We start from the raw sequence: 57671 nt of genomic DNA on the forward strand, positions 1-57671 counted from the left end.
GTATCCTCCCCCTCCGTCAGGCCTTCGGCCTGCCACTTTCTTGCGGGGGAGGACTTAGGCCGGATCGGCATTCATCGTCATAGCGTAAGTCCTCCCCCGCCAGGGGGAGGTGGCATGCCGCAGGCATGACGGAGGGGGAGGTAAGCGACACCTCGGTTCCGTGTCCTCCCCCACCGTCACGGCTTCGCCGCGCCACCTCCCCCTGGCGGGGGAGGAATTTAGCCAAAACTCCGAATGTCGATCCGGCCAAGGTCAGTTCCGCAACGGTTTCCCCGTCGTCAGCATCTGCTGGACGCGCGCCTGCGTCCGCGGGTCCTTTACCGCGGCCATGAAGCCTTCGCGTTCCAGCGTCAGGAGGTCGTCCTCCTGCACGATGTCAACCAGATCGGCGTCGCCGCCGGTCAGCACCATCGCCAGCCGGCCGGAGACGATCTCGTCATATTCGGTCGCCAGGCCCTTCTTGCGGAAGCCGTCGACCACGCCGGCGATGCCGACGCGGCCGCTCTCGCCCGGCAGGCGGAAGGTCGGCTTCTCCGGCGCCGCATAGCCCTCGACCAAAGACAACGCCTTCGCCTTGGCGTCGGCGAGCAGCCGGTCGCGGTTCATCGTGATGCCGTCGCCCGGCCGCAGGAACATCATCTCCTTGGCGAGCGCCGCGGATTTGGAGACCTGCGCGGTCGAGATCGTCTCGAACGCCTTGGCGACCGCGGGCATCGGCCCGCGCGGCATCATCGGCGCCTTCGCGAACCGGTCGAGGAGCTCGCCGTTGCCGCCCCAGCCGGGGAGCAGGCCGACGCCGCATTCGACGAGGCCGACATAGCTTTCCGCATGCGCCTGCACCGCGTCCGAATGGAGCAGCACTTCGCAGCCGCCGCCCAGCGCCATGCCGGCCGGCGCCGACACGACGGGGAAGGGGGCGTATTTCAGCGCCTTCAACGCCTGCTGACCGCCGGCGATCAGCTTCTCGATCTCGCCCCACATCCCCGCGGCGACGGCGAACATCGCCATGCCGAGATTGGCGCCGGCCGAGAAGTTCGAGCCCTCGTTGTAGATCACCAGCGCCTTGAACCGCTGCTCGACAATCGGGATCGCCTGCTGGATCAGCGCCATGATCTCGCCGTCGAGCGCGTTTATCTTGGTGGTGAATTCGAGCGCCGCGACGCCGTCGCCGATATCCCACAGCGCCGCGGAGGCATTCCTGACGATCGGCTCGGCGCCGAGCTTGATATCCTCGAGCAGCACGACGCCCTCGCCGCGGACCACGTCCTGATACTCGCCCTCAAGGGTGAGGAACTGGCGCTTGCCGTCGACGACGCGGTAGAAGGGGCGATCGCCGGCGGTATCGAGGATCGCGGGGACGCTGCGGCCCTCGTCGCGCAGCCGCGTGGCGAAGGTGGCGGCGCCGATCTTGTCGATCAGCTCGAACGGCCCGAACTTCCAATTGTAGCCGAGCTTCATCGCATCATCGATACCGACGATATCGTCGGCGGCCTCGCCGACCAGCATCGCGGCATAAGCGAGCGTCTTGCCGAGGATCTCCCACGCGTAATCGCCGACCTTGCCGGGGACCCCGATCAGCGCGGCGAGGTCCTTCTCCGCCCTGGGCGGCAATGCGGCGGGCTTGATCCCCTCGCGATAGTCGCCGGTGGCGAGATCGAGCGCGAGCTTGGTCCTGGTCGCCTTGTCGAAGCGGTAGAAGCCGCCCTTGCCCTTGCGGCCGGTGAACCCGTCCGCGATCATCCGGTCGACCAGCGGCATCGGGCGGACGGTGTCGAAATAGGGGTCGCCCTGCGGCAGCGTCGAGGACAGGCTCTTCGACAAGAGCGGCATCAGGTCGACGCCGACGAGATCGACGAGGCCGAATATGCCGGTCTTGGGCACGCCCATCGGTCGGCCGCCGATCTGGTCGGCCTCCTCGATCGTGAGGCCCTGGTCCATCGCCGCGTTGATCGCGACCGCGAGCCAAAAGGTGCCGATACGGTTGGCGATGAAGCCCGGCGTATCCTTGGCGCGGACGATGCGCTTGCCCATGAAGCGGTCGACGAACGCCTCGACCTTCTCCGCCACCGCGACATCGGTATGTTCGCCGCGGACGATCTCGATCAGCCGCATGTAGCGCGGCGGATTGAAGAAATGCGTGATGAGGAAGTCGGCCTTGAACTGGTCCGAACGCCCCTCGACGAGATTGGCCAGGGGGATCGTCGAGGTGTTCGACGACACCGCGGTGCCGGGCCGCTTCAGCGCCTCCAATTTGGCGTAGAGCGACTGCTTGATGTCGAGCCGCTCGACGATCGCCTCGATGATCCAGTCGCATGTCGCGACGCGGTCCAGATGATCGTCGATATTGCCCGTCTCGACCAGCTTCGCCGCGCCGGTCGACATGAACGGCGCGGGATCGGTCTTGAGCATCCTGGCGACGGCGCTTTTGGCGACCGCGTCGCGATCGTCACCCTCGCGGGCGGGGATGTCGAGCAGCAGCACCGGGATGCCGGCATTGGCGACCTGTGCGGCGATCCCCGCGCCCATCACGCCGGCGCCGATCACGCAGACCTTGCGAATAGCGTCGGCCATCATGCGCGCTCCAGCACCGTGGCGATGCCCTGACCGCCGCCGATACACTGGGTCGCCAGCGCATAGCGGCCGCCCTCGCGCTCGAGCAGCGCCGCCGCCTTGCCGACGATCCGCGCGCCGGTCGCGCCGAGCGGATGGCCGATCGCGATCGCGCCGCCGTCCTTGTTGATCGTATCGTCCTTGAGGCCGAGGTCGCGGATGCAGGCGATCGCCTGGCTGGCGAACGCCTCGTTGATCTCGACCACATCGAGGTCGGCGACCGACACGCCGGCGCGGGCGAGCGCCTTTTGCGAGGCGCTGATCGGGCCGAGGCCCATCGTCTCGGGCTCGATCCCCGACACGCCCACTGCCTTGATCCGGGCGAGGATCTTGAGGCCGTGCTTCTTGGCGAACTCCTCGGAGGTGACGAGCACCGCCGACGCGCCGTCGGTCAGCGGCGACGATGTGCCGGCGGTCACCGACCCGTCCTGGCTGAACGCGGGCTTGAGCGCGCCGAGCGCCTCGACGGTGGTGTCGGGGCGGATCGTGCCGTCCTCGCTGACCGTGCCGGCCTTAGTGGTGATCGGCACGATCTCGTCGGCGAGGCGGCCGTCGGCGCGCGCCGCGGCGGCCTTCTGCTGGCTCTTCACCGCGAACGCATCCTGCTCGCCGCGGGTGATCTGATACTTGGTCGCGACGTTCTCGGCGGTGTCGCCCATTCCCATGTAGGCGCCGGGGTTCGCCTTCGCGAGCACCGGATTGGGAAGGGGATTGTAGCCGCCCATCGGGATGCGGCTCATCGATTCGAGGCCGGCGCAGATGAAAGCCTCGCCGGCGCCGATCTGGATCTGGCCCATCGCGATATGGATCGCGCTCATCGACGACCCGCAGAAGCGGTTGACCGTCATGCCGCCGACCGACAGCGGCAGATCGGCGAGCAGGCCGATCAGCCGCGCGACGTTGAGCCCCTGTTCGCCCTCCGGAAACGCGCAGCCGAGGATGATGTCCTCGATCTCGGACGCGTCGACGCCGGTCTTGTCGATCAGTCCGCGGATCGTCTGCGCGGCAAGGTCGTCCGGGCGGACGCGGGCGAGTGCGCCCTTGCCGGCGAGGTGGAAGGGCGAGCGCGCATAACCGGCGATGACGACGTTGGTCATGGAATCCTCTCTTTTGCAGGCAACCGAGACTTGCGGGATGCCGTATAGGTGCGATACCTTCCCATTACGTCAAGTGGCACGAGCGGACAATATGCTCGATGGATATGATGAGAGGATGGACGGATGAGCGACGACGCGAGCCGAGACACGAGCACCATTGTTGCCGCGCCGCTGGCGGTCCGGCACGGCGTTCCGCTGGTCGCGCAGCCGCGGCTGCTGGGTGACCTGCTCGCCCGGTCGGCGACGCGCTTTCCCGATCGACCGGCGGTCGACTTCATGGGGCGGATCACGACTTGGGGTGCGCTCGCCGCCGATGTCGATCGCGCCGCCGCGGCGCTGCAGGCGCTCGGCGTCGTCAAGGGGACGCGCGTCGCCTTGTGCCTGCCCAATACGCCGTATTACCCGGTGCTGTTCTATGCGACGCTGAAGGCGGGCGGCATCGTCGTCAACGTCAACCCGCTCTACGTCGAGCGCGAGCTGACGCATCTGATCGAGGATTCGGCCGCCGAGATCATCGCCACCTGCGACATCGCCGACATCCAGGCGCGCGTGCTCAAGGTCGCGGGCGAGACGGGCATCCGCCACGTCATCAGCTGCCCGATCGCCGACGTGCTGCCGGGGCTCAAGAAGCTCGGCTACAAACTGGTCAAGCGCAAGGAGATCGGTCGCGCCCCGGCGAGCGCCCGCCACCTCTATTACGCGGACTTCATGGCGAAGGGCGGCACGCCCGAACCGGTCGCGTTCGACCCGCACGAGGTCGCGGTACTGCAATATACCGGCGGCACCACCGGCGTGCCCAAGGCGGCGATGCTGAGCCATGCCAATATCGTCGCCAATACCGACGCGATGCTGGTTCATTGTGGCGGCGAGGTGCCCGATCAGGATCGTGTGCTCGGCGTCCTGCCGCTGTTCCACGTCTTCGCGCTGACCAACGTGCTGACCTTCTCGACGCTCGTCGCTGCCGAGATGATCCTGCTGCCGCGCTTCGAACTGAAGCAATTGCTGGCGACGCTCAAGCGCACCCGCCCGACCTATTTCCCCGCGGTGCCGACGATCTATAACGCGCTCGCCAATCTGTCGGCCGAGCAGCGTCCTGATCTGTCGGCGATCAAGGTCTGCATTTCCGGCGGCGCGCCGTTGCCGGTCGAGGTGCGGCATGCGTTCGAGACCAACACCGGCGCCAAGCTGGTCGAGGGCTATGGCCTGTCCGAAGCCTCGCCGATCATCACCTGCAACCCGTTCGAGGGGGTCAACAAGGAAGGCTCGGCCGGCCTGCCGTTCCCCGGCACGACGATCGAGATTCGCGACCGCGAAAACCCGGCGCAGATCGTGCCGGCGGGCGAGAAGGGCGAGATCTGCGCGCGCGGGCCGCAGATCATGTCGGGCTATTGGCACAAGCCGGCGGAGACCGAGGCGGCGTTCGCCGACGGCGCGCTGCGCACCGGCGACGTCGGCTATCTCGACGCCGACGGCTATCTGTTCATCGTCGACCGGATCAAGGACATGATCCTGTGCGGCGGCTACAACGTCTATCCGCGCGTCATCGAGGAGGCGCTGTACGAACACCCCGCGGTGGTCGAGGCGGTGGTGATCGGCGTCGCCGACGCGCATCGCGGCCAGGCGCCCAAGGCGTTCGTCGTGCTCAACCCGCCCGGCGCCGCGACGCCGGCGGAATTGCGCGATTTCCTGCGCGACAAGATCAGCAAGATCGAGCTTCCCCGCGAGGTGGAAATCCGCGACACTCTTCCCAAGACCTTGATCGGCAAGCTTTCCAAGAAGGAGCTTGTCGAGGAGGAACTCGCCAAGGCGGCGCGATAAGCGGTCGGGCAGGGGTAGGCGTCGGGGAGCGGATGATGGACGAGGGCGGAGACCTGCAGGGAATCCAGGAGGTGGCCGACATGCTCGGCATCACGCCGCGGACGCTGCGCTTCTACGAGGACAAGGGACTGATCGAACCGTCCCGGATCGGGACGACGCGGGTCTATCGCCGGCGTGAGATCGCGCGGATGCAGCTCATCCTGCGCGGCAAGCGGCTCGGCTTCTCGCTGACCGACATCGCCGAATTCCTCGACCTCTACGACGCCGATCCGCAGCATCTCGAACAGATGCGCGCGCTCGCCGAGCGCGTGCGCCAGCGCATCACCGAGCTGGAGCAGCAGCGCGACACGCTCGACCAGACGCTCGCCGATCTCGCCAAGCTGGAGGGCGAAGCGCTCGCCCGCGTCCACGCCCACGAACCCGACGGACGCCGCGCCGCGGGCTAGATTGGCGGAGACGGACGGGCCGGGGTACATCCGGTGTTTTGCAGAGGTCGCGAACTTGTACGGGGTCCACGGGGCTGCAGGGAACGGTTTCGCCTCAGATTCTTCTTCTCGCCGCGGCATGGACCTCGGAGCACGTCCGGATCGACGGGTGCCGCGCGGGATTCGATCGGATCGGTCCCATCCCGGTCCCGCACGACCTTCTTGCCTCAGGGAATTGATGTTCGGGCAGAAGGGGGACTATAGGCAGCGCCACATCCCCCAGGACCGTTGAGGTAATACGTGGCCAAATCGCCTGCTCCTCCCGCCGTACCGCTCACCAATCGCGAGCGTCCCGCCGATCCCAAGCCGTTCGAGGCGACCAAGGAGCAATTGCTCGACTTCTACAAGCACATGCTGCTGATCCGCCGGTTCGAGGAAAAGGCCGGCCAGCTGTACGGCCTGGGCTTCATCGGCGGCTTCTGCCACCTCTACATCGGTCAGGAAGCGGTCGCGGTCGGCCTGCAGTCCGCGCTCGACGGCGACAAGGACTCGGTGATCACCGGCTATCGCGATCACGGCCACATGCTTGCCTACGGCATCGATCCCAAGCTCATCATGGCGGAATTGACCGGCCGGGCCGCCGGCATCAGCCGCGGCAAGGGCGGTTCGATGCACATGTTCTCGACCGAGCATAAATTCTACGGCGGCCACGGCATCGTCGGCGCGCAGGTGTCGCTCGGCACCGGCCTCGCCTTCGGTCACAAGTACAGCAACGACGGTGGCGTCTGCCTCGCCTATTTCGGCGACGGTGCGGCCAACCAGGGCCAGGTGTACGAGAGCTTCAACATGGCCGAGCTGTGGAAGCTGCCGATCATCTTCGTGATCGAGAACAACCAATATGCGATGGGTACGAGCGTCAACCGCGCCTCGGCCGAGGACCAGCTGTATCGCCGCGGCGAGAGCTTCCGCATCCCCGGCATCCAGGTCGACGGCATGGACGTACTCGCCTGCCGCGGTGCCGCCGAGGAGGCGCTCGCCTGGGTGCGCGCCGGCAAGGGGCCGGTCATCCTCGAGATGAAGACCTATCGCTATCGCGGCCATTCGATGTCCGACCCCGCCAAATATCGCAGCCGCGAGGAAGTGCAGGGGGTGCGCGACAAGTCCGATCCGATCGAGCACGTCAAGAAGCTGCTCGATGCGCAGGGCGTGACCGAGGCCGACCTCAAGACCATCGAACAAGAGATCCGCAAGACCGTGAACGAAGCCGCCGATTTCGCCGAAAGCACGCCCGAGCCCGCCGAGGCCGAGCTGTATACCGACGTGCTGGTGGAGACGTACTAAGATGGCAATCGAGATCAAGATGCCCGCCCTCTCCCCCACGATGGAGGAGGGCACGCTCGCCAAATGGCTCGTCAAGGAAGGCGACACCGTCAAGTCCGGCGACATCATGGCCGAGATCGAAACCGACAAGGCGACGATGGAGTTCGAGGCCGTCGATGAAGGCACGATCGGCAAGATCGTCGTCGCCGAGGGCACCGACAATGTGAAGGTCGGCGACGTCATCGCCGTGCTGCTCGAAGACGGCGAAAGCGCCGATGCGGCGACCACCGCCGGCTCGACCGCGGGCGAGGGCGCCAATCCCGCGCCCAAGAACGAGGCGACCGACCAAGCCGCACCGCCGATCCCGGAGGGCGCCGCGGCGGCTGAGCAGGAGAGCGGCACGCAGAAGCTCGTCGCTTCCGCCGAGAAGAAGGGTGTGGCTGACCCAGCGATCCCCGAAGGCACCGAGATGGTGAAGACCACCGTCCGCGAAGCGTTGCGCGACGCGATGGCGGAGGAGATGCGCAAGGACGACCGCGTCTTCGTGATGGGCGAGGAAGTCGCGCAATATCAGGGCGCCTATAAGGTCACCCAGGGCCTGCTCGACGAGTTCGGCGACCGCCGCGTCATCGACACGCCGATCACCGAATATGGCTTCGCCGGCGTCGGCACCGGCGCGGCGATGGGCGGCCTGAAGCCGATCATCGAATTCATGACGTTCAACTTCGCCATGCAGGCGATCGACCACATCATCAATTCGGCGGCCAAGACCAACTACATGTCCGGCGGCCAGATGCGCTGCCCGATCGTCTTCCGCGGCCCCAACGGCGCGGCGAGCCGCGTCGGCGCGCAGCACAGCCAGAATTACGCGCCCTGGTATGCCAGCGTCCCCGGCCTGATCGTCATCGCGCCCTATGACGCGGCCGACGCCAAGGGCCTGCTCAAGGCGGCGATCCGGTCGGAAGACCCGGTCGTCTTCCTCGAGAACGAGCTGATGTACGGCCGTTCGTTCGACGTTCCCAAGCTCGACGATTACGTCCTGCCGATCGGCAAGGCGCGGATCATGCGCGAGGGCAAGCACGTCACCCTGGTGAGCTATTCGATCGGCGTCGGCCTCGCGCTCGAAGCCGCCGAGACGCTGGCGGGCGAGGGCATCGAGGCGGAGGTGATCGACCTGCGCACGCTGCGCCCGCTCGACAAGGACACCGTGCTCAAGAGCCTCGCCAAGACCAACCGCCTCGTCGTGGTGGAAGAGGGCTGGCCGACCTGCTCGATCGCGTCGGAGATCACCGCGATCGTGATGGAAGAGGGGTTCGACGACCTCGACGCGCCGGTGCTGCGCGTCACCAACGAGGACGTGCCGCTGCCCTACGCCGCCAACCTCGAGAAGAAGGCGCTGATCGACGCCAAGCGCGTCGTCGCCACGGTGAAGAAGATCGTCTGATCGCGGTGGCGTGAACGGTTTTCGTTCGCTGCATCGGGAAAGGCCGGGCCATCGTGCCCGGCCTTTTGCGTTGCGGTCCGGCGACGCCCCGCCTGGCGGAGCGCCACATTACGGTCAATTCGCCGTATAGAGGTCGCAGAAATATTGCGTCGCGGCGGGGTTGGGATTGTAGATCTGGGTGAAATCGCGCCGGTCGCGGACGACGTAGGAGGCCGTGTAGCGGATGCGAGTCACCGCCGCGCCACCGGGCACCCAGGCCGCGCTGAAGATCGGCCGGTAATCGTAGCTGACCTCGATATACATCACGGCCGATCCGACCGGGGCGTTCACCTTGGTGCCGCTCGTGTCGCCCATGCCGTCGGGCTGCGCTACGCCGGCACTGCTCGCATCGGTGCCGATGCCATCGCCGCGATCCATCGTGCCCTTGCTGCGATCGTACGTCGAATCGTAGCCCGTGCCGCTGCGTTTGCCGAGGCAGCGCTGCCAATGAAGATATTGGCTGCCGGCGGTCAGCTGTTCGAGGCTCGAAATGGTGATGCGGCCGCGATTGGTGAGATCGAGCGCTGCGCCCTGCAGCCGTGCCGACGTCAGCACGTCGTTGATGTCGGCCTCGCGCAACTGGGTGATGCCGCTGTTGCCCATCACGCCGACGCGCGATGCGGTGTCGGCCAGATTGAGCGCGACCTGGCTGACGCGCAGGTTGGTGATCGCCAGCCAGGCCATCTCCGTGCCCCAGGCGCCGATGCCGAGCACCAGCGGCAGCGTCAGGGCGAATTCGAGCAGCGCGAGGCCGCCCGTCTCCCGGGCAAGGTCGCGTGCCCGCCGCCGGATCGGAATCGTCGTCATTTCGGGCACACCAGCTGCGCGGTCGGGCCGGCCTGCGTCGCATAGGGCTGGTTCTTGAGGATCGTCGTCGCGCTGATCGTCGCGCGTTGCGGCCAGCCGATCATCTTCGCCAAAGGGAACAGGCGGGAGAATTGGACGGTCATCGTGTAGACGACGACGTCATTCGCGCCGCCCTGGCCAGCGATGCCCGGATCCAGATCGCGGGTGCCGTTGCCGTTCACGTCGGTGAAGCATTCGGTCGCCGCGTCGTACACGCCATTGTTGTTGTTGTCCTGAAACGGCTCCGCGGCGATATAGCCGAACTGGCCGAAGCTCTTGCGCGACGAGGTGCCCGTCGCCGTCCTGGCGACGCCGACGACCTGGCTCATCACCCGCTGGTCCAGCGTCGTGCCCGCATTCGCCGAGGCATTGTTCTGGATCGTGCCGTCGCGCCCCGCCTTTTGCACCGCGCCGGTCAGCACCGCCTGCAGATAGGCCTGATAGGCGATGTCGCCCAGACCCATGATCAGCAGCAGCATAACCGGCACGACCATCGCAAATTCGATGATCGTGGCGCCGCGGGCGTCGGCTGCGAGCGTGCGCAGCCGCCGTCTCACTGGCTGATCCTCAGCATCGCCAGCCGCTGTGCGATCGTGCGGAACGCACCTTTGACCGCATCGGTGCTGCTCGCCTGGAACGCTTGGCCGGGGGACGCGCAATAGGTCAGGTCCGGGGTGATGCTCGTGCCGAGCGCGACGACGAAGATGCTGATGCCGCGCTTCTTGGCCGCATCGCATTCGATGCGGAAGCGCGCGGTGTGATTGGCATAATCCTGATTGTCGTTATTTGCGCCGCCGGTACGATTGTCCCAGTCCTCGACACCATATTGGCCATAGATCTCCCCGTTGGGCGACATGGTCCCATCGGTCATGAAGACGATGTTGCGCGACGGCGCGGGCCGTCCTGGTCGCGCGCTGGTATCTGCGGCGAACACGCCGTTGGGCGACAGCATCCGCAAGCCCCAGATCATCCCGACGTCGTGATAGGTGCCGCCCACCGCCTTGAAGTCGCTATTGTAGACGTAATCATTGACGTCCTGCGCGCTCATGACGGTCAGCCGCTGCGCCTGCATGCCGCAGGCCGTATAGGCACTGTTCGCGAGCGAATAGCCGGCGCGATAGCTGTTGCTGTTGTCGTTGGTGTTCTCGTCGGTGATATCCTGGAAACCGGTGTTGTTGCGCTGGTAGACGACATCCGGCCACAGCGGCCGCCACTTGTTCGTCGACGCCGCGGGGATGACGTCCGGGTTGAGGTCGTCGGGCAGCGCGTTCACGTCGAAGGTTGCACCCTTGGAGGTGTTGAGTTCCTCGATACAGCCCTTCCAGCCCGACGTGGACCCGTCGAACCGCGTCGGGTCGGCGACCGTGCCGCCGTTGATCGTGCCGAGCAGTTGCGAAACATCCCATTGCACCGGCTCGTAGCGCCAATAGGGGCGGAGCGGCTGTTGCCAGCCCGAACATGTCCCGCCCGACGAGGCACTCCAGCTCACGTTGTAATATTTCATCGCCTGTGGATAATTGGTGTTCCAATTGGGTCCGCTCGTCGTGAAGCCGGTCGCCGGGTAGCGCTGCGCAACGCACATCGCCTTGGGGATGTTGGAAAGCGAAAAGGGGACGGCAAGCAGCTGATAGGGGGCATAATCGCCGGGCAGCATCTTGTCGCTGCCGCCCCAGCCGACCGCGCCGATCAGCGGTGAGAGGTGGCGGCTCTGGTAGGTCCAGCTCTGCTGGAGATATTGCGCGGGGATAAGCCGGCCGACGTTGACCGCGGAGGCGTAGGGCACGAACCCGTAGCGGATGCGCGTCGACGGATCGGTGCTCGACCGCATCGTATTGTCGAAGAGCAGAACGGATTGGCGCAGCGATTCGATCTTCGAATAAGTGATCGCATTGCCCCAGCCATAGGCCGGCTTTTCCGTCGCATTGCCGCAGGTTGCCGGATCGCTGGGGTAGCAGTTCATCGAGCCGGTGATGTCGAGCACAAACATGACGTCGGCATCGCCGACATCGAATACCGCCTGGCAGGTGACCGTCAGCGTCCGCGCGCTCACCCCGAAAAATTGCATCAGCGCCATCGGCAACGTTGTCGAGGCGGTGCCGCTGACCGCATTGGCGACGCCGGCGGTGGTGTTCACCGACGCCTTGCTGGTCGAGAAACTGACGTTGCGGTTCTGATACCAGCCGGGACGGAAATTGTTGTTGAAGAAGGCGGTCGCCTGCGTCGCCGCGGCAGTTTCGAGCGGCGTCGACATCTGCGTGTCGATCATCGCCTTGCGCCCGGCGAGCACGCCGGCGTCGCAGGCCTGCTGAAGCCGCACTTTGACGACGTACAGTCGCGCCATGTCGACCGCCGATCCGGCGAACCCGATCAAGGGGATCAACGCGGCCGCCATGATCGCCAGCGTGTTGCCGCGGATGTCGCGGCGCAGCCGGGTCAGGAGACCGGGGGAAGAGGACGACCGCGACGTGGACATGGCCTGAAATCGGCTCTCGTTTGTTCTGTTGGACATTCCCAGTTAACCGGGTGGTATGAAATCGCAGTCAAACGGCATGGTTAACGAAGATCCACGCGCCAATGGGCCGCAGGCGGCCACCGACGGCCGCGCGCTTGCGTTGCTCGTTGCCGCCGCGCCCGCGCGCCCGCCGATCGAGGCGCTCTTCGCGCTCGACAGCCGTCTTGCCGGGATCGTCCGCGCGACGCGGGAGCCGATGGTCGGGCAGATGCGGCTGACGTGGTGGCACGAGGCGCTGACCAAGCTCGATCGCGAGCCGGCGCCTGCCGAGCCGTTGCTGCGCGACGTCCAGCGGCATCTGCTGCCGGCGGGGGTGAGCGGAGCGCGGGTGGCGGGAATGATCGACGGGTGGGAGGAGTTGATCGTGTCCGATCCGCTTGCCGCGGAGACGCTGGACCGTCACGCCGAGGCGCGGGGGGGCGGTCTGTTCGCGGCGGCGGCGGTGGTGCTCGGGGGCGACACGCCGCTACTCGCACCGGCGGGGCGGGGCTGGGCGCTCGCCGATCTCGCCGGGCATTTGTCCGCGCCGGCGGCGGCCGGACTCGCAGCAGACGCCGCGCAGCGCGAGTTGTCGCAAGCTTTTTCAGCGCCTTGGCCAGCAAAGCTGCGCCCGATCGGTGTGTTGAGCCTGATCGCGCGGCTGGATGCCGCCCCCGGATCGGCACTTGCCAAGGCTATGAAGGTAGGGCGGTTTAGAATAACCGGTCGATGAACATTTGCGGTGACCGCTCGCCATGCTAGCCTCGACTTGCGGCGGGGGACTCGGCGATGCGGCGACGGCTGATGGAAGAGGTGGCGTTACTCGTCGGCTGTAGCGTCGGCCTGGTCGCGGTGCTGCACGCCGATGGACCGTCGACCGTGCCGCCCGCGGAAACCCTGCACAGGCCGGCGTGGCCGGCGACCTCGCCGGATGCCGCGGCGGCCGCGCATGCCCGGCTGGCCGCGCACGATCGTAACCGCGACGGCGTGCTGTCGCGCGACGAATATCGCGCCGCCGCGCGGGCGGCGTTCGCCCGGCTGGATGCCGATGGCGACCGCCGGCTCGATCTGGGGGAATGGGCCGATCCGCAGTTCGACGCGGCGGATCGCGATCGCTCGAGCACGATCGACGCAGGCGAATTGGGCAAATGGCTCGATCCCCGGCGCGATGTGGCGCGTGGGGCGGGGGGCCGCTGGCCGGACCCGCCGCGCGGCCTGTCGCTGGGATGAGCGAGGGCTGAGACAGAGGGGGACGTACGATGTGGCGATATTGGGCGATCGGTGCGGCGGTGCTCGCGGCGGTGGCGGGGGGCGTGATGCTGTTCGGCGGATCGGTACGACCGGCGCTGCTGCCCGCGCAGCCCGCGGTGCAGGCGGCGGCGGCGGCGCCCGTCGGGGGCACGGCCGACGCCGACCCGGTGCCCGAAGCCTCCGAGGCGACGCGCGAGCAGAAACGCTTCGCGCGCTACGACCGGGATCAGGACGGCAAGGTGACGCGCGACGAATATCTCGCCAACCGGCGCAAGGGCTTCGCCAAGCTCGACGCCAATGGCGACGGCCGGCTCGACTTCGACGAATGGGCGGCCAAGGCGACCGCCAAGTTCGTCGCCGCGGACCATGACAAATCCGGCGCGATGGACGCCGCCGAATTCGCCACCACCGCGGTCAAGCGGAAGCCATCGTCCCGGCCGAAATGTCCGCCGGCTGCGGCGCCGGCGGAGGAGAGTTGAGCCAGCCGGCGAAGGCGGCGCGCGCGCGATCGGTATACATGCGCTTGCGGTCGGCCTTCTTGGTGCGGCCGGGGATCGGCGGCATCAGCCCGAAATTGACGTTCATCGGCTGATAGGTCTCGGCCTCCGCACCGCCGGTGATGTGACCGAGCAAGGCGCCGAGCGCCGTCTCCACCGGCGGCGGTGCGAGCGTCTTGCCCGCCAGTTCCGCCGCGGCGAAGCGGCCGGCGAGCAGGCCGATCGCGGCGCTTTCGATATAGCCTTCGCAGCCGGTGATCTGGCCGGCGAAGCGCAGGTTCGGGCGGCTCTTCAGCCGCAGCGTCGGGTCGAGCAGCTCGGGCGAGCGGATGAAGGTGTTACGGTGCAGACCGCCGAGCCGTGCGAAGTCCGCATTCTGCAGGCCGGGGATGGTGCGGAACAGCCGGACCTGTTCGGCGTGCTTGAGCTTGGTCTGGAACCCGACGATGTTCCACAACGTGCCCTGCGCATTGTCCTGGCGGAGCTGGACCACCGCATAGGGCCAGCGGCCGGTGCGGGGATTGTCGAGCCCGACCGGCTTCATCGGGCCGTAGCGCAAAGTGTCGAGCCCGCGCTCGGCCATCACCTCGATCGGCATGCAGCCCTCGAAATAGGGCGTGTCCTTTTCCCAATCCTTGAACTCGGTCTTCTCGCCGGCGATCAGCGCGGCGTGGAAGGCGAGATATTGCTCCTTGTCCATCGGGCAGTTGATGTAATCGGCCTCGCCCTTGTCCCAGCGCGACGCCTTCCAAGCGACGTCCATGTCGATCGTGTCGGCGTGGACGATGGGGGCGAGCGCATCGAAGAAGGCGAGCGCCTCCGCCCCCGTCGCGCCGCCGATCGCCTGCGCCAAGCCCGCTGCGGTCAGCGGCCCGGTGGCGAGGATCGCCGGCCCTTCCGGCAGCGTGTCGACCCGCTCGCGCACGAGCGTGACGTTGGGATGATCGGCGAGCGCCGCGGTGACGCCGGCGGAATAGCCGTCGCGGTCGACCGCCAGCGCCGACCCGGCGGGAACGCGATGCGCGTCCGCCTGGCGCATGATCAGCGACCCCATTGCGCGCATCTCCTGGTGGAGCAGGCCGACCGCATTGGCCTCCGCATCGTCCGAGCGGAAGCTGTTCGAGCAGACGAGTTCGGCGAGATGGTCGGTCTGATGCGCGGGGGTGCGCTCGCCCGAGCCGCGCATCTCCGACAGGCGGACGCGATAACCCGCCTCGGCGAGTTGCCAGGCGGCTTCCGAACCGGCGAGGCCGCCGCCGACGATATGGATATCATGGGTCATATGGGTGCCTTAGGCCGCACCGCGGCGGCGGGCAACGCGGCGGTCGGCTCGTGCGTTCGGCCGGCATGACCACGATCTACACCATCGGCTATGAAGCCACGACGATGGCCGACTTCCTCGCCGCTTTGCACCGTGCGGGGGTGAAAAGGGTGATCGACGTGCGCGCGCTGCCGTTGTCGCGGCGGCCCGGCTTCTCGAAATCCTCGCTCGCCGCCAGCCTCGCCGAGGCGGGGATCGCCTATGTCCACCTCAAGGCGCTCGGCACCCCCAAGCGCGGGCGCGACGCCGCCAAGAAGGGCGACGTGGCGACGCTGGAGGCGGTCTATGAGGAGCAACTCGAACTGCCCGAGGCGCAGGCGGCCGCCGCCATCATGCTGGGATTGGCTGCGGAGACGCCGAGCGCGCTGCTCTGCTTCGAGCGCGACCCGAAACATTGCCATCGTACGCTGCTGCTCGATGCGGTCGGCGAGGGGGCGGAGGTTGTCGACCTGTATACATGAGCGGCGGTTTTTGCCGCCGTTGGCACTGAGCTTGTCGAAGTGTCTTGAGACTCACTTGCCCTTCGACAGGCTCAGGGCGAACGGCGTGATGGTAGGACCGTTCACACCTTGCCGGGCATCGGCTCCCCCAGCCGCCGGACGCGCCGGATGCGTGGTTCGCGGTCGATCTCCGCCTCGGCGCGGATCGACTGGCGCAGTTCGTCGCGCTTCTCGTGGATCGAGGCGATCACCGGTCCCATCGCGACGCCGAGGTCGACCAGCACCGCCTCGGACAATTGCAGCGAGCTTTCCAGCGTTTCGGGCACCGCGTCGGTGACGCCGGCGCGATAGAGTTCAGCTGCGTGGCGCGGATCGCGGGCGCGGGCGATGATCGGCAGATCGGGGGCGAGCGCGCGCATCCGCCGGGTGAGCTGCACGGTCAGCACCGGATCGTCCATCGTCAGGATCAGCGCGCGGGCGCGGGCGAGGTCGAGCCGTTCGACCCAATCGCCGCGCGCGATATCGCCGAACAGCACCGGATGGCCGCTGCGCCGCGCCTCGGCGACGGTGTCGATATCCGCCTCGACCGCGATATAGCGCTGGCCGTGGACCGCGAGCATGTCGGACACCATCCGCCCGACGCGGCCGAAGCCGATCACCACCGCACCCGGCCCCTCGCCGAGCGCGTCCTCGGGCAGGCCGTCGCCGGGGGTGAAGCGGTCGATCCCGCGCGACAATCGCTGGCCCGCCTTGGCGAGCAGCGGCGTGATCGTCAGGCCGATCGCGGTCACCGTCTGCCAGAAGGCGGCGGTCGACGGCAGGATGAGCTGCGCCTGCGCCGCGGTGGCGAGCACGATCAGCGTCGTCTCCGACGGGCTGCCCATCAGCAGCCCGGTCTCGGCGGCGATACCGCGCCCGGTCTGCGCGACGCGGAGCAGCAGATAGGTGACGACCGCCTTGACCCCGACAACCGCCACCACCGCGCCGAGCAGCGACGGCCAATTGGCCAGCACCTCGCGCAGGTTGACGCTCATCCCGACGGTGATCAGGAACACGCCGAGCGCGAGGCCCTTGAAGGGCGCGGTCATCACCTCGACCTCGGTGTGGTATTCGGTCTCGGCGATCAGCAGCCCGGCGAGCAGCGCGCCGACGATCGGCGACAGGCCGGCGGCGGTGGTCGCGACGCTGGCGGTGATGACGACGAGCAGCGAGGCGGCGAGGAAGAGTTCCGGGCTCTTGGTGCGCGCCGCCTGTGCGAACAGGCGCGGCAGCACCAGCCGGCCGCCGAGGTACATCACCACCACCGTCGCCAGCCCGCGCAACGCGACGCCGGCGATGCCGACCCAGCCGTCGGGGCTGGCGGTCGGCGCCATCGCGCCGAGCGCGAAGATGATCGGCACCAGCGCCAGATCCTCGAACAGCAGCATCGCGAAGGCGGCGCGGCCGACCGGGCTGGTCGTGCCGACGAGCGGCAGCACCAATGCGGTCGAGGACAGCGCCAGCGCGAGGCCGAGGCCGGCGGCGCCGCCCCAATCCTGGCCGAGCAGATGCACCGCCACCGCGATCAGCGCCGCCGAGCCGATCAGCTCGGCCGGGCCGGTGCCGAACACCTGCGCGCGCATCGACCACAAGCGCCTGAACGAGAGTTCGAGCCCGATCGAGAACAGCAGCAGCACGATGCCGAATTCGGCGAACGGCTCGATCGAATGCGGGTTGGAGATGGTGAGGTAATAGAGCCACGGCGCGCGGCCGGTCAGCGCGCCGAGCCCGTCGGGGCCGACGAGCATGCCGACGAGGATGAAGCCGATGATCGGGCTGACCCGGAAGCGCGCGAAGGCGGGGATCACCAGCCCCGCCGCCCCCAGGATCACCAGCGCGTCGCTGAAGCCCGCATTATCCAGTCCGATCGCCATAAGGGGATTGTAGGCACCAGCCGGGAAATGTCAGCCGATGATTGCGATTTCGGCGATCGCGCAGCCGGGGAGGGGATCGGTCACTTCGTTTCCGCGAACCGATAGTCCCGGAATTGCTCACGCAGCGCGGTCTTGAGCAATTTGCCCGTCGCGGTGTGCGGCAGCGTATCGACGAACGCGATCCCGTCGGGCAGCCACCATTTCGCCACCACGCCGGCGAGATGGTCGAGGATCGCGCGCGCGCTGACGTCGCTGCCCGGCTTGCGGACGACGACGAGCAGCGGCCGTTCGTCCCATTTGGGATGCGCGATGCCGATCGCCGCCGCCTCGGCGACGCCGGGGCAGCCGATCGCGGCATTTTCCAGCTCGACCGAGCTGATCCACTCGCCGCCCGATTTGATCACGTCCTTCGACCGGTCGGTGATCTGCATCGTGCCGTCGGGGTGGATCACCGCGACGTCGCCGGTGTCGAACCAGCCGTCGGCGTCGATCGCATCCGCCTCGGCGCGGAAATAGCGTTTGATCACCCACGGGCCGCGGATGTGCAGCCGCCCCGCGCTGGTGCCGTCGCGGAGCAGCGGCGTGCCGTCGTCGTCGCGCACGACCAGCTCGACGCCATAAGGCACGCTGCCCTGTTTGGTGAGCAGGTCGAGTTGGCGGTCGCGCGGCCAGCTCGGCCAGTCCGGCGGCGGTGCGGCGGCGGTGGCGACCGGGGAGGTCTCGGTCATCCCCCACAGATGCTTGACCTCGACGCCCATGTCGATCAGCCGCGCGATCATCGCGCGGGGCGCCGCCGAGCCGCCGATCGTCGCCATCCTGAGCGCGCGCGGCGTCTCGCCGGTCGCGTCGATATGCGCGAACATCGCCAGCCACACCGTCGGCACGCCCGACGAGATCGTGACGCCTTCGCGGTTCATCAGATCGCACAGCACCCTGGCGTCGTTGACCGCGGAGAAGACGAGCTTCGCCCCGGCGAGCGGTGCGGCGAACGGCGTACCCCAGGCGGCGGCGTGGAACAGCGGCACGACCGGCAGCAGCACCGCCGCCGACGACAGGCCGAGCACCGCGGGCGAGGCGACGAGCAGCGCGTGGAGCAGGATCGACCGGTGGTCGTAGAGCACGCCCTTGGGATGGCCGGTGGTGCCGCTGGTGTAGCAGAGCATGCAGGCTTCGCGCTCCGATCCGGTGACCCAGGCATAATCGCCGTCCTCGGGCGCGATCAGCGCGGCGACGCCGTCGGCGCCGTCGCTGTCCATCACCACATAACGGTCGATGCTGGTCCATCGCGCGCGCAGCCGGTCCACGATCGGCTGGAAGGCGCGATCGTAGAGCAACACGCGATCCTCGGCATGGTTGGCGATATAGACGAGCTGGTCGTCGAACAGCCGCGGGTTGATCGTGTGAATCACCGCGCCCATGCCGATCGTCGCATACCAGGCGGCGAGATGGTTGCCGTGGTTCATCGCCAGCGTCGCCACCCGCTCGCCGGGCCGCACCCCGAGCCGTTCGAGCGCCTGTGCCAGCCGCTTGGCGTCGTGCGACAGGGTGCGCCAGTCGCTGCGCGTCTCGCTGCCGTCGGCCCAGTGCGTGACGATCGAGCGGGTCGGGTGCTCGCGCGCGGCGTGATCGATCAGGGTCGATACCCGCAGCTCGAAATCCTGCATCCCGCCGAGCATCGATTCGTCCTTTCCCATGGCGCGCGGGGGTCATCCCACATCGGACCGAACCATACCGCAGGAAGGAGGTGAGGCAAGCTCACGAGCCGTGACGAAGGATTGCTCGCTTATTCCTCCCCCGCCAGGGGGAGGTGGCAGCGCGGAGCGCTGACGGAGGGGGAGGAAAGGTTGGGAGCCTCGCAATTTAGCTCCCACCCTGTCCTCCCCCTCCACCATTCAGCTTACGCCGAATGGTCCCCCTCCCCCTTGCGGGGGAGGATTATGTCATGGGTCGAACGGCATTTGCTCTGCAAGCGTGAGCATTCCCGAATGCCTCCGCCTCAGTTCCCCGTCACCGTCCGCGATTGCGGGCTCACGCTGCCGTTGACCGCGATCGCGGTGTTGCTCGGGCGTCCCGCGATGCGGACCGCCGCGGCGCCGGGCAGGCCGGGGAAGCGCGGCCAGAGGCCCTGCGCCAGCGCGGAGCGGCTGACCGATGCCTTGCGGCCGCCCTGCGCCTCGTACATCCAGTAATTGCGCAGCACCGTCGTGACATAGCCGCGCGTCTCCCAATACGGGATGCTCTCGATATAGAGCAGCGGATCGCCGTTATCGTGGACGATCGCGTTCCAGTCGCCGACCGGGCGGGGCCCCGCATTATAGGCGGCGATCACCTTGGGCAGCAGCCCGCCGGTCACCCCGGCCATGTCGCGCAGCCGTTCGAGATGGCGCTGGCCGATATCCATGTTGGTGGCGGGCTTGGTCAGCGCGGTCTTGTCGAGCGGCAGGCCGCGTTCGCGCGAATAATCGGTCGCGGCGGCGGGCATGATCTGCATCAGGCCGTACGCGCCCGCCGGGCTCACCACCTTGTTGCGGAAGCCGCTTTCTTCCAGCGTGTGCGCGTAGACGAGCGCCTTGTCGACGCGCCAGCCGCTCGACGGCGTCCAGTTCGGCGTCGGATAGCGCGCTTCGGCGGTGGCGACGACGCCCTGCGGGCAATTGTGCGCGAGCCACACCGTGGTCGCGGGCAGGCTCAGCGCCTCGGCAACGCGGACGAGGCTGCCGAACTCCGACGGGTCGCCGATCCGCGCCTGCTGGCGCACGACGGTGTCGGCGAGGTCGGTCTCGCCAATCTCGGCGAGCGCGGCGGCGACGCGGATGTTGGGCCGCTTGTCGAGCCGCGCCCAGTCGGCGGCGACGATCTGCGTCGACGGCTTGCCCTTGTCCTTGATCAGCAGCGCCTGGCGCGACAATTGGCCGTAGAAGCTCTCGGAGAATTGCGCCGCGGATTGCAGCCGCGCCTGCACCTTGTCGGGCCGGCCGCAGACCATGTCGGCGCGCGACGTCCAATACAGCGCGGCGGCGCGCAGATCGACGTCGGTCGCGCGCGCGGCGACGCCCTCGAAGCCGCTTTCCGCCGCGGCGCAATCGTTCTGCCGCCAGGCGGCGAGCGCGCCGGTCCAGCGGCCCTGCACCGCCCAGTCGCCATAGCCGGCGGCGGCCTTCGCCGCCATCGCCCGCGTGTTCACGTCGTCACCGGTGAGGAAATACATCCAGGCGACCTTCGCCTGCCATTCGGTCTGCGCCTCGACGGTGAGGCCCGGCGTCGTCTCCAGCAGCGCCTGCGCCTCCGCCCCCATGTCGGCCTTGACGAACGGCTGCATCTTGAGCGCCAGTTCGGCGGCGATCTCGTCGCTCTTGGTGGCCTTGGCGCGGACGCGGCGGGGGGCGCCGTCCTGCCAGATCAGCCGCTGCGCCTGCGGCAGCGGCGGCAGCTCGACCGCGCCGCGCGCCTTGGCGAGGCGGGCGAGCGATTCGGCCTCGGGCAGCTCGGGCGCTTCGTTGAGCAGCGCGACGAGCGGTTCCAGCTCGACCCGCGGCGAGCCCTTGGCGGTGAACAATTCGGCACGCGCGATGGCATGTAGCGGGCCGGGCTTCATCGCGTCGAGGCCGAGCTGCGCGTCCTGCCATTTGCCGTCGCGGATCGCCTGGAACACCGCGCGATAGCCGTCGCGCTGCACCGTATCGAGCTGATCGGGAATGCGATCGGCGGGCGCGGCGGCGGCGGGCAGCCTGGCGTCGCCGGCGGGTTCGGACGGCCCGGCGGCATGCGCGGCGGCGGGCAGCGCGATCAGCGCCAGGGTCAGCGCGAGCGTGCGGGTCATGTGGGCAGGTTTCCCATCAGCAATTGCAGATCCTTCCAGGCCTCCGCCTTTGCCACGGGCTTCTCGAGCAGGAAGCGCGGGTGAAAGCTGGCGACGACCCCGGTCTCTCCGCTCTTATGGTTAAATGAATGCAAAGACCCGCGCGTCCCCGGCATTTCCGCCCCCAGAATGGCACGGCTCGCCGCATTGCCGAGCAGCAGCAGCCGTTTTGGCGCGACCAGGCCGATATGGTGCTTCGAAATGTCGGACAGCCGCGTCTCGGTATCGCGCGGCATCCGCCCGGCAACGGGCCGTTTGGCGCACACCGCGGCAAGGTGGATCGTCTCGCGCGACAGGCCGATCGCGGCGAGCATCCGGTCGAACAGGACGCCGGCCGCACCGCTGAGCAACGTGCCCGCCTCGCCGTCGTCCTTATCGGGGCAGTCGACCAGGACCATGATCGCGGCGTCGGGCGGGCCGCTGGCGGCGATCGACACGCCGCGCCACTCGACCTCGGGTACCGCGTCGCCCAGCCGCCACGCGATGAAATCGACGAGCGCGTCGGGCATCGTCGCGGCGGCGGGGGCGGCCGGCACCGCGGCGGCGGTGGCTGCGGCGGCGAAGGCGGCGGGCGCCGGCATCGGCTGGCTCAGCCAGTCGCGCGGAACGTCCTCGACGAGCGTGTCGACGCCCGCCTCCTGCCACCAGTCGAGCGCGCTGCCGACGCTGCTCATCCAGTCGATATGCTGATCGGCCCCCACATTATTCCTTTTTGTTGCGACGATCCTTCTCCAGGTTGACGTTTGCGTCAACTTGTCCGATCGCGGGCCGGAGACGAGCCGTTGTCGTCGTGCGCCTGAACGCTTTTGCCGCCGCCGACAACATACAAGCGTGACGCACCGCGGATGGTGCCGGGAGTGGAATGATGTCGACACGCGAATCGATGCCCTATGACGTGGTGATCGTCGGCGCCGGCCCGGCGGGCCTGTCGGCGGCGATCCGCTTCAAACAGGTCGCGGCCGAACAGGGCGCGGACCTGTCGGTCTGCGTGCTGGAGAAAGGCTCGGAGGTCGGCGCGCACATCCTGTCGGGCGCGGTGATCGATCCGCGCAGTCTCGACGAGCTGCTGCCGAACTGGCGCGAGGACGGCTGTCCGCTCGCCGAGGTGCCGGTGACCGAGAACCATCATTGGGTGCTCACCGCGACCAAGAAGCGCAACCTGCCCGAATTCCTCACCCCGCCGTTCATGCACAACAAGGGGGCCTATACCGGCAGCCTCGGCAATCTGTGCCGCTGGCTGGCGGGCAAGGCCGAGGAACTGGGCGTCGAGATCTTCCCGGGCTTCGCCGCGGCGGAGATCCTGTTCGACGAACAGGGCAGGGTGAAGGGCGTCGCCACCGGCGACATGGGCGTCGCGCGCGACGGCACGCACAAATCCGATTATACCCCCGGCCTCGAACTCCACGCCAAATACACCTTCTTCGCCGAAGGCGTGCGCGGTCACCTCACCAAGGAGGCGATCCGCACCTTCGATCTGGCGAAGGACGCGCAGCCGCAGGTCTATGGCCTCGGCATCAAGGAATTGTGGGACATCGATCCCGCGCTGCACAGCCCCGGCCGCGTCATCCACACGCAGGGCTGGCCGCTCGGCGACGACGCCAACGGCGGAAGCTGGCTCTATCATCAGGCGAACGGGCAGGTCAGCCTCGGCTTCGTCACCTGGCTCAATTATACCAATCCCTATCTGTCGCCCTTCCAGGAGATGCAGAAGTGGAAGACGCATCCGGAGATCGCCGCGATCCTCAAGGGCGGCAAGCGCGTCTCTTATGGCGCGCGCGCGATCAACGACGGCGGGTTGCAGTCGATCCCGAAGCTGGTCTTCCCCGGCGGCGCGCTCATCGGCTGTTCGGCGGGTTTCCTCAACGTGCCGCGGCTCAAGGGCACGCATGGCGCGATGAAGTCGGGCATGATGGCCGCCGAGGCCGCGGTCGCGGCGATCCTGTCGCAGCGCGAGCACGACGAACTCGCCGCCTATCCGGCGGCATTCGAGACGTCGTGGCTGCACAAGGAGCTGTCGGTCGTCCGCAACGTCGTGCCGTTGGTCAAGAAGTTCGGCGACTTCCTCGGCTCGGGCCTTGCCGGCGTGACGATGTGGCTCGAACATTTCGGGCTCAGGATGCCGTTCACGATGAAGCATCATCCCGATCACGAGAGCCTGTGGCGCAAGGATCTGGTCAAGCCGCCGGTCTATCCCAAGCCCGACGGCGTGCTGACCTTCGACCGCCTCTCCTCGGTGTTCCTGTCGAACACCAACCACGAGGAGGACCAGCCGGTCCATCTGACGCTCAAGGACCCCAACGTGCCGGTCGAATACGACCTGCCGCTCTACGACGAACCCGCGCAACGCTATTGCCCGGCCGGCGTTTACGAGATCGTGGGCCAGGACACCGGTGATCCCAAGTTCGTGATCAACGCGCAGAACTGCGTCCACTGCAAGACGTGCGACATCAAGGACCCGACCCAGAACATCAATTGGGTGGTGCCGGAGGGTGGTGGAGGCCCCAATTATCCCAACATGTAAACGCCTGTTCCTCGCGTCGCTGCTCAGCCTCGGCGCGGTCCTTCCGGCGGCGGCCGACACCGGCCACCTCGCCGAATATCTGAAGGCCGGCGCCGCCGATGCCGACGGCCGGGTCGATATCGCCGCCGCCGGCTACGCCCGCGCGCTCGCCGCCGCGCCGGCGAGCACCGCGATCGCGCTGCGCGCCTATCGCGAGGCGCTGGCGGCGGGCGATGTCGCGCTCGCCACCCGCGCCGCCGCGGTGCTGCGCGGCCGGCCGGAGGCGCCCGCCGAACTGCCGCTGCTGCCGCTCGCCGTCGCGGCGGCGAAACAGGACTTCGCCGGCGCGAGCGCAGCGACCGATGCGCTCGCTTCGACGCCGCTGGCGGTGCTGGTCCCGTCGCTGCGTGGATGGATCGCCTTCGCGCAAGGCAACGATCCCGCGCCGCAGATCGCGCGGGCGGGCAAGGACCCGGTCAGCCAGCGGCTCGCCGCCGAGACCGCGGCGCTGCTCCAGATCGCGCGCGGCGACACCGCACAGGGGCTCGCCACCGTCCAGGCGCTGCGCGAGACCGGATCGCCGGTCGACCTGCGCCTGTCCGCGGGGCAGTTGCTGTTCGGCCGCGGCGAAACGGATCGCGCGCGCGCGCTGCTCGCCGGCGGCGATCCGGTATTCGCGGCGGTCCGCGCGGGCGATGCCGCGCAGCCGACGCTGGGGTTCGGCGTGTCGCGGCTGCTCGGCCGGATCGCCGGCGACCTCGCCGATCAGGACGCGCCCGATCTGTCGATCGCGCTCGCGCGCACCGCGGTGATCGCCTGGCCCGCCAACGACCGCGCCCGGCTGCTGCTCGCCGCCGCACTCGCCAAGGACAAGGCGATCCCGCGCGCGCTGGCGACGCTCGACGGCATCGGCCCCGCCAGCGCCTATGCCTCGACCGCCGCCGCGACGCGGATCAGCATCCTCACCACCGCCGGCCGCCCCGACGACGCGCTGGCGCTCGCCCGCAGCGGTGCCGAGCGGGCAGGGGCGGGGGAAAGCGACTGGCAGACCTACGCCGACCAGCTCAGCGCGATGAACCGCCATCGCGAGGCGGCGGACTGGTATCGCCGCGTCGTCGACGCCGATCCGACCGCGTGGAGCGCCTGGCTGCAATATGGCGGCGCGCTCGAACAGGCGGGCAATTGGCCGGCGGGGCGCATCGCGTTGCAGAAGGCGGTGGCGATCGCGCCGCGCGAACCGCTCGCGCTCAATTATCTCGGCTACGCGCAGGCGGAGCGGCGCGTCGACGTGCCGCAGTCCATCGCGATGCTCGAACGCGCGCATGCGTTGAAGCCCGACGATGCCTCGATCGCCGATTCGCTCGGCTGGGCCTATTTCATCGGTGGCGACGTCACCCGCGCGCAGCCGCTGATCGAAAGCGCCGCCGCGGGCGATCCGATCAACGCCGAGATCGGCGAGCATCTCGGCGACCTCTATTGGACGCGCGGCCGCCGCTACGAGGCGCGCTACGCCTGGCGTGCCGCGGCGCTGACCGCCTCGGCCGACGATGCGACGCGGCTCGCCGCCAAGGCCGCGCAGGGATTGCCGCGCAAATGATCGTCGAGCCCGCGCCCGCGAAGATCAACCTCGCGCTCCACGTCCGTCGCCGCCGCCCGGACGGCTATCACGATCTGGCGACGCTGTTCGTCTTCGCCGCCGACGGCGACACCGTGACCGTGGTGCCTGACGTGACCGACCGGTTCGCGATCACCGGGCCGTTCGCCGCGGCGCTCGCCGGCGCCCCGGATGCTGACAATCTGGTGATTCGCGCCGCGCATGCCTTTCGCGCGGCATTCGATATCGCGCAGCCGCATGCGATCACGCTCGACAAGCATCTGCCGATCGCCTCGGGGATCGGTGGCGGCTCGGCCGATGCCGCGGCGACGCTGCGTGCGCTCGCCGGGCTCCATGGCATCGCGCCCGACGACCCGCGGCTGTTCGTCATCGCCGAGGGCCTGGGTGCGGACGTCCCCGCCTGCCTGCTCGGCCGCGCGACGCTCGGCACGGGCAAGGGCGAGGCGCTGCTGCCGGTCGACGGCCTGGCGGGGATGCCGCTGCTGCTGGTCAATCCCGGGGTCGCGGTGAGCACCGCGGCGGTGTTCGGCCGCTGGGATGGCGTGGATCGCGGCGGCATCGCCGCCGACGGCGATCTGCTCGCGCGGGCGCTGGCGGGGCGCAACGACCTGCAGGCGCCGGCGGTGGCGATCGCGCCGGCGATCGCCGCGGTGCTGGCGTTGCTCGATGCGGCGGCGGGCGTGCGGCTGGCGCGCATGTCGGGCAGCGGCGCGACCTGCTTCGCGCTGTTCGAGTCGGTCGAGGCACGCGATACGGCGGCGAAACACGCGTCGTCGCGCGGCTGGTGGACGCTGGCGACGATCCTGACCTGAATTCAGGCTTCGGGAAGCGGGGCGGCGATCCGATAAAGGATCACAATCCCGTCGTTCCCCTCTTGTTCCGCAGGAACAAACGTCGTACATAGCGAAACAGACGCGTTGCCCCGGCGACGCGCTTGCTCTAGCGAGGAACCTCCCGATGGCCGCCAATCTGAAAGTGATCGACACCGGCATGGCAACCGCATCCACCGACCGGCAGAAGGCGCTCGACGCCGCGCTGGCCCAGATCGACCGCGCCTTCGGCAAGGGCTCGGCGATGAAGCTCGGCGCGAAACAGTCGATGGAGGTCGAGACGATCTCGACCGGCTCGCTCGGTCTCGACATCGCGCTCGGCGTCGGCGGCCTGCCGCGCGGCCGCGTGATCGAGGTCTATGGCCCCGAATCGTCGGGCAAGACGACGCTCGCGCTGCACGTCATCGCCGAGGCGCAGAAGGGCGGCGGCACCGCCGCCTTCGTCGACGCCGAACATGCGCTCGATCCCGTTTATGCCAAGAAGCTCGGCGTCAACATCGACGAGCTGATCGTGTCGCAGCCCGACACCGGCGAACAGGCGCTCGAGATCGTCGACACGCTCGTCCGCTCGAACGCGATCGACGTGCTGGTGGTCGATTCGGTCGCCGCACTCGTGCCGCGCGCGGAGATCGAGGGCGAGATGGGCGACAGCCATGTCGGCCTGCAGGCCCGTCTGATGTCGCAGTCGCTGCGCAAGCTGACCGGTTCGATCAGCCGCTCGCGCTGCATGGTGATCTTCATCAACCAGCTGCGCATGAAGATCGGCGTGATGTACGGCAACCCGGAGACGACGACGGGCGGCAACGCGCTGAAATTCTACGCCTCGGTCCGTCTCGACATCCGCCGCACCGGCGCGATCAAGGACAAGGAAGAGGTAACCGGCAACGCCACCCGCGTCAAGGTCGTCAAGAACAAGGTCGCGCCGCCGTTCAAGCAGGTCGAGTTCGACATCATGTACGGCGAGGGCATCTCCAAGATCGGCGAGATCCTCGATCTCGGCGTCAAGGCGGGGCTGGTCGAAAAATCGGGTGCCTGGTTCAGCTACGACAGCGTCCGCATCGGCCAGGGTCGCGAGAATTCGAAGACCTATCTGCGCGAACATCCCGAAATGGCCGACCGCCTCGAAAAGGCGATCCGCCAGCGCACCGAAAAGGTCGCCGAAGAGATGATGGCCGGTCCGGAAGCCGACGACGACATCTGATGCCGGCGTTCCGCCAGACGCTTCGCAGGGAACTCGCCGGTAACGGCGGGTTCTTTTGCGTCGGGGATACCGGGCAATGATCCAAGAATGGAAACGATGAACCCGGATCGTTTCCATTAAGGTGTCCAACTTGTCCATGTTGCCGGTCGCGACGGGGTCGCACATCGGCAGCGGCCGGAAAGGAGTTCGTCCCAGTGACCACCGCTTTGGATTGGAGCGCGCGTGTCGGCACCGTCTGGGCGGAGGAATGGCGCAACACCGACCGGGCCTTCGCCGGCCTCGCTCCTTATCTTGACGCCGCGATCCGCGCCGCGGCGCCCGCCGGCCCGTTCGCCGCGCTCGACATCGGCTGCGGCGCCGGCGCCACCGCCGCCGCGCTCGCCGCCGCCCGACCGGACGCGCACGTCACCGGCGCCGACCTGTCGGCGGACCTGCTTGCCGTCGCCGAGGCGCGTCATCGGCACGCCAATCTCGCCTTCCGCATCGGCGACGCGCTCGACACCGCCGCCGCTCTCGCGCCGCTCGACCTGCTCGTCTCGCGCCACGGCGTCATGTTCTTCGCCGATCCCGTTGCCGCCTTCGCCCGGCTACGGGGTGCGACCCGCTCCGGGGGCCGGATCGTGTTCAGCTGCTTCGCCGCGGTTGCCGACAATCCCTGGGCGACACTGGTCACCCCCGCGGCCGAAGGCGCATCCGGTTATGTCCCCGGCCCGTTCGCGTTCGCCGATCGCGATCGATGCGCCGCTATCCTCGCCAAGGCCGGCTGGGCCGAGGCGACGCCGACGCTGGTCCGTTTCGCCTATCGCGTCGGCGAGGGCGACGATCCCGTCGAGGATGCCGTCGCCTTCCTGACCCGCATCGGCCCCGCCGCCTCGCGGTTGCGCGACGCCGCCCCGGCAGACCGCCCGGCGCTCCTCGCCCGCCTGCGCGCGGCGCTGGCGGCGCAACGAAATGGCAGCGTCGTGGATTTCCCTGCTGCGGCATGGCTATGGACCGCCCGCGCGACAGGGGAGACAATATGATCATCGTCCACCATCTCGAGAACAGCCGCTCGCAGCGGATCCTGTGGATGCTCGAGGAGCTGGGGCTCGATTATCAGATCAAGCGATATGAACGCGATCCCAAGACGATGCTCGCGCCGCCGGAGCTGAAGCGCGTCCATCCGCTCGGCAAGTCGCCGGTGATCGAGGACCTCGACGCCGACGGCGGCCGGGTGATCGCCGAGACGGGGGCGATCGTCGAATATCTCGTCGAGAAGGCGGATGGCCGGCTCGGGCCGCCGGCGCATCGCGAATCGGTGCTGCGCTACCGGTTCTGGCTCCATTATGCCGAGGGCTCGATGATGCCGCCGCTGCTGCTCAAGCTGGTACTCGGCCGCATCCCGCTGATGGGCAAGGCGGCGGTCAAGCGCATCCAGCCGATGATCGACGTCCACCTCGACTACGTCGAATCGGAGCTGGCGCAGCGTCCGTGGTTCGCCGGCGACGTGATGACCGCCGCCGACATCATGATGAGCTTCCCGATCGAGGCGGCGCGCAGCCGCGCCGGCCTCGACGCCTCGCGCCCTGCGACGATCGCGTGGCTGGAGAAGGTCCACGCGCTGCCGGCCTATCGCGCGGCGCTGGAGAAGGGCGGCCGCTACGCCTACGCATGATGCGGGCTAGTGCCGGAAGCTGGTCGCCGCAGGTGCCGCCGGCCCCTCCGCCACCGCGGGGTCGATCGTTGCGGGTTCGCGCGGATCGAACCCGCCCTCCCATTTCGCCACCACCGACGCCGCCACCGCATTGCCGATCACGTTGGTCGCGGTCCGCCCCATGTCGAGGAAATGGTCGATCGCGAGGATCAGCAACAGGCCCGCTTCGGGGATCTTGAACACCGGCAGCACCGCGGCGATCACGACGAGGCTGGCGCGCGGAACGCCGGCGATGCCCTTGGACGAGATCATCAGGAACAACAGCATCGCGATCTGCGTGCCGAGCGGCAGGGCGATGCCATAGGCCTGCGCGATGAACAGCGACGCGAAGGTCATATAGATCATCGAGCCGTCGAGATTGAACGAATAGCCGAGCGGCAGCACGAAGCTGGCGATGCGCGGCGGCACCCCGAATTTGTCGAGCGCCTCCAGCATCCGCGGATAGGCGGCTTCCGACGAGGCGGTGGTGAACGCGACGAGCAACGGCTCGCGGACGTAGCGGATCAGATCGCGGATGCGCGGCCCGATGAACAGGAAGCCGATGCCGAGCAGGATCGCCCACAGGCACAGCAAGGCGAGGTAGAAGCTGCCCATGAAGAAGGCGAGCTGGCCGATCACGCCCGGCCCGCGCTCGGTCAGCGTCGCCGCGACCGCACAGAACACCGCGAGCGGCGCGACGCGCATGACGTAATCGGTGATCCGCAACATCACCGCGACCAACCCGTCGATCGCGCGGGTCAATGGCGCGGCGCGCTCGCCGACCGCGGTGATCGCGACGCCGACGAAGATCGAGAAGACGACGATCTGGAGGATCTCGTTGGTCGCCATCGCCTCGACCATCGAGGCGGGGACGATATGCGTGATGAACGTGTCGAGGCTGAACGCGGCGGTCGCGATGCCGGCATCGGCGGTCACCGGCGGCAGCGGCAGGTTGATGCCGACCCCCGGCCGGATCAGATTGACCAGCACCAGTCCGAGCCCGAGCGACAGCAGGCTGGCCGAGACGAACCAGCCGATCGCCTTGGCCCCGACCCGGCCGAGCGCGGAGGTGTCGCCCATCTGGGTGATGCCGCTGACCAGCGTGGCGAAGACGAGCGGCGCGATGATCATCTTGATCAGCCGCAGGAAGACGGTGGTGCCGATCGCGAAATAGCCGGCGATGCCCTTCAGCCGCGCCGCCGATGCCGGCGAACCGTCGTCGAGCCAGCCGTTGATCGCCAGTCCCACCACGACGCCGAGCAACAGGCCGATCACGATAAACAAGGTCAGCCGTTTGGCCATGCACGAAAACTCCAGGATTCGCCGTTAGGGAAGGGGATTGCGGCCGCCGGGTCAAGCGCCGTATCGCTGGCGCATGGTCTTCACGCCCTCGCGTCGTTCGCTCCTCGCCGCCGCCGCGGCGGTGCCGCTCCTGTCGTCGGGGCTGCTCCGCGCCGCCGAGCCCGATTTGTCCGCGTTGCGCGATATCACGACGGGCGCAGTGCCGATCGGCCGCGACGAGCGCGCCCGCCGTCTGGCGCGGGCACAGGCGCTGATGGCGGCGAGCGGGCTCGGCGCGGTGCTGATCGAGCCGGGCTCGTCGATGCTCTATTTCACCGGCGTGCGCTGGGGGCGCAGCGAACGGCCGACGCTGGCGATCCTGCCACGCGAGGGCGAACCGCTGATCGTCACGCCCTTCTTCGAGGAGCCGTCGGTCCGCCAGACGCTGAGCGTCCCGGCCGAGGTGCGGGTCTGGCAGGAGGACGGCAACGCGCTCGCCGTCGTCGCCGGCTGGCTGAAGGAGCGCGGGCTCGACCGGCTGCCGATCGGTATCGAGGAGACGACGCGCGTCTTCATCCCCACCGACCTCGCCCGGCTCGCCCCCGACGCGCGACAGGTCAGCGCCAACCCGGTGGTGCGCGGCTGCCGGATGATCAAGACGCCCGCCGAACTCGCGCTGATGCAGACCGCGACCGAGGTGACGCTCGCCGCCTATCGCTGGCTGGCGCCGCGGGTCGAGGCGGGGATGACCGGCAGCCAGATCGGCGCGCTGATGACCGCCGCGACCACCCGGCTCGGCGGCGATCCCGAATTCGCGCTGGCGCTGATCGGCCCCGCCGCCGCGCTGCCGCACGGCAGCCGCGAGGTGCATCGCATCGCCGCGGGCGAGATCCTGCTGATGGATTGCGGCTGCACCGTGCAGGGCTATCAATCCGACATCTCGCGCACCTGGGTGCCGCAGGGCAGCGCCACCGCTGCGCAGCGCAAGGTCTGGGATCAGGCGGCGCGCGGCCAGCAGGTCGCGCTCGCCGCGGCGCGGATCGGCGTCGCCGCGGGCAGCGTCGACGATGCGGTGCGGCACTATTATAACGGGGTCGGCTATGGCCCCGACTATAAGCTGCCCGGCCTGTCGCATCGCACCGGTCACGGCATCGGCATGGACGGGCACGAACCCGTCAACCTCGTCCGTGGCGAGACGACGCGGCTGGCGGCCGGCATGTGCTTCTCGAACGAGCCCGGCATCTACCTGCCCGGCCGGTTCGGCGTCCGGCTGGAGGATTGCTTCCACATGACCGCGGAAGGTCCGCGCTGGTTCAGTACGCCGCCCAAATCGATCGATCAGCCATTCGGATGAAGGACCAGCATATGCGGCTTTCCTGTGCTTACGCCATCGCTCTGCTGTCGCTTGCAGGACCTGCGGTCGCGGCGCAGCCGCCGGGCTTGCCCAAGCGGGTCGGGACATGCGTGTTCAGCACGGTGCGCAACGTTGCCGCGCGGCTGGAGGATGGATCGGGCCGGCCGGTGCCCGAGAGCGGAACGAGCATATCGCTCGCCAACGGCCTGTACGGCGTCTCCTACAGCCGCGTTGCGGCGGCACAGAATGCGCGGCGGGGGGATCGCGTGCTCGCCTGTCTCGTCAGTATCCCACGGCATTGCCCGCCGGGCGACGATCGCGGCCGGATCTATACGACCACCAACCTGCGCACGATGGAATCATGGACGCTGCCCGATTCGCAGCACATGTGTGGTGGCGCGTAACGACGCTTGAGGGCGGGCCATCTCTCGCCTAAGTCGCTTGGCCTATGACCTCGACCAACGACATCCGCCGCGGCTTCCTCGACTATTTCGCTAGCGCGGGCCACGCCATCGTGCCTTCGGCGCCGCTGGTGCCGCAGAACGACCCGACGCTGATGTTCGTCAACGCCGGGATGGTGCCGTTCAAGAACGTCTTCACCGGCCTCGAAAGCCGGCCCTATACGACGGCGACCAGCAGCCAGAAGTCGGTGCGCGCCGGCGGCAAGCACAACGACCTCGACAATGTCGGCTATACCGCGCGGCATCACACCTTCTTCGAGATGCTCGGCAATTTCTCGTTCGGCGATTATTTCAAGGCACAGGCGATCCACCACGCCTGGACCTTGCTGACGAGCGTCTGGGGCATCCCCGCCGAGAAGCTGACCGCGACCGTCTACCACACCGACGACGAGGCGTTCGGCCTGTGGACCAAATATCTGCCCGAAGAGCGGATCATCCGCATCGCGACCAAGGACAATTTCTGGGCGATGGGCGACAGCGGTCCGTGCGGCCCCTGTTCGGAGATCTTCTACGATCACGGCGACCATATCCCCGGCGGCCCTCCCGGCAGCCCGGACGAGGATGGCGACCGCTTCGTCGAGATCTGGAACCTCGTCTTCATGCAATATGAGCAGGAGGCCAATGAGATCGTCGGCGAGCTGCCCAAGAAGTCGATCGACACCGGCATGGGGCTGGAGCGGATCGCGGCGGTGTTGCAGGGCGTCCACGACAATTACGATACCGACACGTTCAAGGCGCTGATCGCCGCCTCGACCTCGCTGACCGGCACCGATGCCGAGGGGCCGCGGCGGGCATCGCATCGCGTCATCGCCGATCATCTGCGCTCGTCGGGATTCCTCGTCGCCGACGGCGTGCTGCCCGCCAACGAAGGCCGCGGGTACGTGTTGCGCCGGATCATGCGGCGCGCGATGCGCCACGCGCATCTGCTCGGCGCCAAGGAGCCGTTGATGCACCGGCTGGTGCCGGCGCTGGTCGCCGAGATGGGCGCCGCCTATCCCGAACTGGTCCGCGCGCAGCCGCTGATCGAGGCGACGCTGCGCCAGGAAGAGACGCAGTTCCGCAAGACGCTCGACAAGGGGCTGAAGCTGCTCGACGAAGCGACCGCGGACATGGCCGAGGGCGCGACGCTCGCCGGCGAGACCGCGTTCCGCCTCTACGACACGTTCGGCTTCCCCTACGACCTCACCGAGGACGCGCTGCGCGAGCGGGGGCTGACCGTCGACCGCGCCGGCTTCGATGCGGCGATGGCCGAGCAGAAGCGCGCGGCGCGCGCGGCATGGAAGGGCTCGGGCGCCAAGGCGTCGGACGATCTGTGGTTCGACATCGCCGAGGAAACCGGCTCGACCGAGTTCATCGGCTATGGCGCCGACGTCGGCGAGGGCGAGGTGGTCGCGCTGGTCAGGGACGGCGCGCGCGTCGATCAGGCGGCGGCCGGCGACAGCGTCGCGGTGATCGTCAACCAGACGCCTTTCTATGGAGAGAGCGGCGGGCAGGTCGGCGATACCGGTACGATCGCGACCGACGGCGGCTTGCGCGCCGCGGTGACCGAAACCTCGAAGCAATTGGGCCGCGTCTTCGTCCATCATGCGAAGGTCGAGAGCGGGTCGATCAAGGTCGGCGATGCCGTTCGCCTCCAGATCGACGTCGCGCGCCGCGCGCAGATCCGCGCCAACCATTCGGCGACGCATCTGCTGCACGAGGCGCTGCGCCAGCGGCTGGGCACGCATGTCGCGCAGAAGGGCTCGCTGGTGGCGCCCGAGCGGCTGCGCTTCGACGTATCACATCCGGTGGCGATGACTGCCGAGGAGCTGGCCGACGCCGAGGTCGCGGTCAACGCGCAGATCCGCGGTAACGGCAGCGTAACGACGCGGCTGATGACCCCCGACGAGGCGATCGCCGAGGGCGCGATGGCATTGTTCGGCGAGAAATACGGCGACGAGGTCCGCGTCGTGTCGATGGGGACCGAGGATGGCGGCAAGACCTATTCGGTCGAGCTGTGCGGCGGCACCCACGTCAATGCGCTAGGCGACATAGGCCTGTTCAAGGTCGTCGGCGAAGGTGCGGTGTCGTCGGGCGTGCGGCGCGTCGAGGCGCTGACCGGCGAGGCGGCGCGCGCCTATCTCAACGGTCGCGACGAGCGGCTGCGCGAGGCGGCGAGCGCGCTCAAGACGACGCCCGACGAGGTGCCGGCGCGGGTAATCGCGCTGCTCGACGAACGGCGCCGGCTGGAGCGTGAACTCGCCGAGGCGAAGAAGGCGATCGCGATGGGCGGCGGTGGCGGCGGTGCGGCCGCCGGGCCGGAGCAGGTCGGCGGCGTCGCCTTCATCGGCCAGGTGCTCGACGGCTTCGAGGCGAAGGGGCTGCGCGGTGCGGTCGACGATGCCAAGCAGCGGCTCGGTGGTGCGGGCGTCGCGGTGATGGTCGCGGTCAACGACGGCCGCGCCTCGATCGCGGTCGGGGTGAGCGACGATCTGGTCGGTCAGGTCAATGCGGTCGATCTGCTGCGTCGCGCGGTCGCGGTGCTCGGCGGGCAGGGCGGCGGCGGCCGGCCCGACATGGCGCAGGGTGGCGGCCCCGATGGGGCGAAAGCGGCGGACGCGATCGAGGCGATCCGCGCAGCGCTGACCGAGCAGGCGGTCGCGGCCTGAAGATCGTCTTTGCGTTGATGATGCGGCGGTGAGCCTGATGGTCGACACGAGGATCGACGTTCAGGCCTGAAGCAAGTCCTCCCCCTGGCAGGGAAGGAATTTGACCGGATGTCGATCCGGTCCAGCCGTCCTACGTCGGAAAAAAAAGGGGAGGGCGAACCCTCCCCGATCCGTTACTTCGCCGCGCCGGCGGTGGCCGCGGCGAGCTGGTCGGCGGTGATGCCGGCGACGATCTTGCCGCTCGCATCGGCGCTGAAGCCGGCGATCGGCAGCTTCACGTCGCCCTTGGCGGTGGTCAGCGTGACGAATTGCGCGTCGGCCGACTTGATCGTGCCGAGCGTCGCGCCGTTGAGCCCGGTCACCGCGGTGCCCGGCGTCAGCTTCGACTTCACCGCCGCCTGCGCCTGCGCCTGCGAGCTGGCGACCGCGGCGTCGAGATCGGCCTTGGTCATCGCCATCGCGAAGCCCTTGTCGGTCTTGCCGATCGAGGCGGGGGGCACGGGCACCTGCGCGGTGCCGGTGTTGAGGATCACCGCTTGCGGGGTGATGCTGGCGACGGTGCCGAGCGCGACGCCGGCACTGTCATAGATCGTCGCGCCCACGGTGGGCGCGCTGGCGGTGGCGGAACCGGTGGTGGTCGCAGCGGCGCCGGGGGCAGGCTGGGCTTGCTGTGCCAGAGCCGCGGCGGGCACCATCATCAGGCTGCCGATCGTCAGGGCCAGGGTACGCATTGGAATTCTCCCATCTTGGTCGTTGTGACGGGGTAACGATGGTGCTCCAAATGCGGTTCCGCCCGCCTTTCTCGGCGAGCGGAGCCTGAACCGGGATCAGCCGGCGATCGGCAATCGGACCGTCCCGTCCGCAGCACGCTCCAGCGGACCATAGGCAATGACGGTTTCGAGCAGCAGCGGCTCGTAGAGATGCGGGAAAAGCTGGCCGCCGCGCGATTCCTCCCACTTCAGCGTGTCGCCGAAGCTGCCGAGATCGACCGCGACGACGTGCAGATCACCTTGTCCGGCGAAATGCTTGTCGACCGTCCCGGTGAGCTGCGCCGCGGTCGACAAATGGATGTAGCCGTCGGCCAGGTCTACGGGCGCGCCGGCGAACTGGCGGTCCCGCTCCAGCGTGGCCATCTGCTCGGCGGTCAGCACCTTGTAGGCGGTGGTGGGACGCTCGCTCATGCCGCGTCCCCGCTCTCGCCGTCGTCGCTTTCGTCGACCCTTTCGTCCATCGTCTGCGGTCCGGTGCCGTCGTCGACCACCAGATCGTCCTCGCCCGGCAGCGCGGGGGTGCCGCCCAGTTCCTCGGCGATCACCGCCTCGGCCTCGTTCTCGGGCTCTTCCTCCTCGTCGATCCGCGCAGCCGAGACGACATGCTCGTCCTTGGCGACGCTGAACAGCGTCACGCCCTGCGTGTTGCGGCCGGTGACGCGGACGTCGCCGACCGACATGCGGATCAGCTTGGCCTGATCGGTGACCAGCATCAATTGCTCGCCCGAATGCGCCGGGAAGCTCGCCACCACCGGACCGTTGCGGCCGGCGGAGACGATGTTGGTGATGCCCTGGCCACCGCGATTGGTGCGGCGATATTCGTAGGCGGACGTGCGCTTGCCATAGCCGTTCTGGGTGACGGTGAGGATGAACTCCTCCGCCTTCTCCATCGCGTCCAGCGTCTCGGCGTCGAGCGTCGTCTCGCGTTCGCCCTCCTTCCACGGTGCGGCGCGCAGATAGGCGTCGCGCGTGTCGGTATCGAACGGCACGCCGCGCAGGATCGACAGGCTGATCACCTCGTCGCCCTCGCCGAGGCTGACGCCGCGCACGCCGGTCGAGGTGCGGCTCTGGAACTCGCGCACGTCGGTGGCGGCGAAGCGGATCGCCTTGCCGTTGCGCGTGGCGAGCAGCACGTCGTCGCTTTCGGTCAGCACCGCGACGCCGATCAATTTGTCGTCGGACCCCTCGTCGAAGCGCATCGCCAATTTGCCGTTCGACGGGATGTTGGCGAAGGCGTCCATCGCATTGCGGCGCACGGTGCCGTTGGCGGTGGCGAACATGACGTGCAGGTCGCCCCAGCGCGTCTCGTCCTCGGGCAGCGGCAGGACGGTCGAGATCGTCTCGCCCGGCGCCAGCGGCAGCAGGTTGATCATCGGCCGACCGCGCGTCGCCGGCCCGCCCTCGGGCAGGCGCCAGACCTTCTTGCGATAGACCTTGCCGAGGTTGGAGAAGAACAGCACCGGCGTGTGCGTCGAGGTGACGAACAGGCTGGTGATCGCATCCTCTTCCTTGGTCGCCATGCCGGCGCGCCCCTTGCCGCCGCGCTTCTGCGCGCGAAAGGCGTCGAGCGGCGTGCGCTTGATATAGCCCTGCACCGTGACGGTGACGACCATGTCCTCGCGCTCGATCAGATCCTCGTCGTCGATGCCGTCGGCGGCGGCGGCGATCTCGGTCCGGCGCGGCGTCGCGAAGATCGAGCGGACGTCGACCAGCTCCTCGCGCATCACTTCGTAGAGCCGCTTGCGGTTGCCGAGGATCTCGAGCAGCGCGGCGATCGAATCGGCGAGGCCCTTGAGCTCGTCGCCGATCTCGTCCCGGCCCAGCGCGGTGAGGCGATGCAGACGCAGATCGAGGATCGCGCGAACCTGCACGTCGGACAGACCATAGCTTTCGCCGACCTGGATGCCCTCGACCGCCTCGACCAGGCTGAGATAGGGGGCGATCTCGGCGACCGGCCACTCACGCGCCAGCAGCGCGGCGCGCGCCTCCGCCGGGCTCGACGAGCCGCGGATGATTCGCACCACCTCGTCGAGGTTGGTGACCGCGATCACCAGCCCGAGCAGGATATGCGCCCGGTCGCGCGCCTTGTTGAGCTCGAACTTCGAGCGGCGGGTGATGACCTGTTCGCGGAACTGGACGAACGCCTGGATGATGTCCTTGAGGTTCAGCGTCTCCGGCCGGCCGCCGCGGATCGCGAGCATGTTGGCGGGGAAGGAGCCCTGCGCCGGCGTGTGCCGCCAGAGCTGGTTGAGCACCACGTCCGGCGTCGCGTCGCGCTTGAGGTCGATGACGATGCGCACGCCCTCGCGGTTCGATTCGTCGCGGATGTCGCTGACGCCCTCGATCCGTTTGTCCTTGGCCGCCTCGGCGATCTTCTCGACCAGCGCGTTCTTGCCCTGCTGGAAGGGGATGGCGGTGAGCACGATCGAACGCCGGTCGCCGCGGCTTTCCTCGACGATGTGGCGCGAGCGCACGATGATCGAGCCGCGGCCGGTCTGATAGGCCGAGCGCGCACCCGCCTTGCCGAGGATGATCGCACCGGTGGGGAAGTCGGGGCCGGGGACGATCTCGATCAGTTCGTCGATCGAGATCGTGCCGCCGGCCATCGTCGCATCGATATAGGCGATGCAGGCGTCGACCACTTCGCCCAGATTGTGCGGCGGGATGTTGGTCGCCATGCCGACCGCGATGCCGCCCGCACCGTTGACGAGCAGATTGGGGAAGCGTGCCGGCAGGACCTGCGGCTCGCGCTCGCTGGCGTCGTAATTGGGCTGGAAATCGACGGTATCCTTGTCGAGATCCTCCATCAGGTAATTGGCGGCGCGGGCGAGGCGCGCCTCGGTGTAGCGCATCGCGGCGGGCGGATCGGGATCCATCGAGCCGAAATTGCCCTGACCGTCGATCAGCGGCAGGCGCATCGCCCAATCCTGCGTCATCCGCGCCAAGGCGTCGTAGATCGAGGTGTCGCCGTGCGGGTGGTATTTACCGATCACGTCGCCGACGATGCGCGCCGACTTGCGGTACGGGCGATTGAACAGGAAGCCGTTTTCCTGCGCCGAGAACAGGATGCGACGATGGACCGGCTTCAGCCCGTCGCGCACGTCGGGCAGCGCGCGCGCCACGATGACGCTCATCGCATAGTCGAGATAGCTCGACTTCATCTCGTCGACGATGGAAATCGTCGAAATGTCGGAGGGTTCGGCGAGGGTGGTCTCGTCGGCCAAGGCTATACGCTTTCGGATTGTTACAGAAGTGTGCCGATCTTGTAGGACCACCCGGACCGAAAGTCACGCGCGCACGCACATACGCGTGCGCGCGGGATACAGGAGTGGCGGCGCTTATTTCTTGCAGGCGGCCTTGGTGGCGTTGCCGGCCTTGCTGCAATCGTAGGTGACGGTCTTGCCGGTGCTGGTCTTGGTGGTGACCATCCGGCCCTTGGCGGCGGCGGCGGTGCGGGTCGTCGTCCGGGTCGTCGCGGTGGGGCGGCCGACCGCGGGCTTGGTGGTCGTCGTCGTGCGGCTGGTCGCCACCGTCTTGGCGGTGGTCTTCGGCGTGGCGGCCTGCGTGGCGAGCGCGGCGGAACCGCAGCACAGCGAGGCGACGGCCAGCATCGCGAAGGGCAGGGACTTGGTCATGGCATCATCTCCACCGGCGGACGCGTGGATCGCGTCGTCGTGGCGGCAAGGATGCGCGTGCCGAACTAACGCGTAAATGGCTGAAACGTGACGATTCTGTCATGTTTGCGGGCTTGCTGGCGCTTATTCTGTCGCCTTCCGGCGGGGGCAGGGAACCCTCATTCCCGCCTCACCCCGTCACCCCGGACTTGTTCCGGGGTCCACTCCGCGGCGAGGAGCGAGGCCTGAGGGGACACCATCCCCTTGCGGCCCGGTGGACCCCGGAACGAGTCCGGGGTGACGAATTTCATGGTGAAGCCGATCGAGCCTCATGCATTGGAAGCGCGGCAGGCGAGGCCAGGTGTCGCAACCACCAGAAGCCTAGGGCGCGACTTCCTTGCCCTCGAAGTCGAACAGCTTGCCGCTGTCGGTCACCGTCAGGCCGTCGATCACGTCGAGCAATTGCGACGCCGCGCGATCCGGCGTGAACAGCGTTCCCGGGCGCACGTTGCCCTGAAACGGCTTCGACAGCCCGGTGTCGACCGTGCCCGGATGCAGGCCGACGATGATCGAGCGATCGTTGCGCCGCTTCTCCTCGATGCTCAGCGTCCGCACCAATTGGTTGAGCGCGGCCTTCGCCATCCGATAGCCGTACCAGCCGCCGAGCCGGTTGTCGGAGATGCTGCCGATCCGCGCCGAAAGGACGGCGAACACCGTCCGTCCCTGTTTGGGCATCAGCGGCAGCAGATGCTTGGCGACCAGCGCCGGCCCGACCGCGTTGACGCGCAGCACCTGTTCGAGCCACGCCGGATCGAATTCGCGATAGCTTTTTTCGGGGCCGTGCTCCGCATCGTGCAGCAGACCGGTGGCGAGGATGACGAGCGACGGTGCCGGCCCGTCGGCGATCCGCGCCGCCGCGGCGGCGATGCTCGCCTCGTCGGTGATGTCGATCGGCGCGGCGCCCGACCGCGACAGTGCATGGACGCGCGCATAGGCCCCTTCGTCGGCCAGCGCCTCGTGCAGTGCGGCACCGATCCCGCCGGAGGCACCGATGACGACCGCGGCGCTCAACGCGAGAACCGCCATTGGTCATCGCCGCTCGCCGCCGCGTCATAGGCATAGCCGTCGCTGTCGAAGCCGCGCATCGCGTCGATGTCGGTGATGCGATGCTCGACCATCCAGCGTGCCATCAACCCGCGCGCCTTCTTGGCGTGGAAGCTGACGAAGCGATCGCCGTCGCGGAAATCGATCGCCACTACGCGTACGTCTGCGGGCAGGTGGCCCGCGACCCCCGCCCAATATTCCTGGCTGGCGAGGTTGAGCACGACGCGTTCGCCGTCGGCGACGACGTCCTCGGCCAGCGCCTTGCCGATGCGGTCGCCCCACCAGTCGGTCAGCTTCTTGCGTCGCGGCGCCCAGCGCGTCCCCATCTCCAGCCGATACGGGCGCATCAGGTCGAGCGGGCGCAGCATGCCGTAGAGGCCCGAGAGCAGCCGCAGATGGTCCTGCGCGAAGGGAAGCGCCTCCTCCTCCAGCGTCTTGACGTCGAAGCCGGTATAGACGTCGCCGTCGAAGGCGAAGATCGCCGGCCGTTCGGGCGCGTCCGGAAAGTCGCGGAAGCGGTCGGCGTTGAGCTTGGCCAGCGCCGGCGAGATGTGCATCAGCTCCGACAGCTTCTTCTGCGTCAGGTGCGACGCGGCGGCGGCAAGCGTCTCCGCCTCCCTGGCGAAGCGCGGCCGGGTCGGCGCGACATCGGGGATGGGCGACTCATAGTCGAGCGTCTTGGCGGGGGAGAGGACGGCGATCATCGTGCCCGCCGGTAGCCGCCCCGTGGCGCCCGTTCAATCGCCGTTCAGTGCGCATGCCGCAACCGCGGCGGGCATGGCATCGCTTGAACGGCTTGCGACGGACCGTTAAAGCCCCGCAGACGTTAGCGGCAGCGATGCCTCACTATCTGGAGAGAGAGTTAGCATGAAGACCCTTTCGAAGCTCGCGCTGGTCGCGGTGCTGGCCACCGGCGTGAGCGGCCTGGCGATCGTCGCCCCCGCGGCCGCCAAGGACAAGAAGGAAGAGCAGGCGGCTCCTGGCTTCAAGCTCAGCAAGCCGGTGCAGGCGATCGCCTTCCAGGCGCAGGAAGCCGTCAAGGCACGCAATCCCGCCACCGCCGAGCCGCTGGTCGCGCAGGTGGAGGCCGCCGCCACCACCGACGACGACAAATATATCGCCGCCGCGCTCCGCTACGATCTGGAGAACACCAAGCTCGTCATCGCGCAGGAGGCCAATCCCAAGGCGCCGCTCGACGAGACCGTGCTCGCCAAGCCGCTCGATGCGCTGATCGCCGCCAAGAACACGCCTGCCGCCGATCGCGGCAAATATCTGTTCCGTCGTGGTCAGCTCGCCTACAACAGCGGGCAATATCCGGTCGCGACCCAATATTTCACCCAGGCGAAGGCGGCCGGCTACAACAGCCCCGATTTCGATCTGCAGCTCGCCAAGGTGAAGGTGCAGGCCGGTGACACCGCCGGCGGCCTCGCCGATCTCGACCGGTTCATCACCGCTCAGAAGGCGGCGGGCCAGACCGTGCCGGAGGCTTATTACCGCTTCGGCATCGCCACCGCGAACAACAAGAAGATGGCGCCGGAAACGCTCGCCTGGATGCAGAAATACGTCTCGGCCTATCCCAATGCGCGGGTGTGGCGCGACGTCATCCTGCAATATGCCTTCGCGCAGAACAGCCTCGCCGCGCCGGACAAGGCGCAGACGGTCGATCTGTATCGCCTGCTGCGTACCGCCGGCGCGATGCCGGATCAGGCGATGTACGAGGATTATGCCAAGAACGTCTACGACCGCGGCAACCCCTATGAGGCGGCGGCGGTGCTGAAGGAGGGTATGGCCTCGGGCAAGATCCCGGCGACCAGCACCTTCTCGAAGAGCCTGCTGACCGCGGCGAACACCGCGATCAAGGCGGACGGGTCGCTGGCGAGCAGCGAGAAGACCGCGATGGCATCGAAGGACGGCAAGATCGCCGCATCGACCGCCGACGCCTATCTCGGCCAGAACAACTACGCCAAGGCGATCGAATTGTATCGCGCGGCGCTCGGCAAGGGCGGCGTCGACGCCAATGAGGTGAACACCCGCCTTGGCATCGCGCTCGCCAAGTCGGGCGACAAGGCCGGCGCGCAGGCGGCGTTCGGTGCGGTCACCGGCAATCCGCGTGCGGGCATCGCCGCGCTGTGGAACACCTGGACCCAGGTCGGCGCCACGCCCGCTACGCCCGCCACGCCGGCCTGATCGACCGGCATCGACGCAAAGAGGGGGCGGTCCGGCGACGGGCCGCCCCCTTTTCGTTCGTCGTCCGCCGTCGCGGATCAGTCGATGACGACGGGGATGCCCGAGGTCGACTTGGCGGTGCGGATGGTGAGCGAGGTCTTGACGCTGGCGACGTTCGGCGCCGGCGTCAGGTGCGTCGTCAGGATTTCCTGAAAGCTCTTCAGGTCGCTGGCGACGATCTTCAGGATGAAGTCGATCTCGCCGTTGAGCATGTGGCATTCGCGGATCTCGGGAATGTCCGCGACATGCGCCTCGAACGCGGCGAGGTCGTGCTCGGCCTGGCTGCGCAGCGAGACCATCGCGAAGACGGTGATCGGAAAGCCGAGGCTGGCGGGATCGAGGTCGGCGTGATAGCCGCGGATCACGCCTGCCTCCTCCAGCGCGCGCACGCGGCGCAGGCAGGGCGGCGCGGTCAACCCGACGCGTTCGGCCAGTTCGACATTGGTCATCCGCCCATCCTGCTGCAGGTGGGCGAGAATCTGACGATCGATCCGATCGAAGGACATTGCGTATCAAACTCCAGGAACAGGCCGGATGTAAACGGCGGCTCCCCCTAAGCATAAGAAAATTGCGGCGCAACGCAATTGTCCCACTATGCGACGTGTCGCCGGCAGCCGACAAATCGGCAGTTCCTCTCGCGTGCCCCGATCGTTAAGGGATCAGCGCGCACATCGTTCAGGTGGGGCGGTCTCCAGGAGTTGGTGTGCGTTTCGACGATAGCCTGAAAACGGTGCTTTCGGCCGACATGGAGAGTGGGTTCGGCGCGCAATCGGCGTGGCGGCAGCTGACCGACCTGATGGGGCGCGGGCGTATCCCCGCGGATGCGGCGTCGCTGGACCGGCTGCGCGAGCTGCGATCGGTGGTGCCGCTGGCGATTCGCGCCGCGAGTGCGCGCGCCTTGGCCTTCGCGCGCCCGCCCGCGGCGCTGATCGGCTTCTTCGCCGAGGATGCGATTGAGGTCGCCGCGCCGTTGCTGCGCACCGCGCAACTGGCGGATTCGGACTGGCTCGCGCTGCTTCCCCGGCTCGATTTACATGGTCGCGCCCTCCTCCGCCACCGCCGCGACCTGCCGGGCGCGGTCGAACGCGGGCTCGCCAGTTTCGGTCCGGCGGATTTCGTACTGCGCTACGATGCGCCGGCTCCGGCCAACGACCTCGCCGAGCCGGTGGCGCCGGCGGATACGGTCGCGCTCTTCCCGCAGCCCCAACCACCCGCGCCGCCGCCGCCGCCGGAACCCGATGCCGAAGGTGGTTTCCAGATCGCCGATCTCGTCGCGCGGATCGACGCCTTCCAGAAGCAGCGCGATCCCAACGAGCAGATCGCCGCGGTCGCGAGCGAGCCGCCGAGCTATTTCCATTTCGATACCGACCATCTCGGCATCATCCGCGCGGTGGATGGTGTGACGCGCGGCGCGCTGATCGGTGCCTCGCTCGCGGTCGGCTTGTCGCAGGGGGAGGTCCGCGTCGACGCGGTGATCACCGGGGCATTGCGCCAGCGCCAGCGTTTCGCCGGCGCGCGGCTCGACGTCGGCGGTCATTCGGATGCGGCGGGAGCATGGCGCGTCGCCGGCACGCCGCAATTCGATGCCGAGAGCGGGCGCTTCACCGGCTATGTCGCGATCGCCCGCCGGCCGCGCGCCGACGAGGAGGCGAGTCTCTCGCCGCGCAAGATGGTGTCCGATTCACTGCGCCAATTGGTTCATGAGCTACGCACGCCGACCAATGCGATCGCGGGCTTCGCCGAGCTGATCGAGGCACAATTGCTCGGCCCGGTCGCGCCCGTCTATCGCGAACATGCGGTGACCATCCGCCAGCAGGCGGCGAGCCTGCTCGGCGCGATCGAGGATCTCGACACCGCCGCGCGGATCGAGGGCAAGGCGCTCGATCTGCGGCCCGGCCCGGTCGCGCTCGAGCCGCTGCTGGAGCGGATCGCGCAGGACCTCGCGCCATTGGCCGCGTTGCGGGGCACGGTGCTCGATATCCACCCGATGGGCGACCATGCCGCGCTGAGCGACGATCGCGCGCTGGAGCGGCTGTTGTCGCGGTTGCTGGCGGCGCTGACCGCGGCGGCGGTGGCGGGCGAGCGGATCGATATCGCCGAGGCGCCGGCGCCCGACGGGCAGGTGGCGATCTGCTTCGCCCGGCCGCTGGCGCTGTCCGCCGATGGCGAGGAAGCGTTGCTGAGCCTCGACGGCGAGGGTGCGGGGCCGACCGATGCCGAAGGCGCGCCGCTGCTCGGCACCGGCTTCGCGTTGCGGCTGGCGCGCAATCTCGCGGTCGAGCTGGGCGGCGAATTGGTGTTCGGCGAGCATCTCCTGACGCTGCGGCTGCCCGCGGCGGTGGACGAGACGGTGGCGCAGGCGACGCATTGACCGGGCGAGGCGGCGCCGCTTCGCCGTATCGGGTGCCTGCGCCGGCGCGGGAGGCGCTGATCCGCTGGCCGGCGGCGTTCGGGCGCCGCTTCGTCGTCTTCGTCGATGTCGAGGAGGAGTTCGACTGGTCGGCGCCGCTCGATCCGGCGCATCGCGCGGTCACGGCGATGCGCGCGCTGCCCGAGGCGCATGCGCGCTTTGCGGAGCGGGGGATCGGGCCGGCCTATATGGTCGATCATCCCGTGGCGAGCGATGCGGCGGCGGTGGAGATCCTGCGCGGGGTGCTGGCGGACGGACGCGCGTCGCTGGGGGCGCAGCTTCATGCCTGGGTGACCCCGCCTTATGCGACGCCGGTGGCTGGCGACAGTTATGCAGGCAATCTGCCGCCGGCGCTGGAGGCGGGCAAGCTCGACGGCCTGACCGGTCTGCTGACCGAGGCGTTCGGGCGGCCGCCGCTCGCCTATCGCGCCGGGCGCTATGGCATCGGGCCGGCGACCGCCGGGCTGCTCGCGGATCGCGGTTATCGCGTCGAGAGTTCGATGCGGGCGCGCTACGACTATCGCAGAGACCTCGGGCCGGATTTCACGGCGGTGGGCAATGACGCGTTCCGGATCGGATCGTTGGTCGAGGTGCCGCTGACCACCGTGTTCACCGGGCGGCTGCGCCGGCAGGGTGCGGCGATCTATCCCGCGCTGGCGCGCGTGCCGCGCGGGCGGGGCGCGATGGCGCGTACGGGGCTGTTGCAGCGGGTGGCGCTGACGCCCGAGGATATGCCGATCGCCGATGCCCTGGCCGCCGTCCGCGTCGCGGTGGAGGAGGAGGGGCAGCGGCTGATCAGTTTCTCCTTCCATTCGCCGAGCCTGGTGCCCGGGCATACGCCCTATGTGCGCAGCCGCGACGATCTCGCACAATTCTGGACGTGGTGGGCATTGATGTTCGATCTGCTCGACGCGCTCGGGGTGAAGCCGGCGGACATCGACGACATCGTCGCGGCGGCGGATGCCACCTGACGCCCCGACCGGCAAAGCAATCGTCGTCGCGGCAGATGTTGCCGCAAGATTAAGATCGCGACTTCAAAGTGCAACAAACCACCTTGCTGCCGGCATCTTCCGCATTGGCCCAGTCCTGACAAGCAAGCTTTGCTTTGCGTGGGATAGGCAACCGCTATTGCTGCCTCATCGGTCGTAACGCGGGCGGTTCGTCGTGCCGCACGGTGCAATTCATCGCCTATTTGATGGTAGCGCGAACTTTTCGGATTGTGTTTTCTTCGGCTCGCTGCCAAGGGGACGGCTCACTACGTAGAGGGGAGACCATCATGGTTGCCAAGTATCTGATGGCGGCTGCTGCAGCCGCCCTGGCCGTCGCTCCGGCCGCCGCTGCTCCTGCCAACCCGGCGGCGAGCCTGTCGGTTGCCAAGTCGGTTCGCACCGGTTCGGTTTCGGCCAAGAAGAACGAGCTCGCCGGTGGCGGTCTGATCATCGCGCTCGTCGCGGCGGCTGCCGTCGTTGCTGGCATCGTGATCGTCGCCGACGACGACAATAGCGACAGCAACTAAGATCGTTCGCAGACCGGCGGTGCCCTCGCGGCGCCGTTGATCGGAACGTGACGCAAGGGGAGCTTCGGCTCCCCTTGTTGATTCTGGGGCCGGCGGGTCGACGTTTAGTGAAGTCGGAGCGCTTCGATTTCGTCACGCTGGGCTTGGCCTTTCGTCTCGCTTCTTCTCGATCGGCATCGTTAGAGGACGTAGCGGGACCCCGGATCACGTCCGGGGTGACGGATCGATGGTGTCGAGGTCGCTGCGCCAGCTTGCCAAAATGCGTCGGTCCAGTGCTTGTGACAGGCTCGTCGTGTTGGACGACATGGACAAGATGGACACCTTAATGGAAACGATCAGCCCCTCATCGTTTCCATTCTTGCACCTATGGCGTGGTCGCGATGAGAAAGAGCGTGAGCGCTGTTTGCGGACGCCTACCACTGCGACGAAGATGTAGGACAGGCCCGCGGATTGTTCTTTGGCGATCAGGGGGATGACGGCAGCTGCATCCTACTGGCGGCGCAAAGTTGCGCGAATCGCTCGATAACCGTTGCAGGCAGTATGACTATTCGAGCGGTGCCGGGGCGGCGATCGCCTTCGCTGCCCCGGTTGCTTGGCGGATCAGCGCGTCGTGGCGACCGGGCCGCCGCTCGCCTGGAACAGTGCGACGGTGTCGGTCAGCCGGGCGGCACGCGCCTGGACGAGTTGCGCACGGGCCTGCGCGTCGGCAGCGGTGGCGTTGAGCAGCGCGAGCGTGCCGACGTCGCCGAGCGCGAGCTGGCGGCGGACGTAGGTCAGCGCGCGGCCCGAGGCGTCCGCGGCGCGCGTCGCCGCATCGAGCGCGCCGGCGTCGGTGGCGAGGCCGGTGAGCGCGTCGGAGACGTCGCCGAACGCCTGCAGCACCGCGTTGCGATAGGCGGCCTTGGCGCCGTCGAGCGCCGCCTCCGCCGCGCGCTGCTGGTGTCTTAGCGCGCCGGCGTGGAAGATCGGCTGGGTGATGCCGCCGATCAGCGTCCAGAACGGATTGCCGTCCTTGAACATGTCGCCGAAGCGCTGCGCCGAGCCGCCGGCATTGCCGCTGAGCGTGATCGACGGCAGGCGCGCCGCGATCGCGGTGCGGACGTCGGCCCCGGCGCCTTCGAGCTGCGCGCGCGCCGCCAGCACGTCCGGCCGCCGCGCGACGAGGTCGGAGGGCAGCACCGCGGGCAGGTCTGCGGGCAAAGTCAGCGCCGCGAGCGAGGGCAGCGCCGGCAAGGGGGCGCCGGCGGCACGGCCGAGCAATGTCGCGATGACGACGCGCTGGTGCGCCTTCTGCCGGATCAACGGCGGCAAGGCGCCCTCGGCGGTGGCGAGCGCGGTCTGCTGCGTCGCCACGTCGGCTGCACCGATCGCGCCGAGCTGCTGGCGACGGAGCAGGCTGTTGAGGATGTCGCGGTTGACCGCGACCGCGGTCTGCGCGGCCGTGACCTGATCCGCCAAGGCGGCGCGCAGGATCACCGCCTGGACGAGGTTGGCGACAACGGTGGTGCGGGCGGCGCCGAAGCGCTGGCGCTGCACCTCCGCCGTGGCGCGCGCCGAGCGCACCCGCGAGCGGGTGCCGCCGAACAGATCGGGCGCGTAGCTGACGGTCACCTGCGCGGTGTGCAACGTGTAGAGTTGCTGCGCCTGATCGGCGACCGGTGGCGAGAGTGCGTTCGACACGCGGGCGCGTTCCGCCTGATAGCCGGCATCGACCTGTGGCAATGCGGCGCCGGCGGCGGCACCGGCCAGTTCGCGGGCCTGCCGCAGCGAGGCGTCGGCGCTGGCGATGTCGTTGTTGTGCGCGAGCGCCTCGGCGACGAGCGCGTCGAGTTGCGGGCTGGCGAAGGCGGTCCACCAATCGGCGCGCGCCGGCGCTGCGGTAAAGGTCTGCGGTGTGCCCGTCGCCGGTACGATCGGCGCCGGGGTGGCGACGGGGGGCAGCGGTGCGTGCGCGTCGAGATCATGCGGTCCGCTTGCACAGGCGGCGGTGGCGCAGGCGAGCAACAGGACGAGGGCGCGGCTCATGCCAGCACCTCCGGCCCGGCGGCATCGCCGTGCGGCGGCGCGTGGCCGACGTCGCGACCGTGCGCGCCGCGATCCTCCGGCGGGACGCGCTTCGAGAAGCGGTCGATCAGCACGGGCAGCACCAGCAGGATGAGCAGCGGCGCGAGTGCCATGCCGCCGACGACGACGAGCGCGAGCGGCTTTTGCACCTGGCTGCCGATGCCGGTCGACAGCGCGGCGGGCAGCAGGCCGATCGCCGCGACGAGGCAGGTCATCACCACCGGGCGCAGGCTGTGGCGCACCGTCGTGCCGATCGCCGCGGCGCGGTCGACGCCTTCGTCCACCGCATTGTTGAAGGTGGTGACGACGAGGATGCCGTCCATCACCGCAATGCCGAACAGCGCGACGAAGCCGATCGCCGCGGAGATGCTGAACGCGGTGCCAGTCAGCGCCAGCGCGAGCACGCCGCCGACCACCGCCATCGGGATCGCCGCGAAGGCGAGCAGGCTGTCGCGGATCGAGCCGAAATTGGCGTAGAGCAGCAGCAGCATCAGCAGCAGGCTGATCGGTACGACGATCTCCAGCCGGGCGATGGCGTTGTTGAGATTGTCGAGCTCGCCCGCCCATTCAAGGTGGTAGCCGGCGGGCAGATGGACCTTTTGCGTGATCCGCGCGCGCGCCTCGTCGACCGCGCCGCCGAGATCGCGGCCGCGCACCGAGAATTTGATCGGAATGTAGCGCTCCTGATGCTCGCGGTAGATGAACGAGGCGCCCGAGGTGAGGTGGACGTCGGCGACCTCGGACAGCGGCACCTGAATCGTGGTGTTGCTGCCGTCGGATGCGGGCGCGCCGATCGTGATGCGGCGGATCGCCTCCAGCGAATCGCGCTGTTCGGGCTTCAGCCGGACGATGATCGGGAAGTGGCGGTCGGTGCCGGCCTCGTACAGGTCGGCGGACGAGCTGCCGCCCACCGCCGCGGCGACGGTCGCGTTGACGTCGTCGGGGGTGAGGCCGTAGCGCGCGGCGCGGGCACGATCGACGTCGACGCGCACCGTCGGCTGGCCGAGCGACTGGAACACGCCGAGATCCTCGATGCCGCGAACCTGGCTCATCTGGTCCTTGATCTGGTTGGCGTATTTTTCGAGCGTCGCGAGATCGGGGCCGAACAGCTTGATCGAATTGGCGCCCTTCACGCCCGATGCGGCCTCCTCGACGTTATCCTCGATGATCTGCGAGAAGGAGAAGTCGACGCCGGGATATCGGGCGGCGAGCTTCTTCGACAATTCGGCGATCAGCGTCTCCTTGGTGACGCCGTGCGGCCATTCGTCCGCGGGCTTGAGCGGCACGAAGAATTCGGCGTTGAAGAAGCCGGTCGCGTCGGTGCCGTCGTCGGGGCGGCCGTGCGCGGAGAGCACCGCGGTCGTTTCTGGATAACCGGCGATGATGCGGCGGATGCCGTTCACCGTAGGGTCGCCCGCCTCCAGGCTGATCGAGCCGGGCAGCGTGGCGCGGATGTACATATTGCCCTCTTCGAGGTGCGGCAGGAACTCGATGCCGAGCGTGCGCACGCCGATCACCGCGATCAGCAGCATCAGCGCCGCGCCGCCCAGCGCCAGCACGCGGTTGCCGAGCGCGAAGGCGGCGGCGGGTTCGTAGGCGCGGCGCAGCTTGCCGACGATCCACGTCTCGACCTCGGACAGTTTGTCGGGGAGGAGCAGGGTGGCGAGCACCGGTGCGACGGTGAAGGTCGCGAGCAGGCCGCCGGTGATCGCATAGGCATAGGTCTTGGCCATCGGGCCGAAGATATGGCCCTCGACGCCGGTCAGCGTGAACAGCGGCAGGAAGCTGGCGATGATGATCGCGGCGGCGAAGAAGATGCCGCGGCTGACCTCGCTGCTCGCGCCGAGCACGGCGGAGAAGCGGTTGGCGAGCGTATAGTGACCGCGGCCGCTTTCGACATGGGCCGAGCGTTCGACCATGTGGCGGAAGATATTCTCGACCATGATGACGCAGGCGTCGACGACGAGGCCGAAGTCGAGCGCGCCGACCGAAAGCAGATTGGCGCTCTCCCCCTGCAGCACGAGGATCAGGATCGCGAAGGCGAGCGCGAAGGGGATGGTGGCGGCGACGATGATCGCGCTGCGCAGATTGCCGAGGAACAGCCATTGCAACGCGAAGATCAGCAGGATGCCGACGACCATATTCTCGAGCACGGTGTGGATGGTGAGGTGGATGAGGTCCGACCGGTCGTAGATGCGGTCGAGATGGACGCCGGGCGGCAGCACGCCCGAATCGTTGATGTTGGCGACCTCCTTCTGCACCGCCTGGATCGTCGGCATCGACTGGGCGCCGCGCTGCATCAGCACGATGCCCTGCACGATATCGTCCTGGTCGTTGTAGCCGGCGATGCCGAGCCGCGGGCTGTTGCCGATCGTCACCCGGGCGACGTCCTTGATCTGCACCGGCTGGCCGCCGGCGGTGCCGACGAGCACGTTCTCGATTGCCGAGGGGGTCTGGATCAGGCCGACGCCGCGGACGATCGCCGCCTGGCTGCCGAAGTTGATCGTCTGGCCGCCGACGTTGCCGTCGCTCTTTGCGATCGCGGCGAGCACCTGGCTGACGGTGACGTTGTGCGCGGCGAGCCGGTCGTTGTCGATCACCACGTCATAGGCGCGCAGCTTGCCGCCCCAGCCGGTGACGTCGATCACACCGGGGATGCGCTTGAACCGGCGTTGCAGCACCCAATCCTGCAACGTCTTGAGGTCCATCACCGAATAGCCCTTGGGCGCGCTGATCTTGTAGCGGTAGATCTCGCCGACGGGGCTCGTCGGCGATAGCGTCGGCTGCGCGCCGCCGGTGAGCGGCGGGAGCTGCGACAGGCGGTTGATCACCTGCTGCTTGGCCTGGTCGTTGGTCAGGTCGTAGCTGAACTGGATCTTGATGTCGGACAGGCCGAACAGGCTGATCGCGCGGATCGCGGTGAGGTGCGGGATGCCCGCCATGCCGACCTCGATCGGGATGGTGACGTTGCGCTCCATCTCCTCGGCGGACAGGCCCTGCGTCTGGGTGATCACCTCGACCATCGGTGGGACCGGATCGGGATAGGCCTCGATATTGAGGTTGACGAAGCCGATCACGCCGGCGGCGAGCATCGCGACGAAGACGCCGACGATGAGCAGCCGCTGGCGCAGGGCAAAAGCGACGATGCGGTTCATTCGCCGATCCCCGCCTCGTTGACGAACAGCGCGCCGGCGGTGACGATGCGCTCGCCGGGATTGAGCCCCTTGGCGATGACGACCCGGCCGTCCTGCGCGTCGCCGGCGACGACGTCGCGCGCGACGAGCAGGCCGTCGGGGCGGACCACCCAGACGCGCGCCTGATCGCCCTCGTGGATCACCGCGGCGGCGGGGACGCGGATCGCGTCGCCGGCCTGCGCACGGTGGATCTGGAAGCTGGCGAACATCTGCGGCTTGAGCGCGCCGTCGGGGTTGGGGATCGCGGCGCGCACCGGCAGGCGGTGGGTTTGCGGATCGAGCGCGGCGCCGACGAGGTCGATGCGTGCCTGGAAGCGGCGGCCAGGCAGGGCGGGGGTGGTCACCGTCGCCGAATCGCCGACGTGGATCGCCTCGGCATCGCTCTCGGCGACCTGCGCGACGAGCCAGACGCGCGAGGGATCGGTGATCGTCATCACCGGCTTGTCGCCGCCCTGGCTGACGTACTGGCCGGCGGAGACGTCGCGCGAGGCGATCAGGCCGCTGATCGGCGCGTGCAGCGTGGTGACGTCGTGGATGCCGGAGACTTCGCCGACCCCTTCGAGCTGGCGGATCTCCGCCGGGGACTTGCCGAGCACGGCGAGCTTGTCGCGCGCGGCGCCGAGCGCGGCGGCGGCGGTGCGTGCGGTCGCCTGTGCCGCGGCGAGATCGGTCTGCGCCTGCTGATAGTCCTTCTGCGCGCCGCCCGCGGTCTCGTAGATCAGCCGCTGGCGTTCGGCGGTGCGCTGTGCGGTGGCGAGCTGCGCCTGCGCGTTCTGATAGGCGGCGCGCGCCGCGAACAGCGCGTTGCGGCCGTCGACGAAGTCGCTGGTGCGGACGAGCAGCAAGGGCTGCCCCTGCGTGACGCGCTGGCCGGCGTCGACCAGCACGCGGACGATCTGCCCAGTATAGGGCATCAGCACCGGCGTGCTGTGGTCGCCGTCTACCGTGATCGCGCCGCTGGCCAGCGTGCGCGCGTCCGACGCGCCCATGCCGACCCGCATCGTGGTGAGCGTCGCCATCTGGTCCTTGCTCGGGCGAAAGGTGCCCGGCGGCGGGGGCGGCGGCGCGGTCTCCTCATGATGGGTGAGCTTGCCGACGAGCAGGACGAGCAGCACCACGCCCGCCAGCACGACCGCGACGATACCCAGCCAGCGCCATTGCGCCGATCGGGACAGCGTGGTGGCGGGGGCGAGGGGTTCGGGGTGTTCGGTGGCGTGCATCGGGGACCTGCGCATGCGATGAAGCCTGGAGCCGATAGGCGGGCTGGCTTACAGCACGCTGACGAATGCTGCGGCGCGGGAGGTAGTTTGCGGATTTTGCTGATCGAGGACGATGCCGCGCTCGCCGACGCGCTGACCGGTGCGTTGCGCCAGCGCGGCATGACGGTGGACCATGCCGCCAGCATCGAGGAGGCGGAGGCGTATCTCGCCGCGATCGACCATGCCGCGCTGCTGCTCGACCTCGGCCTGCCCGACGGCGACGGGCTCGCGCTGCTGCGGCGGATGCGCGCGGGCGGCAACGTCCGCCCGGTGCTGGCGCTGACCGCGCGCGGCAGCGTCGATGCGCGTATCCGCGGGCTGCACGGCGGCGCCGACGATTATATCGTCAAGCCGTTCGATCCCGACGAACTGCACGCGCGCATCCTCGCGGTGCTGCGCCGGCAGGGCGGCTATCTCGGCGCGTCGCTGAGCTGCGCGCGGCTGGCGTTCGACGTCGAGACGCGGGTGGCGCGGGTCGGCGAGACCCTGCTGCCGCTGTCGGCGCGCGAAACCGAATTGCTCGAACTCCTGCTGCGCCGCGGCGGCAACGTCGTGCCCAAGCGCCTGGTCGAGGATCATCTGTTCGGCGCCGGCGGCGACCTCGGCTCGAACGCGGTCGAGGTCTATGTCCACCGGCTGCGCAAGCGGCTCGACGAGGCGGAGACGGGCGCGCGGATCGAGACGGTGCGCGGCGTCGGCTATCTGCTGCGCGCCGCGGCGTGAGACTGCGCGCGCCGCGCTCGCTCGCCGGGCAGTTCGCGTTGCTGCACGGCGTCACCGCGCTGATCGCGGCGGCGATGCTGCCGCTCGGCGCGATGATGCTGCATCGCGTCGCGCATCATTACCAGCGCGACGTGCTGCGCCAGCAGGCCGAGGGGGTCGCGACGCTGCTGCGCGGCCATGATCCCGGCCAGGCGATCGAGGCGGCCGACATCCTCGCGGGAGGGCTGACGCTGACCGTGGTGGATCGCGGCCGGCGCATCCTCGCGCAGCGCGGGCGGTCGCGGCCGGCGATCATCGCCGCGGTGCCGCTCGACCGGCAGTTGCGGATCGTGCGGCGCGGCACGCTGGCGGCGGTGAGCCGGCCGGCGGGCGGACGCTGGGTGGTGGTGGCGCAGGACGATGCCGCGCCGGAGGTGGTGGCGGACGATATCGTCGACGCCTTCCTCGCCCGCTTCGCGCTGCTGCTGCTGCCGCTGGTCGTGCTGTTGCCGCTGGTCGGCGTCGGCCTGACGCGGCGGCTGACCCGGCGGATGACCGCGGCGTCGGACATCGCCGCGGCGATCGGCCCGCAGACGCTCGACCGGCGGCTGCCGCATGGCACGTTGCCGTGGGAGGTCGAGCCGCTCGCGGCGGCGACCAATGCCGCGCTCGACCGGCTCGAACAGGCGTTCGCCGCGCAGACCGCCTTCGCCGCCGACGTCGCGCACGAGCTGCGCACGCCGCTGGCGACGATCCGGCTGCGCGCCGATGCGATCCCCGACGAGGCCATCCGGCGCAAGCTGCTCGCCGAGGTCGATCGCGCGGCGCGGGTGATCGCGCAACTGCTCGTTTTGGCGGAACTCGAACGGCCCATCGAGGGCGCGGGGGCGGCGATCGACCTGATCGCGGTGGCCGCCGACGTGGTCGCGGACCGCGCGCCGGCGATCATCGCGGGCGGGCGGCGGATCGCGCTCGACGATCGCAGCGCGCCGGCGCTGCCCGGCTATGCCGGGGCGATCGGCCTGGCGCTGGAGAATCTGATCGACAATGCCGCGCGGCATACGCCGCCGGGGACGCGGATCACCGTGCGGGTCGGGCCGGGGCCGGAGGTGAGCGTCGGCGACGACGGGCCGCCGATCGCCGCGGCGCATCTCGAACGGATGGCGACGCGCTTCTGGCGTGCCGGCACCGCGCGTACCGAGGGCTTCGGCCTAGGCCTGTCGATCGTCCAGCGCGTCGCCGCGGCGCACGGCGGGCGGCTGCACATCGGCGCGGGCGACGACGGGCGCGGGTTGCGCGCCACGATCCGCTTCAGGCGACCGGTGGCGGGCGACGCGCTGCCTCAGCCGTTCGCGGCGACGGCGGAGAGGCCCTGAACCAGCGCGTCGAAGACCGCGCGATAACGTTCGCCGCGGCGCAGATCCTCGTGCATCACGATCCATACCGGCAGCGGCAGGTCGAGCACGTCGGGCAGCAGGCGGACCAGCGCGGGATCCGTGCGGGCGATCGCGACCTGGCAGATGCCGATGCCGAACCCGGCGCGGATCGCCGCGAGTTGCGCCGCCTCGCTGTCGACGCGCAATGCGAAGGCGTCGCGGTCGATCCCCGGCAGATGGCGCATCGCGGTGCGGATGAACGGGGTCTCGGTATCAAAGCCGATCAGGTCGTGCGCGCGCAGGTCGGCGGCGGCGGCGGGCATACCGCGGCGGTCGAGATAGTCGCGATGCGCGTGGAAGCCGACGTGGAGCGCGCCGATCCGTTGCGCCACCAGCGCCTGTTGCACGGGTTCGACCATGCGGACGGCGATGTCCGCGCGCCGCTGCAACAGGTCGTCGACCTCGTTCGACAAAGCCAGCTCGACGATCAGGCGCGGATGGTCCCGGCGCAGCGCGGTGAGGATCGGCGGCAGGTGCGCGACGCCGACCGAATGGCTGGCGCTGATCCGCACCACGCCGTCGACCGCGTCGGGCCGGCCGGTCCCGGTCCGGCGCAGCGCGTCCGCCGCCACCGCCAGCGCCTCGGCATGCGGCCGCAAGGCGAGCGCGCGATCGGTCGGTGACAGGCCGCGCTGCGACCGGACGAACAACGTGCCGCCGACCGCGCGTTCGAGCGCGTCGACGTGGCGGGCGATGCTCGGCTGGGTCATGCCGAGCGCGCGGGCGGCAGCGGACAGCGACCCCTCGCGCAGCACCGCGGCGAAGCTGCGATAGACGTCCCAACTCGGTTCGCTGTTCATCCATTTGCGTATAGCATCCCACCGGCTTTCGACAATTCCCGTTGTGCGGGGATGCGCCCATTCCATTGATCGAACGATGATGGAGATGGTGATGGCACAGCGGACGGCATTGATCCTGGGCGCGACCGGCGGGATCGGCAGCGCGATGACGCAGCGGCTGCTGCACGACGGCTGGCAGGTGCGCGCGCTCGTCCGGCAGGGCGCGGCGCGGCTCGACCCGCGCTGCGTGCCGGTGATCGGCGATGCGATGGACCCGGCGGCGGTCGACGCCGCGGCGCGCGGGGCGGAGGTGATCGTCCATGCGGTCAACCCGCCGGGCTATCGGAACTGGCAGCGGCTGGTGCTGCCGATGATCGACGCGACGATCGCCGCGGCGCGGAGCAGCGGCGCGCGCATCGTCCTGCCCGGTACGGTCTACAATTACGGCGCCGATGCCGGCGACCCGATCGACGAGGAGGCGCCGCAGCGGCCGGTAACGCGCAAGGGCGCGATCCGAGTGGCGCTGGAACGGCGGTTGCAGGCGGCGGCGGAGCGCGGCGAGGCGAGGGTGCTGATCGTCCGCGCCGGCGACTTCTTCGGACCGGGCGCCGCGAACAGCTGGTTCGCGCAGGGGCTGATCGCGCCCGGCGCGCGCCCGAAAGTGATCCGCCAGCCGGGGCGGCGTGGCGTCGGCCATCAATGGGCGTATCTGCCCGATGTCGCCGAGACGATGGTGCGGCTGCTCGACCGGCCGGGATCGTCCGCCTTCGACCGCTTCCATATGGAGGGGCAATGGGATGGCGACGGCCGCCGGATGGTCGAGACGATCGCGCGGGTGCTCGGCGACCCCAGCGTGCCGATCCGGCCGCTGCCGTGGTGGCTGCTGCGGCTCGCCGCGCTGGTCGCGACGACCCCGCGCGAGATGATGGAGATGCGCTATCTGTGGCAGCGGCCGGTCCGGCTGGGCAACGCCCGGCTGGTCGCGGCGCTCGGCGAGGAGCCGCATACGCCGCTGGAGACGGCGGTGCGGGCGACGCTCGCCGGCCTCGGCTGCCTGTGACACGCGCGGCGAACGTGCCGCCGCAGACTTGACTTTGCCCGCAGGCCACGGGGTTAGTCGTCGCCATGCGTGCCAAGAGCCTTTCCGATCTCGCCCGACTGAGCGGCCTGTCGATCTCCACCATCTCGCGCGCGTTGTCGGGCCATTGGTCAGTCGCCGAGGGCACGCGCGAACGGATACGCGATCTCGCCGAGGCGCATGGCTATCGCCCCAACGAGATGGCGCGGAACCTGCGCCTGCAGCGGACCAACGCGATCGGCATCGCCTGGCCGCTCGGCCATGCGGTCGGCCAGCATCTCACCGATCCGTTCTTCCTCAGCCTGTTGGGGCATGTCGCCGATGCGCTGGTGATGCACGGTTACGACATCGTGCTCAGCCGGGTGCTGCCGGCGGACGGGGACTGGCTCGACCGGCTGGTCGATTCGGGCAAGATCGACGGGCTGATCCTGATCGGCCAGTCGGATCAGGCCGAGGCGATCGCGCGGGTGGCGCGGCGCTATCCGCCGCTGGTGGTGTGGGGTGCGGAACTGCCGGACGCGGGCTATCCGACGGTCGGGTCCGACAATCGCGAGGGCGGGCGGGTCGCGGCGCGGCATCTGCGCGG

At 68.8% G+C, this 57671-nt stretch carries 47 protein-coding genes (1 of these 47 cut by a window edge); 25 read left to right on the forward strand and 22 right to left on the reverse strand.

Going from position 1 to position 57671, the window contains the following annotated elements; genetic code table 11:
- Window positions 1–252: 252 nt before the first annotated feature.
- Together SFC76_RS02545 and SFC76_RS02550 are read right to left on the reverse strand one after the other, a co-directional pair.
- Complete coding sequence (locus SFC76_RS02545; RefSeq protein WP_322847908.1) at window positions 253–2571, reverse strand: 3-hydroxyacyl-CoA dehydrogenase/enoyl-CoA hydratase family protein; 2319 nt, start codon at window positions 2569–2571, stop codon at window positions 253–255.
- Window positions 2571–3707 carry a thiolase family protein gene (locus tag SFC76_RS02550; protein WP_322847909.1) on the reverse strand — a complete coding sequence of 379 codons (1137 nt, stop codon included), beginning with the start codon at window positions 3705–3707 and terminating at the stop codon, window positions 2571–2573. The genes SFC76_RS02545 and SFC76_RS02550 overlap by 1 nt, the downstream gene beginning before the upstream one ends.
- Before the next feature lie 123 nt (window positions 3708–3830).
- Here SFC76_RS02550 and SFC76_RS02555 point away from each other — a divergent pair, with 123 nt between their 5' ends.
- From SFC76_RS02555 to SFC76_RS02570, 4 genes are all read left to right on the forward strand, one after another.
- Complete coding sequence (locus tag SFC76_RS02555) at window positions 3831–5525, forward strand: long-chain fatty acid--CoA ligase (protein WP_322847910.1); 1695 nt, start codon at window positions 3831–3833, stop codon at window positions 5523–5525.
- Window positions 5526–5560: 35 nt separating this feature from the next.
- Window positions 5561–5971, forward strand: coding sequence for a MerR family transcriptional regulator (locus SFC76_RS02560; RefSeq protein WP_416222372.1), 411 nt, complete (start codon window positions 5561–5563; stop codon window positions 5969–5971).
- 279 nt (window positions 5972–6250) lie between these two features.
- Window positions 6251–7291 (forward strand): pyruvate dehydrogenase (acetyl-transferring) E1 component subunit alpha, encoded by a 1041-nt coding sequence (pdhA, locus tag SFC76_RS02565; RefSeq protein ID WP_322847912.1) that lies wholly within the window; start codon window positions 6251–6253, stop codon window positions 7289–7291.
- A 1-nt stretch (window position 7292) separates the two neighbouring features.
- Window positions 7293–8714: a pyruvate dehydrogenase complex E1 component subunit beta gene (locus tag SFC76_RS02570; protein ID WP_322847913.1), complete on the forward strand. Its 1422-nt coding sequence runs from the start codon at window positions 7293–7295 to the stop codon at window positions 8712–8714.
- A 114-nt stretch (window positions 8715–8828) separates the two neighbouring features.
- Here SFC76_RS02570 and SFC76_RS02575 read toward each other — a convergent pair whose 3' ends face one another.
- From SFC76_RS02575 to SFC76_RS02585, 3 genes are read right to left on the reverse strand one after another with little or no spacing between them, the layout of a single operon-like run.
- The gene (locus SFC76_RS02575) at window positions 8829–9560 is read right to left on the reverse strand and encodes a TadE/TadG family type IV pilus assembly protein (RefSeq protein ID WP_322847914.1); all 732 of its coding nucleotides are present in this window, start codon (window positions 9558–9560) and stop codon (window positions 8829–8831) included.
- Complete coding sequence (locus SFC76_RS02580; RefSeq protein ID WP_322847915.1) at window positions 9557–10156, reverse strand: TadE/TadG family type IV pilus assembly protein; 600 nt, start codon at window positions 10154–10156, stop codon at window positions 9557–9559. Before SFC76_RS02580 ends, SFC76_RS02575 begins: the two co-directional genes overlap by 4 nt.
- Window positions 10153–12072, reverse strand: a complete 1920-nt coding sequence (locus SFC76_RS02585; RefSeq protein ID WP_322847916.1) for a TadE/TadG family type IV pilus assembly protein — start codon at window positions 12070–12072, stop codon at window positions 10153–10155. The genes SFC76_RS02580 and SFC76_RS02585 overlap by 4 nt, the downstream gene beginning before the upstream one ends.
- Before the next feature lie 76 nt (window positions 12073–12148).
- Between SFC76_RS02585 and SFC76_RS02590 the strand changes: the two genes are divergently transcribed.
- Genes SFC76_RS02590 through SFC76_RS02600 form a run of 3 tightly spaced genes read left to right on the forward strand, consistent with a single transcriptional unit; the run spans window position 12149 to window position 13820 of the window.
- On the forward strand, window positions 12149–12823 hold the full coding sequence (locus SFC76_RS02590; RefSeq protein WP_322847917.1) for a squalene/phytoene synthase family protein: 675 nt from the start codon (window positions 12149–12151) through the stop codon (window positions 12821–12823).
- Between the two features lie 56 nt (window positions 12824–12879).
- Window positions 12880–13320: a hypothetical protein gene (locus SFC76_RS02595; protein WP_322847918.1), complete on the forward strand. Its 441-nt coding sequence runs from the start codon at window positions 12880–12882 to the stop codon at window positions 13318–13320.
- A gap of 29 nt (window positions 13321–13349) precedes the next feature.
- Window positions 13350–13820, forward strand: a complete 471-nt coding sequence (locus tag SFC76_RS02600; RefSeq protein ID WP_322847919.1) for a histidine kinase — start codon at window positions 13350–13352, stop codon at window positions 13818–13820.
- Here the strand turns inward: SFC76_RS02600 and trmFO are convergent.
- Window positions 13756–15120 carry a methylenetetrahydrofolate--tRNA-(uracil(54)-C(5))-methyltransferase (FADH(2)-oxidizing) TrmFO gene (gene trmFO, locus SFC76_RS02605; RefSeq protein ID WP_322847920.1) on the reverse strand — a complete coding sequence of 455 codons (1365 nt, stop codon included), beginning with the start codon at window positions 15118–15120 and terminating at the stop codon, window positions 13756–13758. The genes SFC76_RS02600 and trmFO overlap by 65 nt on opposite strands.
- Window positions 15121–15185: 65 nt before the next feature.
- On the opposite strand from trmFO, the gene SFC76_RS02610 reads away from it, so the two are divergent.
- Complete coding sequence (locus SFC76_RS02610; RefSeq protein ID WP_322847921.1) at window positions 15186–15620, forward strand: DUF488 domain-containing protein; 435 nt, start codon at window positions 15186–15188, stop codon at window positions 15618–15620.
- A 101-nt stretch (window positions 15621–15721) separates the two neighbouring features.
- On the opposite strand, the gene SFC76_RS02615 is transcribed toward SFC76_RS02610, so the two are convergent.
- The 4 genes from SFC76_RS02615 to SFC76_RS02630 all read right to left on the reverse strand — a co-directional run bounded on the left by SFC76_RS02615 (window position 15722) and on the right by SFC76_RS02630 (window position 22072).
- Window positions 15722–17512: a cation:proton antiporter gene (locus SFC76_RS02615; RefSeq protein ID WP_322847922.1), complete on the reverse strand. Its 1791-nt coding sequence runs from the start codon at window positions 17510–17512 to the stop codon at window positions 15722–15724.
- An 80-nt stretch (window positions 17513–17592) separates the two neighbouring features.
- Window positions 17593–19188: a long-chain fatty acid--CoA ligase gene (locus SFC76_RS02620; protein ID WP_322847923.1), complete on the reverse strand. Its 1596-nt coding sequence runs from the start codon at window positions 19186–19188 to the stop codon at window positions 17593–17595.
- A gap of 320 nt (window positions 19189–19508) precedes the next feature.
- Window positions 19509–20681 carry a lytic transglycosylase domain-containing protein gene (locus SFC76_RS19580; protein ID WP_416222378.1) on the reverse strand — a complete coding sequence of 391 codons (1173 nt, stop codon included), beginning with the start codon at window positions 20679–20681 and terminating at the stop codon, window positions 19509–19511.
- Window positions 20682–21328: 647 nt separating this feature from the next.
- The gene (locus SFC76_RS02630) at window positions 21329–22072 is read right to left on the reverse strand and encodes a uracil-DNA glycosylase (RefSeq protein WP_322847925.1); all 744 of its coding nucleotides are present in this window, start codon (window positions 22070–22072) and stop codon (window positions 21329–21331) included.
- Between the two features lie 164 nt (window positions 22073–22236).
- Here SFC76_RS02630 and SFC76_RS02635 point away from each other — a divergent pair, with 164 nt between their 5' ends.
- The 6 genes from SFC76_RS02635 to SFC76_RS02660 all read left to right on the forward strand — a co-directional run bounded on the left by SFC76_RS02635 (window position 22237) and on the right by SFC76_RS02660 (window position 29171).
- Complete coding sequence (locus SFC76_RS02635) at window positions 22237–23892, forward strand: electron transfer flavoprotein-ubiquinone oxidoreductase (protein ID WP_322847926.1); 1656 nt, start codon at window positions 22237–22239, stop codon at window positions 23890–23892.
- Complete coding sequence (locus SFC76_RS02640; RefSeq protein ID WP_322847927.1) at window positions 23864–25468, forward strand: tetratricopeptide repeat protein; 1605 nt, start codon at window positions 23864–23866, stop codon at window positions 25466–25468. The genes SFC76_RS02635 and SFC76_RS02640 overlap by 29 nt, the downstream gene beginning before the upstream one ends.
- Window positions 25465–26298, forward strand: coding sequence for a 4-(cytidine 5'-diphospho)-2-C-methyl-D-erythritol kinase (locus tag SFC76_RS02645; protein WP_322847928.1), 834 nt, complete (start codon window positions 25465–25467; stop codon window positions 26296–26298). The genes SFC76_RS02640 and SFC76_RS02645 overlap by 4 nt, the downstream gene beginning before the upstream one ends.
- Window positions 26299–26443: 145 nt before the next feature.
- On the forward strand, window positions 26444–27517 hold the full coding sequence (gene recA, locus SFC76_RS02650) for a recombinase RecA (RefSeq protein ID WP_038658396.1): 1074 nt from the start codon (window positions 26444–26446) through the stop codon (window positions 27515–27517).
- 194 nt (window positions 27518–27711) lie between these two features.
- On the forward strand, window positions 27712–28539 hold the full coding sequence (locus SFC76_RS02655) for a class I SAM-dependent methyltransferase (protein WP_322847929.1): 828 nt from the start codon (window positions 27712–27714) through the stop codon (window positions 28537–28539).
- Window positions 28536–29171: a glutathione S-transferase family protein gene (locus tag SFC76_RS02660; protein ID WP_322847930.1), complete on the forward strand. Its 636-nt coding sequence runs from the start codon at window positions 28536–28538 to the stop codon at window positions 29169–29171. The genes SFC76_RS02655 and SFC76_RS02660 overlap by 4 nt, the downstream gene beginning before the upstream one ends.
- A gap of 6 nt (window positions 29172–29177) precedes the next feature.
- Here SFC76_RS02660 and SFC76_RS02665 read toward each other — a convergent pair whose 3' ends face one another.
- Entirely contained in the window at window positions 29178–30491 is a 1314-nt protein-coding gene (locus tag SFC76_RS02665; protein ID WP_322847931.1) for a dicarboxylate/amino acid:cation symporter, read from the reverse strand.
- 73 nt (window positions 30492–30564) lie between these two features.
- Between SFC76_RS02665 and SFC76_RS02670 the strand changes: the two genes are divergently transcribed.
- From SFC76_RS02670 to alaS, 3 genes are read left to right on the forward strand one after another with little or no spacing between them, the layout of a single operon-like run.
- Complete coding sequence (locus tag SFC76_RS02670) at window positions 30565–31824, forward strand: Xaa-Pro peptidase family protein (RefSeq protein WP_322847932.1); 1260 nt, start codon at window positions 30565–30567, stop codon at window positions 31822–31824.
- Window positions 31825–31835: 11 nt separating this feature from the next.
- Window positions 31836–32228 (forward strand): hypothetical protein, encoded by a 393-nt coding sequence (locus tag SFC76_RS02675; RefSeq protein WP_322847933.1) that lies wholly within the window; start codon window positions 31836–31838, stop codon window positions 32226–32228.
- 44 nt (window positions 32229–32272) lie between these two features.
- The gene (gene alaS, locus SFC76_RS02680) at window positions 32273–34933 is read left to right on the forward strand and encodes an alanine--tRNA ligase (RefSeq protein ID WP_322847934.1); all 2661 of its coding nucleotides are present in this window, start codon (window positions 32273–32275) and stop codon (window positions 34931–34933) included.
- A gap of 173 nt (window positions 34934–35106) precedes the next feature.
- On the opposite strand, the gene SFC76_RS02685 is transcribed toward alaS, so the two are convergent.
- The 6 genes from SFC76_RS02685 to yaaA all read right to left on the reverse strand — a co-directional run bounded on the left by SFC76_RS02685 (window position 35107) and on the right by yaaA (window position 41125).
- Window positions 35107–35664: a hypothetical protein gene (locus SFC76_RS02685; RefSeq protein WP_322847935.1), complete on the reverse strand. Its 558-nt coding sequence runs from the start codon at window positions 35662–35664 to the stop codon at window positions 35107–35109.
- A gap of 96 nt (window positions 35665–35760) precedes the next feature.
- Window positions 35761–36114, reverse strand: coding sequence for a DUF952 domain-containing protein (locus SFC76_RS02690; protein ID WP_322847936.1), 354 nt, complete (start codon window positions 36112–36114; stop codon window positions 35761–35763).
- On the reverse strand, window positions 36111–38927 hold the full coding sequence (gene gyrA, locus SFC76_RS02695) for a DNA gyrase subunit A (protein ID WP_322847937.1): 2817 nt from the start codon (window positions 38925–38927) through the stop codon (window positions 36111–36113). Before gyrA ends, SFC76_RS02690 begins: the two co-directional genes overlap by 4 nt.
- A 114-nt stretch (window positions 38928–39041) precedes the next feature.
- Entirely contained in the window at window positions 39042–39338 is a 297-nt protein-coding gene (locus SFC76_RS02700) for a hypothetical protein (RefSeq protein ID WP_322847938.1), read from the reverse strand.
- Window positions 39339–39698: 360 nt separating this feature from the next.
- Window positions 39699–40403 (reverse strand): SDR family NAD(P)-dependent oxidoreductase, encoded by a 705-nt coding sequence (locus SFC76_RS02705; RefSeq protein WP_322847939.1) that lies wholly within the window; start codon window positions 40401–40403, stop codon window positions 39699–39701.
- The gene (gene yaaA / locus SFC76_RS02710) at window positions 40385–41125 is read right to left on the reverse strand and encodes a peroxide stress protein YaaA (protein ID WP_322847940.1); all 741 of its coding nucleotides are present in this window, start codon (window positions 41123–41125) and stop codon (window positions 40385–40387) included. The genes SFC76_RS02705 and yaaA overlap by 19 nt, the downstream gene beginning before the upstream one ends.
- 163 nt (window positions 41126–41288) lie before the next feature.
- Here yaaA and SFC76_RS02715 point away from each other — a divergent pair, with 163 nt between their 5' ends.
- Window positions 41289–42608, forward strand: a complete 1320-nt coding sequence (locus tag SFC76_RS02715; RefSeq protein WP_322847941.1) for a hypothetical protein — start codon at window positions 41289–41291, stop codon at window positions 42606–42608.
- A 77-nt stretch (window positions 42609–42685) separates the two neighbouring features.
- Here SFC76_RS02715 and SFC76_RS02720 read toward each other — a convergent pair whose 3' ends face one another.
- Window positions 42686–43153, reverse strand: coding sequence for an Lrp/AsnC family transcriptional regulator (locus SFC76_RS02720; RefSeq protein WP_038658436.1), 468 nt, complete (start codon window positions 43151–43153; stop codon window positions 42686–42688).
- A 197-nt stretch (window positions 43154–43350) separates the two neighbouring features.
- Between SFC76_RS02720 and SFC76_RS02725 the strand changes: the two genes are divergently transcribed.
- From SFC76_RS02725 to SFC76_RS02735, 3 genes are all read left to right on the forward strand, one after another.
- Entirely contained in the window at window positions 43351–45018 is a 1668-nt protein-coding gene (locus tag SFC76_RS02725) for a HAMP domain-containing sensor histidine kinase (protein ID WP_322847942.1), read from the forward strand.
- Window positions 45015–46028, forward strand: coding sequence for a polysaccharide deacetylase family protein (locus SFC76_RS02730; protein ID WP_322847943.1), 1014 nt, complete (start codon window positions 45015–45017; stop codon window positions 46026–46028). Before SFC76_RS02725 ends, SFC76_RS02730 begins: the two co-directional genes overlap by 4 nt.
- Window positions 46029–46333: 305 nt before the next feature.
- Window positions 46334–46573: a hypothetical protein gene (locus SFC76_RS02735; protein ID WP_171009465.1), complete on the forward strand. Its 240-nt coding sequence runs from the start codon at window positions 46334–46336 to the stop codon at window positions 46571–46573.
- Window positions 46574–47173: 600 nt separating this feature from the next.
- Here SFC76_RS02735 and SFC76_RS02740 read toward each other — a convergent pair.
- The 3 genes from SFC76_RS02740 to SFC76_RS02750 are packed head-to-tail and all read right to left on the reverse strand — an operon-like array spanning window position 47174 to window position 53051.
- Window positions 47174–48598, reverse strand: a complete 1425-nt coding sequence (locus SFC76_RS02740; protein ID WP_322847944.1) for an efflux transporter outer membrane subunit — start codon at window positions 48596–48598, stop codon at window positions 47174–47176.
- The gene (locus tag SFC76_RS02745; RefSeq protein ID WP_322847945.1) at window positions 48595–51792 is read right to left on the reverse strand and encodes a CusA/CzcA family heavy metal efflux RND transporter; all 3198 of its coding nucleotides are present in this window, start codon (window positions 51790–51792) and stop codon (window positions 48595–48597) included. Before SFC76_RS02745 ends, SFC76_RS02740 begins: the two co-directional genes overlap by 4 nt.
- Complete coding sequence (locus SFC76_RS02750) at window positions 51789–53051, reverse strand: efflux RND transporter periplasmic adaptor subunit (RefSeq protein WP_322848062.1); 1263 nt, start codon at window positions 53049–53051, stop codon at window positions 51789–51791. Before SFC76_RS02750 ends, SFC76_RS02745 begins: the two co-directional genes overlap by 4 nt.
- Window positions 53052–53138: 87 nt before the next feature.
- Between SFC76_RS02750 and SFC76_RS02755 the strand changes: the two genes are divergently transcribed.
- A complete protein-coding gene (locus SFC76_RS02755) occupies window positions 53139–53813 on the forward strand; it encodes a response regulator transcription factor (protein WP_322847946.1) in 675 nt (224 codons plus the stop codon).
- The gene (locus tag SFC76_RS02760; protein WP_322847947.1) at window positions 53810–55168 is read left to right on the forward strand and encodes a sensor histidine kinase; all 1359 of its coding nucleotides are present in this window, start codon (window positions 53810–53812) and stop codon (window positions 55166–55168) included. The genes SFC76_RS02755 and SFC76_RS02760 overlap by 4 nt, the downstream gene beginning before the upstream one ends.
- Here the strand turns inward: SFC76_RS02760 and SFC76_RS02765 are convergent.
- Window positions 55135–56028: a LysR family transcriptional regulator gene (locus SFC76_RS02765; RefSeq protein ID WP_322847948.1), complete on the reverse strand. Its 894-nt coding sequence runs from the start codon at window positions 56026–56028 to the stop codon at window positions 55135–55137. The two genes, SFC76_RS02760 and SFC76_RS02765, sit on opposite strands and share 34 nt — an antisense overlap.
- 91 nt (window positions 56029–56119) lie before the next feature.
- Here SFC76_RS02765 and SFC76_RS02770 point away from each other — a divergent pair, with 91 nt between their 5' ends.
- Together SFC76_RS02770 and SFC76_RS02775 are read left to right on the forward strand one after the other, a co-directional pair.
- Complete coding sequence (locus tag SFC76_RS02770; protein ID WP_322847949.1) at window positions 56120–57067, forward strand: NAD-dependent epimerase/dehydratase family protein; 948 nt, start codon at window positions 56120–56122, stop codon at window positions 57065–57067.
- Between the two features lie 65 nt (window positions 57068–57132).
- Window positions 57133–57671, forward strand: partial view of a LacI family DNA-binding transcriptional regulator gene (locus SFC76_RS02775; RefSeq protein WP_322847950.1) — the 5' portion only. Its footprint extends 481 nt past the window's final position; the window shows 539 of its 1020 coding nt (coding positions 1–539); its start codon is at window positions 57133–57135; its stop codon lies off the right edge, out of view.

This window comes from Sphingomonas sp. CD22, assembly GCF_034556155.1.
Lineage (GTDB): Bacteria > Pseudomonadota > Alphaproteobacteria > Sphingomonadales > Sphingomonadaceae > Sphingomonas.

Bases quoted from the DNA above. Each gene is read 5' to 3' on its own strand.
- SFC76_RS02645 (WP_322847928.1), top strand. From the start codon at position 25,465: ATGATCGTCGAGCCCGCGCCCGCGAAGATCAACCTCGCGCTCCACGTC.
- SFC76_RS02770 (WP_322847949.1), top strand. From the start codon at position 56,120: ATGGCACAGCGGACGGCATTGATCCTGGGCGCGACCGGCGGGATCGGC.
- recA (WP_038658396.1), top strand. From the start codon at position 26,444: ATGGCCGCCAATCTGAAAGTGATCGACACCGGCATGGCAACCGCATCC.
- SFC76_RS02555 (WP_322847910.1), top strand. From the start codon at position 3,831: ATGAGCGACGACGCGAGCCGAGACACGAGCACCATTGTTGCCGCGCCG.
- SFC76_RS02635 (WP_322847926.1), top strand. From the start codon at position 22,237: ATGTCGACACGCGAATCGATGCCCTATGACGTGGTGATCGTCGGCGCC.
- SFC76_RS02670 (WP_322847932.1), top strand. From the start codon at position 30,565: ATGGTCTTCACGCCCTCGCGTCGTTCGCTCCTCGCCGCCGCCGCGGCG.
- SFC76_RS02585 (WP_322847916.1), bottom strand. From the start codon at position 12,072: ATGTCCACGTCGCGGTCGTCCTCTTCCCCCGGTCTCCTGACCCGGCTG.
- alaS (WP_322847934.1), top strand. From the start codon at position 32,273: ATGACCTCGACCAACGACATCCGCCGCGGCTTCCTCGACTATTTCGCT.
- SFC76_RS02570 (WP_322847913.1), top strand. From the start codon at position 7,293: ATGGCAATCGAGATCAAGATGCCCGCCCTCTCCCCCACGATGGAGGAG.
- SFC76_RS02740 (WP_322847944.1), bottom strand. From the start codon at position 48,598: ATGAGCCGCGCCCTCGTCCTGTTGCTCGCCTGCGCCACCGCCGCCTGT.
- SFC76_RS02690 (WP_322847936.1), bottom strand. From the start codon at position 36,114: ATGAGCGAGCGTCCCACCACCGCCTACAAGGTGCTGACCGCCGAGCAG.
- SFC76_RS02550 (WP_322847909.1), bottom strand. From the start codon at position 3,707: ATGACCAACGTCGTCATCGCCGGTTATGCGCGCTCGCCCTTCCACCTC.
- SFC76_RS02610 (WP_322847921.1), top strand. From the start codon at position 15,186: ATGACCACGATCTACACCATCGGCTATGAAGCCACGACGATGGCCGAC.
- SFC76_RS02595 (WP_322847918.1), top strand. From the start codon at position 12,880: ATGCGGCGACGGCTGATGGAAGAGGTGGCGTTACTCGTCGGCTGTAGC.
- SFC76_RS02765 (WP_322847948.1), bottom strand. From the start codon at position 56,028: ATGAACAGCGAACCGAGTTGGGACGTCTATCGCAGCTTCGCCGCGGTG.
- SFC76_RS19580 (WP_416222378.1), bottom strand. From the start codon at position 20,681: ATGGCGGCGAAGGCCGCCGCCGGCTATGGCGACTGGGCGGTGCAGGGC.
- SFC76_RS02735 (WP_171009465.1), top strand. From the start codon at position 46,334: ATGGTTGCCAAGTATCTGATGGCGGCTGCTGCAGCCGCCCTGGCCGTC.
- SFC76_RS02590 (WP_322847917.1), top strand. From the start codon at position 12,149: ATGGTTAACGAAGATCCACGCGCCAATGGGCCGCAGGCGGCCACCGAC.
- SFC76_RS02545 (WP_322847908.1), bottom strand. From the start codon at position 2,571: ATGGCCGACGCTATTCGCAAGGTCTGCGTGATCGGCGCCGGCGTGATG.
- SFC76_RS02575 (WP_322847914.1), bottom strand. From the start codon at position 9,560: ATGACGACGATTCCGATCCGGCGGCGGGCACGCGACCTTGCCCGGGAG.
- SFC76_RS02620 (WP_322847923.1), bottom strand. From the start codon at position 19,188: ATGCTCGGCGGGATGCAGGATTTCGAGCTGCGGGTATCGACCCTGATC.
- SFC76_RS02560 (WP_416222372.1), top strand. From the start codon at position 5,561: ATGGACGAGGGCGGAGACCTGCAGGGAATCCAGGAGGTGGCCGACATG.
- SFC76_RS02675 (WP_322847933.1), top strand. From the start codon at position 31,836: ATGCGGCTTTCCTGTGCTTACGCCATCGCTCTGCTGTCGCTTGCAGGA.
- SFC76_RS02660 (WP_322847930.1), top strand. From the start codon at position 28,536: ATGATCATCGTCCACCATCTCGAGAACAGCCGCTCGCAGCGGATCCTG.
- SFC76_RS02665 (WP_322847931.1), bottom strand. From the start codon at position 30,491: ATGGCCAAACGGCTGACCTTGTTTATCGTGATCGGCCTGTTGCTCGGC.
- SFC76_RS02720 (WP_038658436.1), bottom strand. From the start codon at position 43,153: ATGTCCTTCGATCGGATCGATCGTCAGATTCTCGCCCACCTGCAGCAG.
- SFC76_RS02700 (WP_322847938.1), bottom strand. From the start codon at position 39,338: ATGACCAAGTCCCTGCCCTTCGCGATGCTGGCCGTCGCCTCGCTGTGC.
- SFC76_RS02750 (WP_322848062.1), bottom strand. From the start codon at position 53,051: ATGCACGCCACCGAACACCCCGAACCCCTCGCCCCCGCCACCACGCTG.
- SFC76_RS02745 (WP_322847945.1), bottom strand. From the start codon at position 51,792: ATGAACCGCATCGTCGCTTTTGCCCTGCGCCAGCGGCTGCTCATCGTC.
- SFC76_RS02615 (WP_322847922.1), bottom strand. From the start codon at position 17,512: ATGGCGATCGGACTGGATAATGCGGGCTTCAGCGACGCGCTGGTGATC.
- SFC76_RS02685 (WP_322847935.1), bottom strand. From the start codon at position 35,664: ATGCGTACCCTGGCCCTGACGATCGGCAGCCTGATGATGGTGCCCGCC.
- SFC76_RS02600 (WP_322847919.1), top strand. From the start codon at position 13,350: ATGTGGCGATATTGGGCGATCGGTGCGGCGGTGCTCGCGGCGGTGGCG.
- SFC76_RS02715 (WP_322847941.1), top strand. From the start codon at position 41,289: ATGAAGACCCTTTCGAAGCTCGCGCTGGTCGCGGTGCTGGCCACCGGC.
- trmFO (WP_322847920.1), bottom strand. From the start codon at position 15,120: ATGACCCATGATATCCATATCGTCGGCGGCGGCCTCGCCGGTTCGGAA.
- yaaA (WP_322847940.1), bottom strand. From the start codon at position 41,125: ATGATCGCCGTCCTCTCCCCCGCCAAGACGCTCGACTATGAGTCGCCC.
- SFC76_RS02705 (WP_322847939.1), bottom strand. From the start codon at position 40,403: ATGGCGGTTCTCGCGTTGAGCGCCGCGGTCGTCATCGGTGCCTCCGGC.